The organism is Blastococcus mobilis, from assembly GCF_900188025.1.
GTDB lineage: Bacteria > Actinomycetota > Actinomycetes > Mycobacteriales > Geodermatophilaceae > Blastococcus_B > Blastococcus_B mobilis.
The window spans coordinates 54,230-109,628 of the sequence record NZ_FZNO01000003.1 but is presented as its reverse complement, the minus strand read 5'-3'; the positions used below and the strand labels follow the sequence as shown (position 1 = coordinate 109,628).

General features: G+C 72.3%; 62 protein-coding genes and 1 tRNA gene (2 of these 63 cut by a window edge). 26 read left to right on the top strand and 37 right to left on the bottom strand.

Annotated features, from left to right (window positions below):
* From CHB94_RS03885 to trpC, 9 genes are all read left to right on the top strand, one after another.
* On the top strand, positions 1–440 hold the 3' end of the coding sequence (locus tag CHB94_RS03885; RefSeq protein WP_089335279.1) for an ABC transporter ATP-binding protein. The gene continues 1,396 nt to the left of window position 1, outside the view; 440 of the gene's 1,836 nt are visible here — the last part of the coding sequence; its start codon lies beyond the left edge, outside the window; its stop codon occupies positions 438–440.
* A 17-nt stretch (positions 441–457) separates the two neighbouring features.
* Positions 458–865 carry a hypothetical protein gene (locus CHB94_RS03880; protein ID WP_089335278.1) on the top strand — a complete coding sequence of 136 codons (408 nt, stop codon included), beginning with the start codon at positions 458–460 and terminating at the stop codon, positions 863–865.
* Between the two features lie 45 nt (positions 866–910).
* Entirely contained in the window at positions 911–1,402 is a 492-nt protein-coding gene (locus CHB94_RS03875) for a hypothetical protein (protein WP_089335277.1), read from the top strand.
* A gap of 10 nt (positions 1,403–1,412) precedes the next feature.
* A complete protein-coding gene (locus tag CHB94_RS03870; RefSeq protein ID WP_303395976.1) occupies positions 1,413–3,086 on the top strand; it encodes an FAD-binding dehydrogenase in 1,674 nt (557 codons plus the stop codon).
* A 76-nt stretch (positions 3,087–3,162) separates the two neighbouring features.
* Complete coding sequence (locus CHB94_RS03865) at positions 3,163–3,828, top strand: hypothetical protein (RefSeq protein ID WP_089335275.1); 666 nt, start codon at positions 3,163–3,165, stop codon at positions 3,826–3,828.
* A gap of 25 nt (positions 3,829–3,853) precedes the next feature.
* Positions 3,854–4,228, top strand: a complete 375-nt coding sequence (gene hisI / locus CHB94_RS03860; protein ID WP_089335274.1) for a phosphoribosyl-AMP cyclohydrolase — start codon at positions 3,854–3,856, stop codon at positions 4,226–4,228.
* A complete protein-coding gene (locus CHB94_RS03855; protein ID WP_089335273.1) occupies positions 4,225–5,724 on the top strand; it encodes an anthranilate synthase component I in 1,500 nt (499 codons plus the stop codon). The genes hisI and CHB94_RS03855 overlap by 4 nt, the downstream gene beginning before the upstream one ends.
* The gene (locus CHB94_RS03850) at positions 5,721–6,332 is read left to right on the top strand and encodes a Trp biosynthesis-associated membrane protein (RefSeq protein ID WP_089335272.1); all 612 of its coding nucleotides are present in this window, start codon (positions 5,721–5,723) and stop codon (positions 6,330–6,332) included. Before CHB94_RS03855 ends, CHB94_RS03850 begins: the two co-directional genes overlap by 4 nt.
* 158 nt (positions 6,333–6,490) lie before the next feature.
* Positions 6,491–7,300, top strand: coding sequence for an indole-3-glycerol phosphate synthase TrpC (gene trpC, locus CHB94_RS03845; protein WP_089335271.1), 810 nt, complete (start codon positions 6,491–6,493; stop codon positions 7,298–7,300).
* Positions 7,301–7,310: 10 nt separating this feature from the next.
* Here the strand turns inward: trpC and CHB94_RS03840 are convergent, their stop codons facing one another.
* Positions 7,311–7,505, bottom strand: a complete 195-nt coding sequence (locus CHB94_RS03840; protein ID WP_089335270.1) for a hypothetical protein — start codon at positions 7,503–7,505, stop codon at positions 7,311–7,313.
* Positions 7,506–7,751: 246 nt separating this feature from the next.
* On the opposite strand from CHB94_RS03840, the gene trpB reads away from it, so the two are divergent.
* From trpB to CHB94_RS03805, 7 genes are all read left to right on the top strand, one after another.
* Positions 7,752–9,128: a tryptophan synthase subunit beta gene (gene trpB / locus CHB94_RS03835; protein WP_089335269.1), complete on the top strand. Its 1,377-nt coding sequence runs from the start codon at positions 7,752–7,754 to the stop codon at positions 9,126–9,128.
* A complete protein-coding gene (gene trpA / locus CHB94_RS03830) occupies positions 9,125–9,910 on the top strand; it encodes a tryptophan synthase subunit alpha (RefSeq protein ID WP_089335268.1) in 786 nt (261 codons plus the stop codon). Before trpB ends, trpA begins: the two co-directional genes overlap by 4 nt.
* On the top strand, positions 9,907–10,821 hold the full coding sequence (lgt, locus tag CHB94_RS03825; RefSeq protein ID WP_089335267.1) for a prolipoprotein diacylglyceryl transferase: 915 nt from the start codon (positions 9,907–9,909) through the stop codon (positions 10,819–10,821). Before trpA ends, lgt begins: the two co-directional genes overlap by 4 nt.
* A 332-nt stretch (positions 10,822–11,153) precedes the next feature.
* Positions 11,154–15,851 (top strand): glutamate synthase large subunit, encoded by a 4,698-nt coding sequence (gene gltB, locus CHB94_RS03820; RefSeq protein WP_254920377.1) that lies wholly within the window; start codon positions 11,154–11,156, stop codon positions 15,849–15,851.
* Positions 15,844–17,334 (top strand): glutamate synthase subunit beta, encoded by a 1,491-nt coding sequence (locus CHB94_RS03815; protein WP_089335266.1) that lies wholly within the window; start codon positions 15,844–15,846, stop codon positions 17,332–17,334. Before gltB ends, CHB94_RS03815 begins: the two co-directional genes overlap by 8 nt.
* A 182-nt stretch (positions 17,335–17,516) precedes the next feature.
* On the top strand, positions 17,517–18,932 hold the full coding sequence (gene pyk, locus CHB94_RS03810; protein WP_089335265.1) for a pyruvate kinase: 1,416 nt from the start codon (positions 17,517–17,519) through the stop codon (positions 18,930–18,932).
* Complete coding sequence (locus CHB94_RS03805; protein ID WP_089335264.1) at positions 18,929–19,807, top strand: acyl-CoA thioesterase; 879 nt, start codon at positions 18,929–18,931, stop codon at positions 19,805–19,807. The genes pyk and CHB94_RS03805 overlap by 4 nt, the downstream gene beginning before the upstream one ends.
* Here CHB94_RS03805 and CHB94_RS03800 read toward each other — a convergent pair.
* A complete protein-coding gene (locus tag CHB94_RS03800; protein WP_254920376.1) occupies positions 19,785–21,437 on the bottom strand; it encodes a pyridoxal-dependent decarboxylase in 1,653 nt (550 codons plus the stop codon). The two genes, CHB94_RS03805 and CHB94_RS03800, sit on opposite strands and share 23 nt — an antisense overlap.
* Before the next feature lie 334 nt (positions 21,438–21,771).
* Positions 21,772–21,848 (bottom strand) — tRNA-Leu (locus CHB94_RS03795).
* Between the two features lie 75 nt (positions 21,849–21,923).
* Here CHB94_RS03795 and CHB94_RS03790 point away from each other — a divergent pair.
* Positions 21,924–22,547, top strand: a complete 624-nt coding sequence (locus CHB94_RS03790; protein WP_089335263.1) for an ANTAR domain-containing response regulator — start codon at positions 21,924–21,926, stop codon at positions 22,545–22,547.
* A gap of 217 nt (positions 22,548–22,764) precedes the next feature.
* Positions 22,765–24,093, top strand: a complete 1,329-nt coding sequence (locus CHB94_RS03785) for an ABC transporter substrate-binding protein (protein ID WP_089335262.1) — start codon at positions 22,765–22,767, stop codon at positions 24,091–24,093.
* Positions 24,094–24,381: 288 nt separating this feature from the next.
* Here the strand turns inward: CHB94_RS03785 and CHB94_RS03780 are convergent, their stop codons facing one another.
* Genes CHB94_RS03780 through CHB94_RS03765 form a run of 4 tightly spaced genes read right to left on the bottom strand, consistent with a single transcriptional unit; the run spans position 24,382 to position 28,506 of the window.
* A complete protein-coding gene (locus CHB94_RS03780) occupies positions 24,382–25,230 on the bottom strand; it encodes an ABC transporter ATP-binding protein (RefSeq protein WP_217899153.1) in 849 nt (282 codons plus the stop codon).
* On the bottom strand, positions 25,227–26,279 hold the full coding sequence (locus CHB94_RS03775; RefSeq protein WP_089335261.1) for an ABC transporter ATP-binding protein: 1,053 nt from the start codon (positions 26,277–26,279) through the stop codon (positions 25,227–25,229). The genes CHB94_RS03780 and CHB94_RS03775 overlap by 4 nt, the downstream gene beginning before the upstream one ends.
* Entirely contained in the window at positions 26,269–27,267 is a 999-nt protein-coding gene (locus CHB94_RS03770; protein WP_089335260.1) for a branched-chain amino acid ABC transporter permease, read from the bottom strand. The genes CHB94_RS03775 and CHB94_RS03770 overlap by 11 nt, the downstream gene beginning before the upstream one ends.
* A gap of 3 nt (positions 27,268–27,270) precedes the next feature.
* Positions 27,271–28,506, bottom strand: a complete 1,236-nt coding sequence (locus tag CHB94_RS03765; protein ID WP_254920375.1) for a branched-chain amino acid ABC transporter permease — start codon at positions 28,504–28,506, stop codon at positions 27,271–27,273.
* A gap of 340 nt (positions 28,507–28,846) precedes the next feature.
* Between CHB94_RS03765 and CHB94_RS03760 the strand changes: the two genes are divergently transcribed.
* Positions 28,847–29,458 (top strand): GNAT family N-acetyltransferase, encoded by a 612-nt coding sequence (locus tag CHB94_RS03760; protein WP_089335258.1) that lies wholly within the window; start codon positions 28,847–28,849, stop codon positions 29,456–29,458.
* A gap of 3 nt (positions 29,459–29,461) precedes the next feature.
* On the opposite strand, the gene CHB94_RS03755 is transcribed toward CHB94_RS03760, so the two are convergent.
* Positions 29,462–29,866 (bottom strand): PaaI family thioesterase, encoded by a 405-nt coding sequence (locus tag CHB94_RS03755; protein ID WP_089335257.1) that lies wholly within the window; start codon positions 29,864–29,866, stop codon positions 29,462–29,464.
* 156 nt (positions 29,867–30,022) lie between these two features.
* On the opposite strand from CHB94_RS03755, the gene polA reads away from it, so the two are divergent.
* Positions 30,023–32,767: a DNA polymerase I gene (gene polA / locus CHB94_RS03750; RefSeq protein ID WP_089335256.1), complete on the top strand. Its 2,745-nt coding sequence runs from the start codon at positions 30,023–30,025 to the stop codon at positions 32,765–32,767.
* A gap of 190 nt (positions 32,768–32,957) precedes the next feature.
* Here the strand turns inward: polA and CHB94_RS03745 are convergent, their stop codons facing one another.
* Positions 32,958–33,809, bottom strand: a complete 852-nt coding sequence (locus tag CHB94_RS03745; protein ID WP_089335255.1) for a class I SAM-dependent methyltransferase — start codon at positions 33,807–33,809, stop codon at positions 32,958–32,960.
* 220 nt (positions 33,810–34,029) lie between these two features.
* Between CHB94_RS03745 and rpsA the strand changes: the two genes are divergently transcribed.
* Positions 34,030–35,496 (top strand): 30S ribosomal protein S1, encoded by a 1,467-nt coding sequence (gene rpsA / locus CHB94_RS03740; RefSeq protein WP_089335254.1) that lies wholly within the window; start codon positions 34,030–34,032, stop codon positions 35,494–35,496.
* Positions 35,497–35,700: 204 nt separating this feature from the next.
* Here the strand turns inward: rpsA and CHB94_RS03735 are convergent, their stop codons facing one another.
* Positions 35,701–35,973 carry a hypothetical protein gene (locus CHB94_RS03735; RefSeq protein ID WP_089335253.1) on the bottom strand — a complete coding sequence of 91 codons (273 nt, stop codon included), beginning with the start codon at positions 35,971–35,973 and terminating at the stop codon, positions 35,701–35,703.
* Between the two features lie 160 nt (positions 35,974–36,133).
* Between CHB94_RS03735 and coaE the strand changes: the two genes are divergently transcribed.
* The 4 genes from coaE (at position 36,134) to CHB94_RS03715 (ending at position 37,863) form a co-directional block, all read left to right on the top strand.
* Positions 36,134–36,730, top strand: coding sequence for a dephospho-CoA kinase (gene coaE, locus CHB94_RS03730; RefSeq protein WP_176445402.1), 597 nt, complete (start codon positions 36,134–36,136; stop codon positions 36,728–36,730).
* Entirely contained in the window at positions 36,727–36,960 is a 234-nt protein-coding gene (locus CHB94_RS03725) for a hypothetical protein (protein ID WP_089335251.1), read from the top strand. The genes coaE and CHB94_RS03725 overlap by 4 nt, the downstream gene beginning before the upstream one ends.
* A gap of 132 nt (positions 36,961–37,092) precedes the next feature.
* A complete protein-coding gene (locus CHB94_RS24975) occupies positions 37,093–37,254 on the top strand; it encodes a hypothetical protein (RefSeq protein WP_176445401.1) in 162 nt (53 codons plus the stop codon).
* A gap of 345 nt (positions 37,255–37,599) precedes the next feature.
* Complete coding sequence (locus CHB94_RS03715) at positions 37,600–37,863, top strand: hypothetical protein (protein WP_089335250.1); 264 nt, start codon at positions 37,600–37,602, stop codon at positions 37,861–37,863.
* Here CHB94_RS03715 and CHB94_RS03710 read toward each other — a convergent pair.
* The 5 genes from CHB94_RS03710 to CHB94_RS03690 form a co-directional block, all read right to left on the bottom strand.
* Complete coding sequence (locus CHB94_RS03710) at positions 37,857–38,360, bottom strand: DUF1353 domain-containing protein (RefSeq protein ID WP_089335412.1); 504 nt, start codon at positions 38,358–38,360, stop codon at positions 37,857–37,859. The genes CHB94_RS03715 and CHB94_RS03710 overlap by 7 nt on opposite strands.
* 13 nt (positions 38,361–38,373) lie before the next feature.
* On the bottom strand, positions 38,374–39,039 hold the full coding sequence (locus tag CHB94_RS26545; RefSeq protein ID WP_217899152.1) for a hypothetical protein: 666 nt from the start codon (positions 39,037–39,039) through the stop codon (positions 38,374–38,376).
* Positions 39,036–39,290, bottom strand: a complete 255-nt coding sequence (locus tag CHB94_RS03700) for a hypothetical protein (protein WP_089335249.1) — start codon at positions 39,288–39,290, stop codon at positions 39,036–39,038. Before CHB94_RS03700 ends, CHB94_RS26545 begins: the two co-directional genes overlap by 4 nt.
* Before the next feature lie 68 nt (positions 39,291–39,358).
* Positions 39,359–40,354, bottom strand: a complete 996-nt coding sequence (locus CHB94_RS03695; RefSeq protein WP_089335248.1) for a peptidoglycan recognition protein family protein — start codon at positions 40,352–40,354, stop codon at positions 39,359–39,361.
* Positions 40,351–41,442, bottom strand: coding sequence for a hypothetical protein (locus tag CHB94_RS03690; RefSeq protein ID WP_089335247.1), 1,092 nt, complete (start codon positions 41,440–41,442; stop codon positions 40,351–40,353). The genes CHB94_RS03695 and CHB94_RS03690 overlap by 4 nt, the downstream gene beginning before the upstream one ends.
* Before the next feature lie 106 nt (positions 41,443–41,548).
* Here CHB94_RS03690 and CHB94_RS03685 point away from each other — a divergent pair, with 106 nt between their 5' ends.
* Entirely contained in the window at positions 41,549–42,058 is a 510-nt protein-coding gene (locus tag CHB94_RS03685) for a superantigen-like protein SSL4 (protein WP_141137413.1), read from the top strand.
* Here the strand turns inward: CHB94_RS03685 and CHB94_RS03680 are convergent.
* From CHB94_RS03680 to CHB94_RS03580, 22 genes are all read right to left on the bottom strand, one after another.
* Positions 42,055–42,810, bottom strand: coding sequence for a hypothetical protein (locus CHB94_RS03680; RefSeq protein ID WP_089335245.1), 756 nt, complete (start codon positions 42,808–42,810; stop codon positions 42,055–42,057). The two genes, CHB94_RS03685 and CHB94_RS03680, sit on opposite strands and share 4 nt — an antisense overlap.
* The gene (locus CHB94_RS03675; RefSeq protein ID WP_089335244.1) at positions 42,810–43,979 is read right to left on the bottom strand and encodes a hypothetical protein; all 1,170 of its coding nucleotides are present in this window, start codon (positions 43,977–43,979) and stop codon (positions 42,810–42,812) included. Before CHB94_RS03675 ends, CHB94_RS03680 begins: the two co-directional genes overlap by 1 nt.
* Positions 43,976–44,842, bottom strand: coding sequence for a phage tail family protein (locus CHB94_RS03670; RefSeq protein WP_141137412.1), 867 nt, complete (start codon positions 44,840–44,842; stop codon positions 43,976–43,978). The genes CHB94_RS03675 and CHB94_RS03670 overlap by 4 nt, the downstream gene beginning before the upstream one ends.
* Positions 44,842–46,977 carry a phage tail protein gene (locus CHB94_RS03665; RefSeq protein WP_089335242.1) on the bottom strand — a complete coding sequence of 712 codons (2,136 nt, stop codon included), beginning with the start codon at positions 46,975–46,977 and terminating at the stop codon, positions 44,842–44,844. Before CHB94_RS03665 ends, CHB94_RS03670 begins: the two co-directional genes overlap by 1 nt.
* Entirely contained in the window at positions 46,977–47,132 is a 156-nt protein-coding gene (locus tag CHB94_RS24970; RefSeq protein ID WP_176445400.1) for a hypothetical protein, read from the bottom strand. The genes CHB94_RS03665 and CHB94_RS24970 overlap by 1 nt, the downstream gene beginning before the upstream one ends.
* Positions 47,133–47,227: 95 nt before the next feature.
* On the bottom strand, positions 47,228–47,641 hold the full coding sequence (locus tag CHB94_RS24965; RefSeq protein ID WP_089335241.1) for a hypothetical protein: 414 nt from the start codon (positions 47,639–47,641) through the stop codon (positions 47,228–47,230).
* Positions 47,638–48,090: a phage tail tube protein gene (locus CHB94_RS03655; RefSeq protein ID WP_089335240.1), complete on the bottom strand. Its 453-nt coding sequence runs from the start codon at positions 48,088–48,090 to the stop codon at positions 47,638–47,640. The genes CHB94_RS24965 and CHB94_RS03655 overlap by 4 nt, the downstream gene beginning before the upstream one ends.
* 62 nt (positions 48,091–48,152) lie before the next feature.
* Positions 48,153–48,590 (bottom strand): minor capsid protein, encoded by a 438-nt coding sequence (locus CHB94_RS03650; RefSeq protein WP_089335239.1) that lies wholly within the window; start codon positions 48,588–48,590, stop codon positions 48,153–48,155.
* Positions 48,590–48,913 carry a hypothetical protein gene (locus CHB94_RS03645; RefSeq protein ID WP_141137410.1) on the bottom strand — a complete coding sequence of 108 codons (324 nt, stop codon included), beginning with the start codon at positions 48,911–48,913 and terminating at the stop codon, positions 48,590–48,592. The genes CHB94_RS03650 and CHB94_RS03645 overlap by 1 nt, the downstream gene beginning before the upstream one ends.
* A gap of 8 nt (positions 48,914–48,921) precedes the next feature.
* Positions 48,922–49,230 (bottom strand): hypothetical protein, encoded by a 309-nt coding sequence (locus CHB94_RS03640; RefSeq protein WP_089335237.1) that lies wholly within the window; start codon positions 49,228–49,230, stop codon positions 48,922–48,924.
* Positions 49,230–49,604, bottom strand: a complete 375-nt coding sequence (locus CHB94_RS03635) for a hypothetical protein (RefSeq protein ID WP_089335236.1) — start codon at positions 49,602–49,604, stop codon at positions 49,230–49,232. Before CHB94_RS03635 ends, CHB94_RS03640 begins: the two co-directional genes overlap by 1 nt.
* Positions 49,605–49,606: 2 nt before the next feature.
* On the bottom strand, positions 49,607–49,912 hold the full coding sequence (locus CHB94_RS03630) for a hypothetical protein (RefSeq protein WP_089335235.1): 306 nt from the start codon (positions 49,910–49,912) through the stop codon (positions 49,607–49,609).
* A complete protein-coding gene (locus tag CHB94_RS03625) occupies positions 49,912–50,367 on the bottom strand; it encodes a hypothetical protein (RefSeq protein ID WP_089335234.1) in 456 nt (151 codons plus the stop codon). The genes CHB94_RS03630 and CHB94_RS03625 overlap by 1 nt, the downstream gene beginning before the upstream one ends.
* Positions 50,368–50,466: 99 nt before the next feature.
* Positions 50,467–51,330, bottom strand: a complete 864-nt coding sequence (locus tag CHB94_RS03620) for a phage major capsid protein (protein ID WP_089335233.1) — start codon at positions 51,328–51,330, stop codon at positions 50,467–50,469.
* 172 nt (positions 51,331–51,502) lie between these two features.
* Positions 51,503–51,739 carry a hypothetical protein gene (locus CHB94_RS03615; protein WP_089335232.1) on the bottom strand — a complete coding sequence of 79 codons (237 nt, stop codon included), beginning with the start codon at positions 51,737–51,739 and terminating at the stop codon, positions 51,503–51,505.
* Between the two features lie 85 nt (positions 51,740–51,824).
* Positions 51,825–52,256 (bottom strand): hypothetical protein, encoded by a 432-nt coding sequence (locus CHB94_RS03610; RefSeq protein WP_089335231.1) that lies wholly within the window; start codon positions 52,254–52,256, stop codon positions 51,825–51,827.
* Positions 52,256–52,528 carry a hypothetical protein gene (locus CHB94_RS03605; RefSeq protein ID WP_089335230.1) on the bottom strand — a complete coding sequence of 91 codons (273 nt, stop codon included), beginning with the start codon at positions 52,526–52,528 and terminating at the stop codon, positions 52,256–52,258. The genes CHB94_RS03610 and CHB94_RS03605 overlap by 1 nt, the downstream gene beginning before the upstream one ends.
* Positions 52,528–53,265: a capsid assembly scaffolding protein Gp46 family protein gene (locus tag CHB94_RS03600; RefSeq protein WP_089335229.1), complete on the bottom strand. Its 738-nt coding sequence runs from the start codon at positions 53,263–53,265 to the stop codon at positions 52,528–52,530. Before CHB94_RS03600 ends, CHB94_RS03605 begins: the two co-directional genes overlap by 1 nt.
* Before the next feature lie 55 nt (positions 53,266–53,320).
* Positions 53,321–53,677 carry a hypothetical protein gene (locus CHB94_RS03595; RefSeq protein ID WP_089335228.1) on the bottom strand — a complete coding sequence of 119 codons (357 nt, stop codon included), beginning with the start codon at positions 53,675–53,677 and terminating at the stop codon, positions 53,321–53,323.
* A gap of 29 nt (positions 53,678–53,706) precedes the next feature.
* Positions 53,707–54,792 carry a phage minor capsid protein gene (locus tag CHB94_RS03590; RefSeq protein WP_089335227.1) on the bottom strand — a complete coding sequence of 362 codons (1,086 nt, stop codon included), beginning with the start codon at positions 54,790–54,792 and terminating at the stop codon, positions 53,707–53,709.
* A gap of 19 nt (positions 54,793–54,811) precedes the next feature.
* Positions 54,812–55,102 carry a hypothetical protein gene (locus tag CHB94_RS03585; RefSeq protein WP_089335226.1) on the bottom strand — a complete coding sequence of 97 codons (291 nt, stop codon included), beginning with the start codon at positions 55,100–55,102 and terminating at the stop codon, positions 54,812–54,814.
* 29 nt (positions 55,103–55,131) lie between these two features.
* On the bottom strand, positions 55,132–55,399 hold the 3' end of the coding sequence (locus CHB94_RS03580; RefSeq protein WP_089335225.1) for a hypothetical protein. Its footprint extends 1,334 nt past the window's final position; 268 of the gene's 1,602 nt are visible here — the last part of the coding sequence; its start codon lies beyond the right edge, outside the window; the stop codon is at positions 55,132–55,134.

The window sequence follows — 55,399 nt, the reverse complement described above, 5'->3', positions numbered from 1 at the left end:
CCGACGCGGACGTCACCGCCGCCTTCGACGACCTCGGGCTGGAGGCCTGGGTCGCCGGCCTCGCCGACGGCGTACGGACGCCGGTCGGGCAGCGCGGGGAGTCGCTGTCCTCCGGGGAGCGGCAGCTGGTCGCGGTCGCCCGCGCCTACGTGGCCGATCCCGACCTGCTGGTGCTCGACGAGGCCACCAGCGCGGTCGACCCGGCCACCGAGCAGCGGCTGACCCGTGCCCTGGACCGGTTGACCGACGGCCGGACCACACTGACGATCGCGCACCGGTTGTCCACCGCCGAACGGGCCGACGAGGTGCTCGTCGTCGACGCCGGCCGGGTCGTGCAGCGCGGCACGCACGCGGAGCTGGTGGACGCCGACGGCCCGTACGCCCGGCTGCACGCCTCCTGGCGGCGTTCCTCGGCGGGAAGCCCGGCTCCGGCCGCCTGACGCTCTACGCTGCGCGCGTGCACCCTGCCGCCGGCCCGACCCGCCGGAGGCCGCCCGCCCCGGCGATCGCCGCCGCCGTCCTCGGCCTGCTGAGCGCGTCCGTGCCGGCGATCTTCCTCCTGGCGGCCATCGCCTTCTCGGGCGGGCGTGTCGAGGGCAACGCCTGGCTGCTGATCGCCGTGCCGGTCCTCCTGGTGCTCGGGCTGCTCGTCGGTGGGGTGCTGCTGCTGGCCGGCCGGTCGTGGTCGGTGCTCGCGGTCACCGCCGGCGTGCTCGCCGCGTTGCTCGTCTACGGGCAGGCAGTGGGTGGCTGGGGCGCCGGTGCGTTCGGCGTCCTCACCCTCCTGTTTCCGCTGATCACCACCGTGCTCGCGGTTCTGCCCCGGGTCCGCGCCTGGGTCACCGCGCGGCGGGTCGCTCGATAGGTGGCACTCCGGCTGACCCGCAGTTCCGCGTCCTAGGCTCGAACCATGCCGTCGTCCGCCTCGCGCAGCCGTGCACCGGCGCGGCGCTCACCGCGGCCCGCCCCCCGCGTCGTCGCGGCGCCGGCGGCGGAACGACCCCTCCTCGTCCCGTTCGCCGCCTTCTTCGGGCTGGTGGTCGCCGCCGAGGACGTCTACCTGGCCTGGCTGATGTGGACGCCGGAGATCGGCTGGGACTGGTTCATGGCCGGTCCGTTGCTGCTCGCCGTGCTCGCGGTGGCGGGATCGGCGCTGGTGTTCACCGGGCGTTCCCGGGGCTGGGTCGTGCTGGCGGTCGGGGCCGTGCTGCCGCTGGCCGCCCTGGTGGGGCTCGCGGCGTTCTTCGTCGCCCTCGGCGGGGGCGAGGCGCTGTGGTCGGTGGTGCTCCTGGCCGTGGGTCCGCTGGGCTGCCTGCTCCTGACCGTCCGGCGGCCCGTCCGTGAGTGGACGCGGGCGCGTCGCCCGCCGGAGGGACGGCGAAAGCCCGCACGTTCCCGCTAGCGTCGCTCCCGTGACCAGCAACGAGCCCGGCCGCATGGAGACAGACGTCGTCGTCGTGGGGGCGGGGCTCGCCGGCCTGGTGGCCACCGCGGAGCTCGCCGACGCCGGCAAGCGCGTCATCCTGCTGGAGCAGGAACCCGAGGCCTCCCTCGGCGGACAGGCCTGGTGGAGCTTCGGGGGGCTCTTCCTCGTCGACTCGCCGGAGCAGCGGCGGCTGCGGGTGCACGACTCCCTGGAGCTCGCCCGCCAGGACTGGTTCGGCACGGCTGATTTCGACCGCGACTCCGATCACTGGCCACGGCAGTGGGCCGAGGCCTACCTGCAGTTCGCCGCGGGGGAGAAGCGGGCCTGGCTCAAGGAGCAGGGCATCGGCTTCTTCCCGATCGTCGGCTGGGCCGAGCGCGGCGGGTACACCGCCACCGGACACGGCAACTCCGTGCCCCGCTTCCACATCGTGTGGGGCACGGGCCCGGCCATCGTCGAGCCGTTCGCCCGCCGCGTGCGCGCCGCCGTCGAGGCCGGCCGGGTGCAACTGCGCTTCCGGCACCGCGTCTCCGAGCTGGTCGTGACCGGGGATGCGGTGACCGGGGTGCGTGGCGCCGTGCTGGAGAGCAGCGGGGTGGCCCGCGGCGAGGCGAGCTCGCGCACCGAGGTCGGGGACTTCGAGATCACCGCGCAGGCCGTCGTCGTGACCGCCGGCGGGATCGGCGGCAACCACGAGCTGGTCCGCAAGAACTGGCCGGCCCGGCTCGGTCCGGCTCCGCAGCGGTTGCTCTCGGGCGTGCCCGCGCACGTCGACGGCCGCATGCTCCAGGCCACCGAGGCCGCCGGCGCCAGCGTGGTCAACAGCGACCGCATGTGGCACTACACGGAAGGCATCGCCAACCACTCACCGGTGTGGGACAAGCACGGCATCCGCATCCTGCCGGGCCCCTCGTCGATGTGGTTCGACGCCACCGGCAGGAGGCTGCCGGTGCCACTGTTCCCCGGCTTCGACACCCTGGGGACCCTCGCCCACATCGGGACGACCGGTTACGAGCACACCTGGTTCGTCGCGACCCACAAGATCGTGGAGAAGGAGTTCGGGCTGTCGGGCTCCGAGCAGAATCCCGACCTCACCGGCAGGGACGTCCGGCTGCTCGCGACACGGGTGCAGGCCGGCGTGGCCGCCCCTGTCCAGGCATTCCTGGACAAGGGCGAGGACTTCGTCGTCGCCGCCACACTGCCGGAACTCGTCGCCGGGATGAACCGGATCACCGGCGGGACGCCGGAGCTGGACCTCGCGCAGATCGAGCGGGAGATCGTGGCCCGCGACCGGGAGATCGCCCACCCCTTCACCAAGGACCTGCAGGTCACCGCCATCCGGGGCGCCCGCAACTACATCGGCGACAAGCTCATCCGGGTGGCCCCGCCGCACCGGATCCTGGACCCGGAGGCCGGCCCGCTGATCGCCGTCCGGCTGAACCTGATCACCCGCAAGACCCTCGGTGGACTCGAGACCGACCTGTCCGGCCGGGTCCTCCGGCCGGGCGGCCAGGTGTTCCCCGGTCTCTACGCGGCGGGGGAGATCGCCGGCTTCGGTGGCGGCGGCATGCACGGCTACCGGGCCCTGGAGGGCACCTTCCTCGGCGGGTGCCTGTTCTCCGGCCGGGTGGCCGGCCGTGCCGCGGCGGCCGCCCTGTGAGCGGACAGGGGCGTGAGCATCGCAGCGAGGAACGAGTGAGGAGCGGAGCGCCCCACGGGAGCGAACGGGAGACACGGTGACGGGCGCCAACTGGGGGCCGCCGGCCCCGAGCCCGTGGGCCGATCCGGCCACGCCCACCGAGCAGGGCGCGCCCTACGCCGGCCCGCCCGCGACGACCCAGCCGTATCCCGGGGCCTACGGCTACCCGGCCGCCTACCACCCGGCGCCGCAGTGGGGGCCGCCGGCTCCATGGGGGCCGGTCCCGCCGCGGCCCCCGCAGCGCCCCGGCCAGCTCATCACCGCCGCCGTGCTGGCTCTCGCCCAGGCCGTCGTGACCCTGATCGCCTCCCTGTACCTCTGGTTCATCGCCTCGATCGCGGACCTCGCCGCCGCCGGGGCCGACGGTGTGCCCTCCCCGGCCGCGGTGGACGCGCTGGCCACCGAGGGCACCGTGCTCGCGGTCGTCCAGGTGCTGGCGGCGGTCGTGCTCGCCGGCGGCGGCGTCTGGGCACTGAACACCCGCCGCCGGGGCGCGTGGCGGCTGCTGGTGGCGGCCCTCGCCGCCCAGGTCCTCCTCGCCGGGTACTGGGCCGTCCGGCTGCTGTCGGAGATCGGCGCGTTCGGCTCCGAGGGGGCGATCGCGTCCTTCTCGCTGTTCTTCGCCGCCGGCCCGCTGGTGGGTCTGGGCATGCTGCTCGTCGGCCCCGGCCGGCGCTGGTTCGGCAGCACTCGGCAGGCCTGACCGCCGGGCACGGCAGACTGGGAGCATGTCCGCCGTTCCCGCCGACCCTCAGCTGGCCCCCGAGGTCGCCGCCCTGCTCCGCCGCGACCCGGCGGGGCTGGTGGCCGCCATCGTCCAGCAGCACGACACCGGCGAGGTGCTCATGCTCGCGTGGATGGACGACGAGGCGCTCCGGCGCACCCTGACCACCGGACGGGGGACCTACTGGTCCCGCAGTCGCGGGGAGTACTGGGTGAAGGGCGAGACCTCCGGCAACCGTCAATGGGTGCGCGAGGTGCGGGTGGACTGCGACGGCGACGCGCTGCTCGTGCTCGTGGACCAGGAGGGCGCGGCCTGCCACACCGGCGAGCGCAGCTGCTTCTTCCGCTCGCTGCCCGCGGTGGAGGGGACCGCACCATGAGGTTCGGCGTCACCGTCCCCTCCCGTGAGGAGTTCGCGGCCCTGGAGCAGCCGGTCGTGCCGGTCGCCCGCAAGCTGCTGGCCGACGGCGAGACCGCCGTCGGCATCTATCGCAAGCTGGCCGGCAACCGGCCCGGCACGGTGCTGCTGGAGTCCGCCGAGCAGGGCAAGCGCTGGGCGCGGTACAGCTTCGTCGGCGTCCGCAGCGCCGGGGTGCTCACCGAGCGGGACGGCGTCACCCAGTGGTTGGGGGAGGAGGTGCCGAATCTCACCGACGACCTGCCGACCGATCCACTCGCCGCCGTCCGCACCCTCGCCCGTCGCTTCCGCTCGCCGCGGAACCCCGGCCTGCCGCCGCTGACCGGCGGACTGGTGGGCTACCTCGGGTACGACGTCGTCCGGCGGCTGGAGCGGTTGCCGCAGATCAGTGCCGACGACCTCGGGATGCCCGAGCTGGCGATGATGCTCGTGACCGACCTCGCGGTCCTCGACCACACGGACGGCTCGGTGCTGCTCATCGCCAACGCGTTGCGCGGAGCGACCAGGGGATACGAGGACGCCGTCGCCCGCCTCGACGCCATGGCCGCGGACCTGACCAAGGCCGTGCCGCACGGGGTCGCCGTGCTGGAGCGGGCCGACGCGCCACCGGTGCAGAGCAATCTGCGGCCGGGGGCGTACGAGGACGGCGTCGAGCGGATCCGCGAGCACATCCGCGCCGGGGACGCCTTCCAGGTGGTGCTGGCCCAGCGGTTCGAGCTCGCCACCGACGTCGAGGCGCTCGACCTCTACCGGGTGCTGCGGGCCACGAACCCCTCGCCCTACATGTACCTGCTGCGCTTCGCCGGACGGGAGAGCCCCTTCGACATCGTCGGGTCGTCACCCGAGGCGCTCGTGACGGTCACCGGGACGGCGGCGGTCGTGCACCCGCCGGCCGGAACCCGGCCGCGTGGCGCCACCCCCGAGGAGGACGTGCGCCTGGCCGAGGGCCTCCTGGCCGACCCGAAGGAGCGCGCCGAGCACGTGATGCTGGTCGATCTCGCGCGCAACGACCTGGGGCGGGTGTGCGTCCCGGGGACCGTCGAGGTCCCCGACTTCATGCGGGTCGAGCACTACAGCCACGTCATGCACCTGGTCTCCACGGTGACCGGGGAGGTGGCCCCCGACCACGACGCGCTCGACGTCTTCGATGCCACGTTCCCGGCGGGCACCGTCTCGGGGGCACCCAAGCCGCGGGCCATGGAGATCATCGAGTCGCTGGAGCCGACCCGCCGGGCGCTGTACGCCGGAACCGTCGGGTACGTCGACGCCAGCGGCGACATGGACATGGCGATCGCGATCCGCACGGCGGTCCTCCATCAGGGACGGGCGTACGTGCAGGCCGGCGCCGGCGTCGTCGCCGACAGCGACCCGGCCACCGAGGAGGCCGAGACCCGCCACAAGGCACGCGCCGTGCTGTCGGCGATCGCGACGGCGGAAGGCCTGCGGGAGCTGCCGTGAGCGATGGTCCCTCCGGCTCCACCGCCCGCCGTGAGCTCACCGCCGCGGTGGTCGGTGCCGCGGTCGCCGGTGGGCTGGGGCTGACCGCCGGGGGCCGGACGTGGGCCGGGTACATCGTCGAACGCCCGGCCCCGCTGCCGCCGATCGAGGGCGCGCTGTCCGGTACCGACGCCGCGCCGCTCGTGCCGGCGGCCGGGCTCGTCCTGCTGGCGGCCGCCGTCGCGCTGCTCGCCGTCCGCGGCGCCGCCCGGGTGGTGGTCGGCCTGCTCGTCGCCGCGGCCGGCGGGGTGCTCGCCTGGTCGGGGCTGCGCGCCCTCAGCTCGGGGATCGCACCCGACGACGTGGGCGGGTGGGTCGGCGAGGTGGCCGTCGGCGGCCCCACGGCCTGGCCGGCGCTGGCCGCGGTCGCCGGCGCCCTGGCCGTGGCCGCGGGGATCCTCGTGGTGCTCCGGGGCCGGAACTGGCCGGCCATGGGACGGCGGTACGAGCGGGGGCCGGGTGCGCCGACCGGCCCCGCCGGGCCCGCGCCGAACCGCCCGGAGACCGACGAGGACCGCGCCCAGGCGGCCTGGAAGGCCCTCGATCGGGGCGAGGACCCCACGGCGTAGCGGAACCGTCCGAGGCCGGTGAACCTGCCCCCTGCCGAGGCGGGGAGGTCGACCCTTCTACAGTGGGTCCACCCAACCGCACGCTGAGGGGACGTCCTGGTGCGACATCCGGAGGACCGCGTGAGTAGCCGCCCTGCGGTGTCGGCAGGTGCGCAGCCGTGAACGTGCTCGACGAGATCGTCGCCGGCGTCCGTGCCGACCTCGCCGCCCGCGAGGCGCTCACCCCGCTGGCCGAGGTGAAGGCCGCGGCGCTCGACGCCCGCCCGGCGATGGACGCCCTCGCCGCGCTCCGCGCCCCCGGGGTGGGCGTGATCGCGGAGGTGAAACGGCGCAGTCCCTCCAAGGGCGACCTCGCCGCGATCGCCGACCCCGCGCAGCTGGCCGTCCAGTACGCCGCCGGCGGCGCCCGGGTGATCAGCGTCCTCACGGAGCGGCGCCGGTTCGGCGGCTCGCAGGCCGACCTCGATGCGGTCCGCGCGGTGGTGGAGGTCCCCGTGCTCTGCAAGGACTTCATCGTCACCAGCTACCAGGTGCACGAGGCTCGCGCCCACGGTGCCGACGTCGTCCTCCTGATCGTCGCCGCGCTCGAGCAGAACGCGCTGGTCGGTCTCCTCGAGCGGGTCGAGTCCCTCGGGATGACGGCGCTGGTCGAGGTGCACACCGAGGCCGAGGCCGACCGCGCCATGGACGCCGGCGCCTCGGTCATCGGCGTCAACGCCCGCGACCTCACCACGCTCCAGGTCGACCGCTCGACCTTCGAGAAGATCGCCCCCGGCCTGCCCTCCGGGGTGGTGAAGGTGGCCGAGTCCGGCGTCCGTGGGCCGCACGACCTGATCAGTTACGCCGCGGCCGGGGCCGACGCCGTGCTCGTCGGGGAGGGTCTGGTCACCGCGGGCGACGCGCGCCAGGCCGTCGCGGACCTGGTGACGGCGGGGGCGCACCCCGCCACCCCGCGCACGACGCGCTGACCCCGCCCGGTCAGCTCGTCCTGCCGGCGTCGCCCAGGTCCTCGCGCGTCACCACCGCCGCGACCCGTCCCAAGCGGGCGCGGGTGCGCTCCTCCAGCTGGTCCACGATCACCGACGAGCCGAGGAACCGCGCCCCGCAGTCCAGAACCAGCGCCGCACCAGGGAGCAGCCAGCGCGGCGACGACCTCCTGAAGCGCAGCGGCATCCCGGAACACCCGCCAGATGTCGGCCTGCCCGTCCGACCAGCGGAAGGTGGCGAGCACTGCCTCGCGTCCCGTCTCGATCACGGACGGACCGTAGTGCGACCGCCGCGGCCGGCCAACGCGCTGCCCCTGGGCTCCCTGGAGGGGCCCGCCCCGGCCCCGCCCAGAGGCTCGTCCCGAGCTAGCGAGGGAAGAGGAGGACGGGGTCCTTCTTCGGTGGGGGGCAGGGAGGTCCTTACGCTGATCCCATGACCACCAGCTCAGTGCGACCGTCCGGGGAACGTCTCCTACCGGCGCGCCCGGGCTGGCCCGACGCCACCGGCCACTTCGGCATCTTCGGCGGGCGGTTCGTGCCGGAAGCGCTGATCGCCGCGCTCGACGATCTGACGGAGGCCTACGAGGCGATGCGGGTGGACCCGGCCTTCCTCACCGAGTTCGACCGGCTCCAGCGTGACTACACCGGCCGGCCCAGTCCCCTCACCGAGGTGCCGAAGTTCGCCGAGCACGCCGGGGGCGTCCGCATCCTGCTCAAGCGCGAGGACCTCAACCACACCGGCTCGCACAAGATCAACAACGTTCTCGGCCAGGCGCTCCTGACCAAGCGGATCGGCAAGTCGCGGGTCATCGCGGAGACCGGGGCCGGCCAGCACGGCGTCGCGACGGCCACCGCCGCGGCCCTGATGGGCCTGTCGTGCACCGTCTACATGGGCGAGGAGGACACCCGGCGGCAGGCGCTCAACGTCGCCCGCATGCGGCTGCTGGGCGCCGAGGTCATCCCGGTGACCACCGGCTCCCGGACCCTCAAGGACGCCATCAACGAGGCGTTCCGCGACTGGGTCACCAACGTCGAGACGACGAACTACGTCTTCGGCACCGTGGCCGGACCGCATCCGTTCCCGGCGATGGTCCGTGACTTCCAGCGGGTGATCGGTGACGAGGCCCGCGCGCAGGTGCTGGAGCGGGAGGGCCGACTGCCCGACGCCGTCCTGGCCTGCGTCGGCGGCGGGTCCAACGCGATCGGGATCTTCACCGCGTTCGTGCCCGACGACGGTGTGCGGCTGGTCGGACTCGAGGCCGGCGGCGACGGCGTCGACACGGGCCGACACGCGGCGACGATCACCGGCGGCTCGCCCGGTGTGCTGCACGGCGCCCGGTCCTACCTGCTGCAGGACGACAACGGCCAGACGATCGAGTCGCACTCGATCAGCGCCGGCCTGGACTACCCCGGTGTCGGACCCGAGCACTCCTACCTGCACGACATCGGCCGTGCCGAGTACCGGGCTGTCACCGACGCGGAGGCCATGGAGGCCTTCGCGCTGCTCTGCCGGACCGAGGGCATCATCCCGGCGATCGAGTCCGCCCACGCCCTCGCCGGGGCGATCTCCCTGGGCAAGGAGCTGGGGTCGCGCGGGGCTGGTGGGCGGGGAGACGAGCCTCCGCTGCTGCTGGTGAACCTCTCCGGCCGCGGCGACAAGGACGTCGAGACGGCGTCGCGCTGGTTCGGGCTCGGCGACCACCAGGAGGTCGACCCCGGACCCGGACTGGATACCGACCAGAACCCCACCGAGGGCGCGGTCAGCAACGACGAGGCCGTGGCCGGCCAGGACGCCGGGGAAACGGCATGAGCGCACTGGCGAACCGCATCGCCGCCGCAAGGGCCGAGGACCGGGCCGCGCTGATCGCCTACCTCCCGGTCGGCTACCCGAGCGTCGAGGACTCGATCGCAGCGATGGTGGCCGCCGTCGAGGGTGGCGCGGACGTGATCGAGATCGGGGTCCCCTACAGCGACCCCGGCATGGACGGCCCGGTGATCCAGCAGGCCGTGGACGCCGCCGTCCGGGCCGGCGTGGGCATGCGGGACGTGCTGAAGGCGGTGACCGCGGTCGCGGATGCCGGCGCCGTCCCCGTGGTCATGAGCTACTGGAACCCGATCGAGCGCTACGGCGTCGAGCGGTTCGCCGCCGATCTCGCCGCCGCCGGAGGAGCGGGGGCCATCACGCCCGACCTGATCCCCGACGAGGCGGCCGACTGGCTGGCGGCCTCGGAGGAGCACGGCCTCGACCGGGTCTTCCTCGTCGCGCCGTCGTCCACCGACGCCCGCCTGCGCTCGACCGCCGCGGCCTGCCGGGGCTTCGTGTACGCGGCCTCGACCATGGGTGTGACCGGCACCCGCGCCACCGTCGGTGATGCGGCCGAGAAGCTGGTCGCCCGGACCCGTGCGGCCGCCCCCGATCTCGCCGTCTGCGTCGGGCTGGGGGTCTCGAACGGCGACCAGGCCGCCGAGGTCGCCGTCTTCGCAGACGGGGTCATCGTCGGCTCGGCCTACGTGCGCGAGCTGCTGGAGGGCCGTGGCCCCGAGGGCGTCCGCACCCTGTCCAAGGATCTGGCGTCGGGGGTCCGCGCGTGAACGTCCTGGCGTCCATCCCGAGCCCGAGCGAGAGCGTGTGGGAGCTCGGCCCGTTCCCGCTGCGGGCGTACGCGCTGTGCATCATCGCCGGGATCGTCGCGGCCGTGCTGATGACCGAGAAGCGCTGGGTCGCCCGTGGGGGGGCACCCGGCGACGTCCTGGACATCGCCGTCTGGGCCGTGCCGTTCGGGATCATCGGCGGCCGGATCTACCACGTGATCTCCAGTCCTCGCGCGTACTTCGGCGAGGGAGGCGACCCGATGCGGGCCTTCGCCATCTGGGAGGGAGGCCTCGGCATCTGGGGAGCGATCACCCTCGGCGGGGTGGGCGCCTGGATCGCCTGCAGGCAGCGGGGTATCCCGTTGCCTGCGTTCGCCGACGCGCTGGCGCCCGGCCTGCTCGTCGCGCAGGCGATCGGCCGGCTGGGCAACTGGTTCAACCAGGAGCTGTTCGGTGGGCCGACGACCCTGCCCTGGGGACTCGAGATCGCCCCGGAGCACCGACCGGCCGAGTACCTGGACGTCGCGACGTTCCACCCGACGTTCCTCTACGAGATGCTGTGGAACCTCGCGGCCGCGGCGTTCGTCATCTGGGCCGATCGCCGGTTCCGTCTCGGTCACGGTCGGGCGTTCGCGCTCTACGTGGTCTCCTACTGCGCGGGACGCCTGTGGATCGAGCTGCTGCGCACCGACCCGGCCGAGACGTTCTTCGGCATCCGGCTCAACGTCTTCACCTCGGTCGTGGTCGGTCTGCTGGCCGTGGCCTACTTCGTCTGGCAGCGCGGGAAGCCTCGCGAGGTGATCCACCGGCAGAACCAGGACGACGCCCTGCCCGCCGACGCCGGCCCCGCCGGTAGCACGCGAGCGACGCCCGCAGGCGACGATGAGCACCGACCCGCAGAGCCCGGCTGACCGCTCACGCAGGTTGCGTCGGCCAGGTACCGCAGCGATCCTGTCGACGCGCCGCAACGCCGGTTCGTGCGAGACGGGCCGGTGTTACGGCTGTGTACCCTTCGCTCAGACCCGCTGGCGATCCTGGCCGGGTCGTCACCGTCGGAACCGGGCCAGCGTCGCCCCGCGGACGACAGTCCGTCGGTCACCCCGCCGACGGGCCCAGCCTCGGCGGCCGGGACCCATGTTGCTCCCGGCAGTCGGCTCTCCGCAGTGCTGCCTGTTTCGCCGCCCATGACCACCGGCCCCGGGCCCCCGTGCCCCCCACCCGTGCGCCTCGCTCGAGGACGTGGGTGGCCGCCGACGACGGGAGTGACATGCCCGACCTCACCGCCCCCGCCGCTGCCGGCGTTCGCGCCTCGCGCGGAACGGCCGTCCCCTTCTCCGCCGTACCGGCCAAGTCCGGCCTGTACGACCCGGCGCACGACAAGGACGCCTGCGGCGTCGCCTTCGTGGCCGACGCCCGTGGCCGTCGCTCGCGCGCGATCGTGGCCCAGGGCCTGACCGCGCTGCACAATCTGGACCACCGCGGCGCCGCCGGCTCCGAACCCAACTCCGGTGACGGCGCGGGCATCCTCACCCAGGTCCCCGACGCGCTCCTGCGGGCCAGCGTCGACTTCGACCTGCCGCCGCTGGGCGAGTACTCCGTCGGCATCGCGTTCCTGCCCACCGACGAGGACGAGCGCGCGGCCCGCGTCGCCGACGTCGCCCGGCTGGCCCAGGAGGAGGGCCTGACGGTCCTCGGCTGGCGCGACGTGCCGGTCGACCCGGACGGTGCCGACCTGGGGCCGACCGCCCGCGCGGTCATGCCGCACTTCGCCCAGCTGTTCGTCGCGGAGACGATGGGCGCCCGTGCCGACGAGCGGGCCTTCGGCGGCAACGTCGCCCCGAACGGGGTCACCCGGCTGGAGCGGCGTTCGTTCGTCCTGCGCAAGCGCGCCGAGCGGGCCGCCGTCGAGGCCGGCAGCTCGCTCTACGTCACTTCGCTGTCGTCGCGGACGATCACCTACAAGGGCATGCTGACCACCGACCAGCTGCCGCTGTTCTTCCCCGACCTGCGCGACGAGCGCTACGAGTCGGCGATCGCCCTGGTGCACAGCCGGTTCTCGACCAACACCTTCCCCAGCTGGCCGCTGGCCCACCCGTTCCGCTTCATCGCGCACAACGGCGAGATCAACACGATCAAGGGCAACCGCAACCGCATGCGGGCCCGCGAGGCGAAGCTGGAGACCGACCTCTTCGACGGTCCTGCCGGCCCCGCGTCGGAGCTGGGACTGGACCGGATCTTCCCGGTCACTGCCAGCGACTTCAGCGACTCGGCGACCTTCGACGAGGTGCTCGAGCTGCTGCACCTGTCGGGGCGGTCGCTGCCGCACGCGGTGCTCATGATGATCCCGGAGGCGTGGGAGAACCACGACGAGATGGACCCGGCCCGCCGGGCCTTCTACCGGTTCCACTCCTCGATCATGGAGCCCTGGGACGGGCCGGCGGCGGTCTGCTTCACCGACGGCACCCTGATCGGCGCCGTCCTCGACCGCAACGGCCTGCGCCCGGGCCGCTGGTGGCACACCAAGGACGACCTGGTGGTCCTCGCCAGCGAGGTCGGCGTGCTCGACATCCCGGCGGCCGACGTCGTCGCCAAGGGCCGGCTGCAGCCGGGGCGGATGTTCCTCGTCGACACCGCCTCCGGGAAGATCGTCTCCGACGAGGACGTCAAGGGCGCCCTGGCCGGCGAGCACCCCTACGAGGACTGGCTGCACGCGGGCCTGGTGCACCTGCCGTCCCTTCCCGAGCGGCGGCGCTCGCGACCCAGCCACGAGTCCGTCGTCCGTAGGCAGATGCTCTTCGGCTACACCGAGGAGGAGCTGCGGGTCCTGGTGACCCCGATGGCCTCGTCCGGTGCCGAGCCGATCGGGTCCATGGGCACCGACACCCCGGTGGCCGCGCTGTCGGACCGGTCCCGCCTGCTCTACGACTACTTCGGCCAGCTCTTCGCGCAGGTCACCAACCCGCCGCTGGACGCCATCCGCGAGGAGCTGGTGACCAGCCTGGGGCGCACCTTCGGCCCCGAGCAGAACCTGCTGCACGCCATGCCGGCCTCCTGCCGGCAGGTGTTCCTGCCGTACCCGGTCATCGACAACGACGAGCTGGCCAAGATCCTGCACATCGACGACGACGGTGACCTGCCCGGCTACGCCGCCGTCCGGATCACCGGCCACTTCGACGTCAACGGCGGCGGGGCGGCGCTGGCCGAGGCGGTCGAGCAGCTGCGGACCAAGGTGTCCAAGGCGATCGCCGCCGGGGCGCGGATCATCGTGCTGTCCGACCGGGACTGCGACGAGAAGCGGGCCCCGATTCCCTCGCTGCTGATGACGGCGGCCGTCCACCACCACCTGGTGCGCGAGAAGACCCGCATGGAGGTCGGTCTCGTCGTCGAGTCCGGCGACTGTCGCGAGGTGCACCACGTGGCGCTGCTGCTCGGCTACGGCGCCGCGGCGGTCAACCCGTACCTGGCCTTCGAGTCGATCGAGGACCTCATCCGCGACGGCGCGCTCACCGGGGTGGAGCCGGCGCAGGCCGTGCGGAACATGGTCAAGGCGCTGGGCAAGGGCGTCCTGAAGGTCATGAGCAAGATGGGCATCAGCACCGTCGGCTCGTACACGATGGCGCAGATCTTCGAGGCCGTCGGGCTGTCCCAGGATGTCGTCGACGAGTACTTCACCGGCACCTCGTGCCCGCTCGGTGGCGTCGGCATCGACGTCCTGGCCGAGGAGGTGGCCATGCGCCACCGCCGGGCCTATCCGGAGAACCCGACCGAGCGGGCGCACCGACGGCTGGAGACCGGTGGCGAGTACCAGTGGCGTCGCGAGGGCGAGGTGCACCTGTTCAACCCCGAGACGGTGTTCCTGCTCCAGCACAGCACCCGCGCGCGGCAGTACGACGTCTTCGAGAAGTACACGCAGACGGTCGACCAGCTGTCGGAGGAGGCCGCGACGCTGCGCGGGCTGTTCGCGCTCAGGACCGGCGTCCGGCCGCCCGTGCCGCTCGACGAGGTGGAGCCGGCCAGCGAGATCGTGAAGCGGTTCAACACCGGCGCGATGAGCTACGGCTCGATCTCGCAGGAGGCCCACCAGACCCTGGCCATCGCCATGAACCGCCTCGGCGGCCGGTCCAACACCGGTGAGGGCGGCGAGGACCCCGACCGCTTCACGCCCGACCCGAACGGCGACCTGCGCCGCTCGGCGATCAAGCAGGTCGCCAGCGGGCGCTTCGGCGTCACCAGCGAGTACCTGGTCAACGCCGACGACATCCAGATCAAGATGGCGCAGGGCGCCAAGCCCGGCGAGGGCGGCCAGCTGCCCGGCAGCAAGGTGTACCCCTGGGTGGCCCGGACGCGGCACTCGACGCCGGGTGTCGGGCTGATCAGCCCTCCGCCGCACCACGACATCTACTCGATCGAGGACCTCAAGCAGCTCATCCACGACCTCAAGAACGCCAACGACGAGGCGCGGGTGCACGTCAAGCTGGTGTCCGAGGTCGGGGTCGGCACGGTCGCGGCGGGGGTGAGCAAGGCCCACGCCGACGTCGTCCTGATCTCCGGGCACGACGGCGGCACCGGCGCCGCGCCGCTCACCTCGCTCAAGCACGCCGGCTCGCCGTGGGAGCTCGGCCTGGCCGAGACCCAGCAGACGCTGCTGGCCAACGGCCTGCGCGACCGCATCGTGGTGCAGGTCGACGGTCAGATGAAGACCGGTCGTGACGTGATCGTCGCGGCGCTGCTGGGGGCCGAGGAGTTCGGCTTCGCGACCGCGCCGCTGGTGGTGTCCGGCTGCATCATGATGCGCGTCTGCCACCTGGACACCTGCCCTGTCGGCGTCGCGACGCAGAACCCCGAGCTGCGCAAGCGGTTCACCGGTCAGCCGGAGTTCGTGGTCACCTTCTTCGAGTTCCTGGCCGAGCAGGTCCGGCAGTACCTGGCCGAGCTGGGCTTCCGCTCGATCGACGAGGCCGTCGGACACGCCGAGCTGCTCGACACCCGCAAGGCCGTGGGCCACTGGAAGGCCCAAGGGCTGGACCTCTCACCGATGCTGGTCGTGCCCGAGCTGCCCGAGGGTGCGCCGCTGCGGCAGGTGAAGCCGCAGGACCACGGGTTGGACATCGCGCTGGACCAGACCCTGATCCAGCTCTGCGAGGGTGCGCTGCTCGACGCGCGGCCGGTCAGCCTCGAGCTGCCGGTGCGCAACGTCAACCGCACCGTCGGCACGATGCTCGGCTCGATGGTCACCCGCCGCTTCGGTGGCGAGGGGCTGCCCGACGGCACCATCGACCTGACGTTCGGTGGGTCGGCCGGCCAGTCGTTCGGCGCATTCCTGCCGCGCGGGATCACCATGCGGCTGTTCGGGGACGCCAACGACTACGTCGGCAAGGGGCTCTCCGGGGGGCGGATCGTCGTGCGGCCCGCCCGCGAGGCGCCGTTCGCCGCCGAGGACAACGTCATCGCCGGCAACGTCATCGGCTACGGAGCCACGGGCGGCGAGATCTTCCTCCGCGGGCGGGTCGGGGAGCGGTTCTGCGTGCGCAACTCGGGCGCGCTGGCCGTCGTCGAAGGCGCCGGCGACCACGCGCTGGAGTACATGACCGGCGGCCGGGCGGTGATCCTCGGCTCGACCGGGCGGAACATCGCCGCGGGCATGTCCGGCGGCATCGGGTACGTCCTCGACCTCGCCCGGCACCGCGTGAACAGCGAGATGGTGGACATCGAGCCGCTGGACGTCGAGTCCGCGCAGTGGCTGCGCGACGTCCTGGTCCGCTACGCCACCGAGACCGAGTCGACGGTGGCGCACGCGCTGCTGGCCGACTGGGGGCGGTGGTCCGAGCAGTTCAGCGTGATCATGCCGCGCGACTACCGTCGCGCGCTCGACGCCCAGCGGATGGCCGAGGCCAACGGAACCGATGTGGATCTTGCAGTGATGGAGGCGGCACGTGGCTGACTCGACTGGTTTCCTCAAGTACGAGCGGGAGCTGCCGCCGCGCCGGCCGGTCGACGTCCGGATCATGGATTGGAAGGACGTCTACCTCTCCCGGCAGAACGGCGAGGACGCCGTCTTCCCCGTCGCCGAGGTCCGCAAGCAGGCCGCACGCTGCATGGACTGCGGCATCCCGTTCTGCCACCACGCCTGTCCGGTGGCGAACCTGATCCCGGAGTGGAACGACCTGGCCCGCCGGGACGACTGGCAGGAGGCGATCGAGCGGCTGCACGCGACCAACAACTTCCCGGAGTTCACCGGCAAGCTGTGCCCCGCCCCGTGCGAGGGCTCCTGCGTGCTGAACCTGCAGGAGTCGCCGGTCACGATCAAGCAGATCGAGTGGGAGATCATCGACCGCGCCTTCGAGGAGGGGTGGGTCCAGCCGCAGACGCCGGCGGAGCGCACGGGCAAGAAGGTCGCCGTCGTCGGCTCGGGCCCGGCCGGCCTGGCCGCCGCCCAGCAGCTCACCCGGGCCGGGCACGACGTGACCGTCTACGAGCGGGCCGACCGGATCGGCGGGCTGCTCCGCTACGGCATCCCCGAGTTCAAGATGGAGAAGGCCGTCCTGGACCGCCGGCTGGACCAGATGCGCGCCGAGGGCACGCGGTTCGTGACCGGCGTCGAGGTCGGCGGTAGCAGGGACGGGGACCTGTCCACCGAGCAGCTGCGCGGGGAGCACGACGCAGTCGTCCTCGCCGGCGGGGCGACCATCGGTCGCGATCTCCCCGCGCCGGGACGGGAGCTGGCCGGCATCCACCTGGCGATGGAGTACCTGCCCTACGGGAACCTGCAGGCGCTCGGCGAGCTCGACGACCCGCCGATCAACGCCCGCGGCAAGCACGTCGTGATCATCGGTGGTGGTGACACCGGCGCCGACTGCCTCGGCACCGCCCACCGGCAGGGGGCCGCGTCGGTGACCCAGCTGGAGATCATGCCGGCCCCGCCGGCGCGGCGCGCCCAGGAGACCAACCCGTGGCCGACCTATCCGATGATCATGCGCGTCTCCAGCGCGCACGAGGAAGGTGGCGAACGGCTGTACTCGGTCAACACGGAGCGGTTCCTGGATGACGGGAACGGCGCCGTGCGCGCGCTCCTCCTCCACGAGGTGGAGCGGGTGGACGGCCGGTTCCAGAAGGTCGAGGGCACCGAGCGGGAACTGCGCGCCGACCTGGTCTTCCTGGCCATGGGCTTCACCGGGGCGCAGCGCGAGGGGCTCGTCGACGCCCTCGGCGTCGAGGTGGACGGACGCGGCAACGTGGCCAGGGACGAGGAGTTCATGGCGACCGTGCCGGGGGTGTTCGTCGCCGGCGACATCGGCCGTGGGCAGTCGCTGATCGTCTGGGCCATCGCCGAGGGCCGTGCCGCGGCGGCGGCCGCGGACAGGTGGCTCACGGGGAACTCCATGCTCCCGGCGCCGGTGACCCCGACGACGGTGGCCCTCCGCTGAAACATCGCGCTCCTCCGGACCGCACGCGGCCAGCAGCCGTCCTCCGGTCCGGAGGAGCGAGTCCATCCCGCCTGCGCGGAACCCTCCGGGTCCCACTCGGCGCGACCCGGCCGCCGTCGACACGCGGGGCCCGATCCGGGTCGCAGGCGCCGGACGTTCGGCGGACCACTAGCGTTATCGGCATGTCCCGCCGCGCCAAGATCGTCTGCACCCTCGGACCGGCGACCAGCTCCCTGGAGCAGGTCACGGCCCTCGTCGAGTCCGGGATGGACGTGGCGCGGCTGAACTTCAGCCATGGAGCGCACGAGCACCACGCCGCCGCCTACGCACTCGTCCGCCAGGCCTCGGACGCCACCGGTCACGCCGTCGCTATCCTCGCCGACCTCCAGGGCCCGAAGATCCGGCTGGGCACCTTCTCCGACGGGCCGGTGAGCTGGCCGACCGGCAGCCAGGTCTGCATCACGGTCGACGACGTCGACGGCACCGCCGAGCGGGTCTCCACCACGTACAAGAACCTCGCCGACGACGTCCGCGTGGGCGACCGCCTGCTGGTGGACGACGGCAAGCTCGCCCTCACCGTGGTGCGGGTCGACGGCCCGGACGTGGTCTGCCTCGTCGTCGAGGGCGGCCAGGTGTCCAACAACAAGGGGCTGTCCCTGCCGGGCGTCGCCGTCAGCGTCCCGGCGCTGTCGGACAAGGACGAGGAGGACCTGCGATTCGCCCTGCACCTCGGGGTCGACTTCATCGCGCTGTCCTTCGTCCGGCACCCGCACGACGTCGAACTGGTCCGCGACATCATGCGGCAGGAGGACATCTCCGTGCCGGTGATCGCGAAGCTGGAGAAGCCGGAGGCGGTGGAGAACCTCGAGGCCATCGTCGAGGCGTTCGACGGGATCATGGTCGCCCGCGGCGACCTCGGTGTGGAGCTGGCGCTGGAGCAGGTGCCGCTGGTGCAGAAGCGTGCCGTTCAGGCGGCCCGGGAGCGCAACAAGCCGGTCATCGTGGCGACCCAGATGCTCGAGTCGATGATCACCAATTCCCGACCGACACGAGCGGAGGCCTCCGACGTGGCCAACGCCGTCCTGGACGGTGCCGATGCGGTCATGCTCTCGGGGGAGACCTCGGTGGGAGCGCACCCGATCGGGGCGGTCCGGACGATGGAGCGCATCATCGACGCGGTCGAGAGCGATCACCTCTGGGTGCCCGACGTGGAGCGGCGCTCCCGCTCGCGCTCCGGGGCGATCGTGCGGGCGGCCAAGGATGTCGGCGAGGCACTCGGCGTCAAGGCGCTCGCGACGTTCACGCAGACGGGGGAGACCGCCCGCCGGCTCGCCGCGCTGCACCCGCGTCAGCCGCTGCTCGCCTTCACGGTCGACGCGCGGGTGCGCAGCCAGCTCGCGCTCTCCTGGGGCGTCGAGACGTTCCTCGTGCCCGCGGTGGAGCACACCGACGACATGGTCGCCCAGGTGGACTTCTCGCTGCTGTCGATCGGACGGCTCAAGGTCGGCGACCGGGTCGTCGTCGTGGCCGGCAGTCCGCCCAACACGGTGGGGTCCACCAACCTGATCCGCGTGCACGAAGTCGGCACCGACTCGTGACCGGTGGCACGGAGGGCACGCAGGCGGCCGCGCTGAAGGCGGTGCTGGACCTGGAGGAGCGCGACACCGACGTGTTCGTCGGGCAGACGCCGAGCACCGAGCGGCAGCGCATCTTCGGCGGGCAGGTCGCGGGCCAGGCGCTCATGGCCGCGGGCCGCACGGTCGCCCCCGAGCGCGGCGTGCACTCGCTGCACTCGTACTTCCTGCGGCCGGGTGACCCGCTCGCGGAGATCCGCTACGCCGTCGACCGGATCCGGGACGGCCGGTCGTTCACGACCCGCCGGGTGGTGGCCTGGCAGCAGCGCAAGGGCGAGGACGTCGCGATCTTCGCGCTCACGGCGGACTTCCACGCCGGGGAGATGCCGGTCGCCGAGCACGCCACGCCCATGCCCGAGGTCCCCGCACCCCAGACGCTGCCCGGCACCGCCGAGATCGTCGCGCGGCACGGCGACAAGGCGGCCTGGATGGACGCGATGGGCCGCGTCGTCGACCAGCGTTTCCTGCAGGACCCGTTCGCGGCGCCGCCGAAGTCGCCCCCGACCACGCAGACCTATACCTGGCTGCGGGTCGCCGGCGAGCTGGGGGAGGACCCCGCGGTGCACGCGGCCGCGCTGACGTTCGTGAGCGACCTGACGCTGCTCTCGGCCGGTTTCGCCCGGCTCGGTGGCGGCTGGCCGGACTTCGTCGGCGCGAGCCTCGACCACGCCGTGTGGTTCCACCAGCCCGTCCGCGCCGACGACTGGTTCCTCTACGAGACCGACAGCCCCGCGGCCTCGTCGGGTCGAGCGCTGTGCTTCGGGAAGATCTGGTCGGCCGACGGCACGCACGTCGCCACGGTCGCGCAGGAAGGGCTCATCCGGGCACTGACGGACTGAGCGAGCCCTCGTCGGCCGCGGATCCCTCCGCCTCAGCGGTCGCCTCGTCAGCGGTTGCCTCGTCGGACGACGGGGTCGGCTCAGCGGCCTGCCGCGCCCGGGCCTCCTCGGCCTCCTGCTCCGCCCTGCGCTGGGTGGCGCGCTCGGCCGCCGCGGCGGCGAAGTCGGCGGCCAACCAGTCGAAGCTCTCACGGAGGAGCGTCCACACGCGCTCGACGTGTGCGGGGGTGGTCGTGGGGGAGCCGACCGCGATCCGCAGGACGGCCTGTCCCTCGACCGTCGTATGGGTGAGGAACACCTCGCCGCCGTCGTTGAGGCGCTCCAGCAGGGTCATGGTGGCGACGTCGGCGTCGACCTCGTCGGCCCATCGGGGGCGCAGGCAGACCAGGGAGAGCGGATGCGGCGCGACGACGTCGAACCGTTCGTCGGCCGCCGCCCACCCGGCCAGCTGCTGTGCCATGGCGACGTGTGCGCGGATGTGCGACCGCAGCCCCTCCGCGCCGTACCAGCGGAGGACGAACCACAGCTTGAGCGCCCGGAAGCGGCGGCCGAGGGGGATCTGCCAGTCGCGGAAGTCCACGACCGTCCCGGCGTCCGTGGCGGCGTTGCGGAGGTAGTCCGGGAGGATCGCCAGGGCGCCGGTGAGCGCGACCCGGTCGGCCACCCAGAACAGGGTGGCGTCGAAGCCGGTGAGCAGCCACTTGTGGGCGTCGGTGGTGTAGCTGTCGGCCCACTCCACGCCGGCCTGGAGCTCGCGCAGCTCGGGGACGAGCGCGCTCACCCCGGCGTAGGCGGCGTCCACGTGCAGCCAGACGCCGTACTTCTGGCAGATCGGCCCGAGCTCGGCGAGCGGGTCGATCGCCGTCGTCGACGTCGTCCCCACCGTGGCGCAGACCAGCACCGGGGTGTAGCCCCGGGCGATGTCGCGTTCGAGCCGGGCCGCGAGAGCCGCCGGCCGCATGGCGAGGTCGCCGTCGACCTCGACGATGCGGACGGCGTCGCTGCCCAGGCCGGCGATCCGGACCGCCTTCTCCATGGACGAGTGGGTCTGCGAGGAGACATAGACGGTGGCGCGGTCCGGCTCCACACCGTGGCGGACGGTGCCGCCCCTGCTCGCGCGGTGGAGGGCGGCCAGCAGCGCGACCAGGTTGGCGCCGGAGCTGGAGTCCTGGACGACCCCACCGCCCGTGCCGGTGGAGCGGAACGACGCGGGGAGGCCGAGGAGGTCGGCGACCCAGTCCATGAGGTGCTGCTCGAGCTCGGTCGCGGCCGGGCTGGTCACCCACGACATCCCCTGGACGCCGAGGCCCGCCGAGACGAGGTCACCCAGGACGGAGGGTCCGGACGTGTTGGCGGGGAAGTAGCCGAAGAAGCCGGGGTGCTGCCAGTGCGTCGTCCCGGGGAGGACGATCCGGTCGAGGTCGGCGAGGACGGCGGAGAACGGCTCGCCCTGCTCGGGCGCCTCGGCCGGCAGGGTCGCGCGCACCTCACCGGGGGAGACCTGGGAGCGCACCGGGAAGTCGCCGATCCGGGACCAGTAGTCGGCGATCCAGTCGACGACCTCGTGGCCGTGCTGCCGGAACTGCTCGGGCGTCATGTGGGGGACCGGGACGTTCGAGGCGTCGCTCACGGCACCACCGTATTGCCTGACCGGTGAGCGGTCGGCCGTGGTGTCTTTGTCGGGGCGGGTGGGCCCCGGAGGGGTCCGCGGGGGCGTGACGCAGCGGCTCAACGATTCCGGGGACGGCCATTGGCCGCGGTGTCTTTGTCGGGGCGGGTGGGCCCCGGAGGGGTCCGCGGGGGCGTGACGCAGCGGCCCAACGATTCCGGGGACGGCCATTGGCCGCGGTGTCTTTGTCGGGGCGGGTGGGCCCCGGAGGGGTCCGCGGAGGCGTGACGCAGCGGCTCAACGATTCCGAGGACGGCCATTGGCCGCGGTGTCGTCCGGAGGACGACAGACTGCATGGTGCCCCCGGTGCGACTCGAACGCACACTGCGCGGGTTTTGAATCCGCTCCCTCTGCCGATTGGGGTACGGGGGCCGACCGGGGAACCCGGCTGCACGAGCAGCGTAGCGGTGAGGTGCGGCGGCCCCGACGTCGCTAGGCTCCTCCACCGTGAGCACCGAGACGATCCGCGTCATCATCGCCGAGGACGAGGCGCTCATCCGTCTCGACCTCAAAGAGATGCTCGAGGAAGAGGGGTACTCCGTCGTCGCGGAGGTGGGTGACGGCCAGCAGGCTGTCGACCGGGCGACCGAGCTGCGTCCGGACCTGGTCATCCTCGACATCCAGATGCCCGTCCTGGACGGGCTTTCGGCCGCCGAGCAGATCGCCTCGGCCCGCATCGCGCCGGTCATCGTGCTCACCGCGTTCAGCCAGCGGGAACTCGTCGAGCGGGCGCGGGACGCCGGCGCCATGGCCTACCTGGTGAAGCCGTTCTCGAAGAACGATCTGGTCCCGGCCATCGAGGTGGCGCGCGCCCGGTTCTCGGAGATGACAGCTCTGGACGGCGAGGTGCGCACGCTCGAGGAGCGGCTGGAGACGCGCAAGGTCGTCGAGAAGGCCAAGGGCCTGCTCATGGCCCAGCAGGGGATCACCGAGGCGGAGGCGTTCCGCTGGATCCAGCGGACGGCGATGAACCAGCGCACCTCGATGAAGGGGCTCGCGCAGTCGATCGTTGACGCCGGGGCGGTCGCGGACGCCGTCGCGGACCCGGCGAGCGAGGGCACGACCGCCTGACCCGGCTCGGCCGGGGCCGTACTCCGTCGTGACGCACGGTTCGCCGACGTTCTCGGCGGAGTGGCTCAGATCACGACCTCATCACGGTCAGTGGAACGCCGGGTGCATCCTCTCCCGTGGCAGTTAGGTTCTCCGCACCGATCGGGCGTCCGAGCGGCGGATTCGTCCTGCGGACCCGTCCGGCGACGCACAGAACGATGACACTGGGAGTTGCTTGATGCGCACTGGCACCACTGCCCGCAGCATCGCCGTCACCGGTGCCGCCCTGCTCGCGCTCACCGCCTGTGGCGGCGGCGGCGAGGAGGGTGGCGACACCGGCGGTGAGGGTGGCGGCGAGAAGCAGGTCAACATCTACGGCACCGACGGCAACATGGGGAACGCTCTCGGCGAGGACTTCGACGAGGAGGGCGCGCTGGCCGGGATGAAGGGCACCACGCCGCTCACCGAGCTCGGCTCCGAATTCACCGACCGTCTGCTCGAGATCGACCCCGAACTGCAGGACTACAACTACGCCGGTGAGACCTACGACGCCGTCGTGATCACCGCGCTGGCCGCCCAGATGGCGGGCACCAACGACGCCAACGTCTTCAAGGCTTACGTCAACGGCGTGACCTCCGGTGGCGAGAAGTGCGAGGACTTCGCGTCCTGCCTGGAGATCATCAACTCCGGTGGCAACCCGGACTACGACGGCGTCTCGGGTCCGCTGGCCTTCACCGACGCGGGCGAGCCGGCCGAGGCGAGCTTCGGCATCCTCCAGTTCGCCGAGGACAACACGATCCACGCCGAGGACAACGAGTACGTCTTCGCCGGGGACGAGGCCAATGCCTCCACCGACGAGGGTCCGCCGCCGGCCCCGCCCGGCACGACCGGTGAGCCGCTGGTCATCGGCTACCTGCTGCCCGAGACGGGCAACCTGGCCTTCCTCGGCCCGCCGGAGATCGCCGCCTTCAACCTGGCGATCTCCGACATCAACGAGGCGGGCGGCGTCCTCGGCGCTCCCGTCCGTGCCGAGGGCGGCGACTCCGGTGACACCTCGACCGACACCGCCACGCAGACCGTCGACCGTCTCCTGCAGGCCGGCGTGAACGCGATCGTCGGCGCCGCGTCGTCCGGCGTGAGCCAGACCGTCATCGACACCATCACCGGTGCCGGCGTCATGCAGATCTCCCCGGCGAACACCTCGGACATCTTCACGACGTACAACGACAACGGTCTGTACTTCCGCACCGCGCCCCCGGACGTGCTGCAGGCCCGCGCGCTGTCCGACCTCATCCTCGAGGAGGGCAACAACACCGTCGGGATCCTGGCCCTCAACGACCCGTACGGCACCGGCCTGGCGGAGAACACCGCCAAGAACCTGGTCGAGGGCGGCCTCTCCGAGGGCGACATCAAGACGATCATCTACGACCCGCAGGCTGCGAACTTCGACTCCGAGGTCCAGCAGATGGTCGAGCTCAACCCCGACGCGATCGTGGTGATCGGGTTCGAGGAGTCGTCGAAGATCATCCAGGGTCTCAACGCCCAGGGCATCGGCCCGCAGCGCTGATCTCCCGTGCCGGGTCGCTGACCCGGTAGGTGTTCCCGCAGTGGCCCGGCACCGTTCTCGGTGCCGGGCCACTGTGCTGTGCAGGCCGCGCTGTCCGCTCGGTCCCGGTCCGTGGCCGCTCTCGGCAGCGTCGACCGAGCACCGACATTCCAGGCGGTGGAAGGTCCGTGCCCGGGACGACGCCCCACCACCGGACCTGCGGCGCTGTCCCGCATCCGTCCCGCACACGGGACAGCGCCGGCCCTCCCGCGGGAGGGCCGGCGCTGTGCCGCGCGGAGTCCGGGCCTGCTACGCCTTCGCCAGGGTCCCCAGGTAGAGCTCGATGACCTTCGGGTCGTGCATGAGCGACTCCCCGGTGTCGGTGTAGGCGTTGCGGCCCTGGTCGAGGACGTAGCCGCGGTCGCAGATCTGCAGGCATCGGCGCGCGTTCTGCTCGACCATGATGATCGAGACACCGGTCGCGTTGATCCGCCGACAGCGGATGAAGACCTCGTCCTGGTAGGCGGGGGACAGGCCCGCCGAGGGCTCGTCGAGCAGCAGCACCGACGGGTCCATCATCAGCGCCCGGCCCATGGCGACCATCTGCCGTTCGCCACCGGACAGCGACCCGGCCTTGCCCTTCCGTCGCTCGCCGAGCAGCGGGAACAGGTCGACGACGAAGTCGAAGCGGTCCTTGAACGTCTTCGGCCGCAGGTAGACGCCCATCTGCATGTTCTCCTCGATGGTCAGCGAGGGGAACACGTTGTTGTTCTGCGGCACATAGCCCACGCCCAGGGACACCAGCCGGTGCGCCGGCGCCGAGGTGATGTCCTCACCTCGCAGGGTCACCGACCCCGAACGCACGGGGATCAGCCCGAACAGCGCCTTGAGCAAGGTGGACTTCCCGGCCCCGTTCGGCCCGATGATGCCGACCAGTTCCCCGTCCTGGAGGTAGAAGTCGCACCCGCGCAGGATGTTCACCCCTGGCACGTAACCGGCGACCAGGTCGTCGGCCCGCACCAGCGCTCCCTCGGCCAGGCGCGTGTGCTCCTCGCGGGTGGCGGCCTTCTCGGCCGGGGAGAGCTGGGTGGACGTCGCCGTGTCGGCGCGGGTGAGGTCCTCGCCGGACTCGTCCACCTGGAACAGGGGCTCGCTCATCGGTCGGTCCTCTCGGGCCTGGTATCGGCGCTCAGCACGTCACCGTCGGTCTGTTCCTCGCGCGCGATCGCCTGTTCCGCCTGGGCGAGCACCTGGTCCTCCTCCTCGACGGTCAGCGGCGCATCGTGGTGGGCCCCCAGGTAGGCGTCGACCACGGCCTGGTTCTGGCTGATGGACTCCGGCGGGCCCTCCGCGATGATCCGGCCGGCCGCCATGACGACCACCCAGTCGCTGATGTCGCGCACGACGTCCATGTCGTGCTCGACGAAGATGACGGTCATGCCCTGCTCGCGCAGGTCCTTGACGTGCCCGAGCAGGCTCTGCGTCAGGGCCGGGTTCACCCCGGCCATCGGCTCGTCCAGCATGACGACGTGCGGGTCGCTCATCAGCGCCCGAGCCATCTCGAGCAGCTTGCGCTGACCGCCCGACAGCGTGCCGGCGAAGTCGTCCTTCTTGGTGTCCAGCTTGAACCGATGGAGCAGCTCCATCGCCTTCTCGGTGTTGGCCTTCTCCTGGCCTCGCCAGATGCCCGGGACGAGGGCCCGGAAGAAGCTCTCGCCGCGCTGGTCCTGCGCCCCGAGCAGCATGTTCTGCAGCACGGTGAGGCGTGACAGGGCCTTGGTCAGCTGGAAGGTCCGGACCACGCCGAGCCGGGCCACCTCGTGCGGCGCCATCTTGCCCAGCGACCGGCCGTTGAACGACCAGGTGCCGGTATCGGGCTGGTCGAACCCCGTGAGCAGGTTGAACAGCGTGGTCTTGCCGGCACCGTTGGGGCCGATCAGACCGGTGATCCCGCCGCGCTGGATCTCCAGGTGGTCCACCGAGACCGCGGTGAGGCCGCCGAACGTCCGGGTGACGCCGTCGACGACGACCGCCGGGTCCGGCTTGGCGACGCCCACCTCCCAGGGGAGGTCGCGCAGCGCGGCCTGGGCCAGCCGGCGAGGGGCATCCCCGCTGTGGAAGCCGCCCGGGGCATCGGACCGGTCGCCGGCGCCGGGCGCGCCGGCACCGGACGCCGTCGCGCCGTGGGGAGTCGGGTCAGCGGGCATCGAGCATCACCTCTCGTCGGTCACCGAAGATGCCCTGTGGCCGGAAGACCAGGAGCAGCATGAGGCCCAGGCCCACGAGGACGAAGCGGATCGCCGCCACGTCGGTCGCGGTGAACAGGCCCTCCGGGATGACGCCGTTGCTGATCAGCGTGCGCAGCAGGGTGTCGGCGAACTGGATGAGGAACAACAGCAGCATGGCCCCGATCACCGGGCCGAGCACCCGGGCGGCGCCGCCCAGGATGAGCGCCGCGTACGCCAGGAACGTATTGGCGTTCTGGTACTGGTCGGGGATGGCCGAGCCGGTGCCCACGGCGTAGATCATCCCGCCGAGTGCACCGAAGACGCCGCCGAGGACCAGCGCCTGCATCTTGTAGACGTAGACGTTCTTGCCCAGGGCGCGGACGGCGTCCTCGTCCTCGCGCACCGACTTGACCACCCGGCCCCAGGGGCTGCGCATGAGCAGCCAGACGAGCACGCACCCCAGGGCGACGACGACCCATCCGACCAACATGACCCAGAGCTCGGCGCCGGACCACGTGGTCCCCAGGAACGAGTAGCGCTTGCCGGTCTCCCACGGGGCGAGCGCGATGAAGTCGCGGTTGAACGCCGCCAGTCCACGGGTGCCGCCGGTGACCGGCGTGGCCGAGACCGAGCGGAACAGCAGCCGCAGCCCTTCGGCTGCCGCGATGGTGGCGATCGCCAGGTAGTCGGCCCGCAGCCGCAGGGTCGGCAGACCGAGCAGCAACGCGAGGACGACGGCAGCCAGGAGGCCGACGAGGACACCGACCCAGAAGGACAGGCCCCACTGGCTCACCGACACCGCGATGCCGAATCCTCCGAGCATCGCGAAGGCGATCTGGCCGAAGTTGAGCAGCCCGGTGTAACCGAACTGCACGTTGATGCCGATCGCCAGCAGTCCGAAGAAGATCGCCTGGAAGCCGAGACCGGCCTTCAGGGCGACAGACAGAGCGTCGAGCAGGTCTCCCATGGCTCAGCCGATCCGTGCGCGGCTGCCCAGGATCCCCTGGGGCCGGATGACGAGGATGACGATCAAGAGCAGCAGCCCGCCGACGTACTTCATGTCGTCGGGGATGACCAGCGTCGACATCTGGACGAAGACGCCGACGACGAGACTGCCGACGAGGGCGCCGTAGGCGGTGCCGAGCCCGCCCAGGGTCACCCCGGCGAACATCAGCAGCAGAAGCCGGAAGCCCATGTCCCACTGCACCTGGTCCGAGAGGCCCAGCAGAACTCCACCGAGGGCGGCCAGGCCTGCTCCCATCACCCAGACGACCATGATCACCCGGTTGACGTCGATGCCGGACGACGCGGCGAGGTCACGGTTGTCCGAGACCGCCCGCATCGCCTTGCCGATCTTCGTGCGCTGCAGCATGAGGGCGACGAGCACCAGCACGACCACCGAGATGACGATGGAGAACAGGGCCCGGTTGGTCAGGTTGAACAGCCCGTAGTCCACCGCTCGCTGCGACTGGTACTGGCCGTACGGGCTCGACCGGCCGCCGTAGAAGATCTGGATGCCGTAGCGCAGCACCAGCGACAGGCCGATCGAGACGACCAGCGCCGCAACCAGCCCCGTCCCGCGGCGGCGCAGCGGCCGCCAGATACCGAGCTCGTTGAGCGCACCGACGGCGCCGCCGACGACCATGGCCAGCAACGTGGCCGGGATCAGCGGGACGCCGCCCTGGATGTTGATGTACCAGGCGACGACGGCGCCGATGGTCACCAGCTCGCCGTGGGCGAAGTTCGTCAGCCCGGTCGTGCCGAAGATCAACGACAGGCCGACGGCGCACATGGCGATGAGCAGGCCGAACCGCAGGCCGTCGACGAGCAGCTGGACCGCCCGGACCCCTCCGCCGCCGGCGCCGCGGCTGCCGTCCTCCAGCCCGAGGTTGACCGGCTGGCGCCGCCCCTCGGCCACGGTGACGGTGCGGCTCTCCTCGCCGCTCAGCGTCACCCCCTCGGGCAGGTCGTCGGCGTCGATGCTGACGACGTACTGGCCGGGGCCCGGGAGGTCGACCGACCACCGGCCGTTCTCGTCGGACTCGACCTCGTCGATGCGCTCGCCGTCGACGCTCTCGACGAGGACCTCGACACCCTCGATCGGACCGCTGAGGCTCGTCTGGAGGGTGCCGGCCACTGCCTCCCCCTCGGCCTGCGCGATGCCGGGCGTGAAGGCCGTCAGCCCGAGCCCGAAGGCAAGGACCAACAGGGCCCGTACGACGGTCCCGTGCGGTCTCCGAGATCGACGGCGGCCCGGAGACCGATGCGGGGACCCGTCGGGGCCCGAACGTCGACCGTGCCGGCGGGCACGGTTTCCCGCGTGCGTCACTCGACCTCCCAGGGCGGATGATTGAGCACGGACCCTAACCCGGTTGTGTTCCTCGTCTCTCTTTCCGGGCTGACCTGTGACCTTTCCGCGACACGCCAGCCCGGTAACGGTCGGTACTGCTGCGGCGCGCCGCCGTCATCACGGCTGTTCAGCGGTGCAGTCTTGCCCCACCTTCTCGGGGGAGGCTCGTGTGTCAGGAACCGGTTCGCGGTCCCGCGTGGTCACGCGCACGGCGCGTCCCGCCGACCTGCCCGCCGTCCTCGGGCTCGTCCGGCAGCACCGTGCCGACGCCCACGCGGAGGACGTCCTGAGCGGCCACACCCGGCTCAACGCCGCCGCCTCCGGGTTCCGCCGGCTGCTCGACGACGCGGGTCATCGCGTGGTCCTCGCCGTCCTCCCGGGTCCCAACGCCGCGGCCGGTGGCGCCGACGGTGAGGTGGCGGTCGGCCTCGCCGTCCTGGGCCTCGACCCGCTGTCCCAGGTGCTCGGCAATCCGCAGGTCACGGTGGACACCTTCGTCGTCCACCGCGAGTACCGGCGCCGTGGTGCCGGCGCCGTCCTGCTGGCCGCGGCGGCCGCATACGCGCAGGAGAACGGCGCCGACCACGTCGTCGCCGCGGTCGGTGGGCACGAGGCGGAGCGGCAGCGGTTCTTCGCCCGCATGGGCTTCGCGCCGCTGACCACGCGCCGCATCGTCGGGCTCGACTCGCTCACCCGATCACTGGCCGCCTGGCAGCGGAGCGGCCTGCTCGTCCCCGCGCCACGCCGGGCGCCCCTACGACGGCGGCCGGTCGTCCGCGCGCTGCCGACGGCGGCCGTCGAGGGCTGACGGTCAGGCGGGCAGGATCATGCAGGTCAGCCGGGCAGTGGCCGTGGGCCGGCCCTCGTCGTCGCATACCTCGATGAGGAAGGTCGCCAGCGTCCGCCCCCGGCGCACCGGCGTGCAGACCGCCGTGACGACGCCGGACGTCACCGAGCGGATGTAGCTGGCGTTGAGCTCGATACCCACCGCCTTGCGGTCCGGGCCCACTCCCAGGATGGCGGCCCAGCTGCCGATCGTCTCCACCAGTGCACAGGTCGCGCCGCCGTGCAGCAGGCCGAGGGGCTGCTCGTTGCCCTCCACCGGCATCGTCGCGACGAGCCGGTCGGGGTCGAAGTCCACGATCTGGATGCCGAGCTTGTCGTCGAGCGGGCTGCTGACGCGGGCGGGGGCCCACGACGGGGGAGAGGTCGTCACCCGGGCACGGTAGCCACCCCTGGCCCCGCCGCAGAGCCGGCCCCGCCGCAGGGCCGGCCCCGTCCAGGGGGCCGCCCTGAGCTCGCGAAGGGTGGGGAGGACGGGGTCCTTGCTCGAGCGGTGGGGGGCAACGGGGTCCTCTTAGGATCGACGGCGATGTCCGCTCAGGTCTCCGCTCCCAGCGCCCCTGCCGCCGTTCCCACCGGGACGGGGGTCCGCCCCCGGCTGCTGCTGCTGGACGGGCACTCGCTCGCCTACCGCGCCTTCTTCGCCCTGCCGGTCGAGAACTTCTCCACGACGACGGGTCAGCCGACCAACGCCGTCTACGGCTTCACGTCGATGCTGATCAACGTGCTGCGCGACGAGCAGCCCACGCACCTGGCGGTCGCCTTCGACGTCAGCCGGAAGACCTTCCGCAGCGAGATCTACGCCGACTACAAGGCCAACCGCTCGGAGAGCCCGACGGACTTCCGCGGGCAGGTCAGCCTCGTCCAGGAGGTGCTGGCCGCGCTGCGCGTCCCGGTCATCACCGCGGAGAACTACGAGGCCGACGACGTCATCGCCACCCTCACCGTCCAGGCGGTGGAGCAGGGCATGGACGTGCTGATCTGCACCGGGGACCGCGACGCGCTGCAGTTGGTCAACGAGCACGTCACCGTGCTGTACCCCCGGAAGGGCGTCTCGGACCTCACCCGGTTCACGCCGGAGGAGGTCGAGACCAAGTACGGGCTGACGCCCGCCCAGTACCCCGACTTCGCCGCGCTCCGGGGCGACCCGAGCGACAACCTGCCGAGCATTCCGAGCGTGGGGGAGAAGACGGCGGCCAAGTGGGTCCGCGAGTACGGCTCGCTGGACGCGCTGGTCGACCAGGTCGACACGGTGAAGGGGAAGGTCGGTGAGAAGCTGCGCGAGCACCTCTCCTCGGTGCTGCAGAACCGCCGGCTGACCGAGCTCGACCGCGCGGTCCCGCTCGAGGTGGGCCCCGCCGACCTCGCCGTCCAGCCCTGGGACCGCAACGAGGTGCACACCCTCTTCGACAACCTGCAGTTCCGGGTGCTGCGTGACCGGCTGTTCGCGACGCTCACCAGCGCCGAACCGGAGGTCGAGGGCGGTTTCGACGTCGCCGAGGACGAGGTGACCCCCGGCGGGCTCGCCGACTGGCTGCAGGCCAACGCCCGCACGGGCCGGACCGGCGTCATCTTCCGTGGCACGTGGGGCCGCGGCACCGGCGAGCTGACCGGGCTGGCGCTCGCGGCCGCGAACGACCACGCCACGTTCGTCGACGTCGGCCCCTCCCTGGACGCCGCCGACGAACAGGCCCTCGCCGCCTGGCTGGCCGATCCGTCCGCCGCCAAGGTCGTCCACGAGGTCAAGGGCCCGCTGCTGGCGATCTGGGCACGGGGCTGGGAGCTGAACGGGGTCATCAGCGACACCGCGCTGGCCGCCTACCTCGCGCTGCCGGGGCAGCGGTCGTTCGACCTCGGGGATCTCGCCGTCCGCTACCTGCGGCGTGAGCTGAAGAACGCCGCCGAGCCCGAGGGCCAGCTCACCCTCGACGGCCTGGGTCCCAGCGAGGACGACGTCGCGAAGGAGGCCGCACACGCCGACGTCCTCAAGGCCGTCGCCGTCAACGACCTCTCCGATGCCCTCGAGACCGTGCTCGGCCAGCGCGGAGGCGATTCCCTCCTCGGTGAGATCGAGCTTCCGCTGACCCGCGTGCTGGCCGCCATGGAGTACCGGGGCATCGCCGTGGACCTGGACTTCCTGCACGACCTGCAGAAGGAGTTCGCCGAAGGCGTCGCCGCCGCGGCGGCCGAGTGCTACGCCGTCATCGGGCGGGAGGTGAATCTCGGCTCGCCCAAGCAGCTGCAGACGGTGCTCTTCGACGAGCTGGGTCTGCCCAAGACGAAGAAGAACAAGACCGGCTACACGACCGACGCCGAGGCGCTGACCTCGCTGCTGGCCTCGACCGGGCACCCCTTCCTCGAGCACCTCCTCCGCCACCGGGACGTCACCCGGCTGCGGACGGTCATCGACGGCCTGATCCCGATGGTCGACGACGTCGGCCGCATCCACACCACGTTCCAGCAGACGATCGCTGCGACCGGGCGGCTGTCGTCGACCGACCCCAATCTGCAGAACATCCCGATCCGCACGGCCGAGGGGCGCCGGATCCGGCAGGCGTTCGTCGTGGGGCAGGGCTACGAGTCGCTGATGACGGCGGACTACAGCCAGATCGAGATGCGGATCATGGCCCACCTCTCCGGGGACGAGGGCCTGATCGAGGCGTTCACCTCGGGGGAGGACCTGCACTCCTTCGTCGCCTCCCGGGCGTTCGACATCCCGATCGAGAGCGTCGACCCGGAGATGCGTCGCCGGATCAAGGCGATGAGCTACGGACTGGCCTACGGGCTCTCCGCCTACGGACTGGCCCAGCAGCTGCGCATCACCCCCGAGGAGGCGCGCGGGCAGATGCAGGCCTACTTCGAGCGCTTCGGCGGCATCCGCGAGTACCTCGACACCGTCGTGGACGAGGCGCGGACGACCGGTTACACCGAGACCACTCTGGGCCGGCGCCGCTACCTGCCCGACCTCACCAGCGACAACCGCCAGCGCCGGGAGATGGCCGAGCGGATGGCGCTCAACGCCCCCATCCAGGGCTCTGCCGCCGATGTCATCAAGGTCGCCATGCTCAAGGTGGAGAAGGCGATCGCCGCCGAGGGGCTGGCGTCGCGGATGCTGCTCCAGGTCCACGACGAGCTCGTGCTCGAGGTGGCGCCGGGGGAGCGGGAGAGGCTCGAGGAGCTCGTGCGGCGGGAGATGGCCGCCGCCGCCCAGCTCTCGGTGCCGCTCGAGGTCTCGGTCGGCTTCGGCAGGACCTGGAACGACGCGGCGCACTGAGGTCCCGCCCTCCGAGCAGCGCCAGAACACGCTGAGCGCCCTCTCGCACGTCGTGAGAGGGCGCTCAGCGCGGGTCGATCATGGTTGCGTGCGTCGCACGCACGACGAGTTCGAGGAAGACGGGGTCCGACATGCCGTCCAGGGGGCCCACTTCCCAGAGGCCGGGCCCGGGGTCGGGGTGGTCGTGGGCTCAGCACCGGCGGCAGACCAGGATCAGGGTGCCCGGCACCAGGGCGCCGCGTTCGGGGGACCACTGGCCCCAGTTCTCCGTCCGGCCGGCGGTCCACTCGGGCTCGACCAGGTCGTCGAGGACCAGGCCCGCGCCGACGACCGCCCGCACCCAGTCACCGACCGTGCGGTGGTGCTCCACGTACACCGTGTTGCCGGCGTCGTCGGTCTCCACGTAGGGGGTCCGGTCGAAGTAGGAGGAGACGATCCGCAGGTCCTCGGGGTCGGCGGAGTCCGGGAACGGCCAGCGCATGGGGTGGTTCACCGAGGCGACGAACCGGCCACCCGGCCGCAGGACGCGGGCCACCTCGCGCAGGGCCCCCTCGACGTCTGCGACGAACGGGAGACCACCGAAGGCCGAGCACGCCAGGTCCAGGGAGCCGTCGGTGAACGGGAGCGCCCCGGCGTCGGCCTGCACCAGCGGCACCGCGACGCCGGTGGCGCGGTTCAGCTCGGCGGCGTGCTGCAGCATCCCGGCGGAGAGGTCCAGGGCGACCACGTCGGCGCCGGCCGTCCGCAGCCAGCGGGCGCACGGCGCCGAGCCGCAGCCGAGCTCCAGCACCCGGCGCCCGGCGACGTCGCCCAGCAGATGCGCCTCGGCTTCCCGCAACCCCTCCGGGCACCACAGGAAGTCGGCGTCCCCCAGGTCCGCACCGTGCTCGGCGAGATACGCCGGCGCGGCGGCGTCCCACCACCGGCGGTTGGCCCGCACCGACTCCTCCACACCGGCGCGGCGGCGCGCGACACCGCCGGCCGCGGGATAGCCGTCATCGGCGAGCGGGAGGCCGGAGGGAGCAGTCGACGAGTCGGTCATGGCGCGCCGATGGTGACACGCCGGGGCAGCGGTCCCCGGGCGCGCACCCAGGTGGACCCGGGCCTCCGCGCGTCCGTACCATGGGAGTGCGCCAGAGGTCTGTCGTGCTCTTCCCCACACGGGAAGGCCCGCGCCGGTTCTCCCCGCTGATCATCCCCGCGGTCCCACGGCCGCGGGTCGTCCTGTCCCTACGCATCCCCCGTCCGGAGCTACCAACCACATGACCTCCACCCAGGTCCGTCCTTCCAGCACCCCCCAGATCGCGATCAACGACATCGGCTCGGCCGAGGACTTCCTCGCGGCGATCGACCAGACGATCAAGTACTTCAACGATGGGGACATCGTCGAGGGCGTCATCGTCAAGGTCGACCGGGACGAGGTGCTGCTGGACATCGGCTACAAGACCGAGGGCGTCATCCCCTCGCGCGAACTCTCCATCAAGCACGACGTCGACCCGAACGAGGTCGTCAGCGTCGGCGACGAGGTGGAAGCCCTGGTCCTCCAGAAGGAGGACAAGGAAGGGCGGCTGATCCTCTCCAAGAAGCGCGCACAGTACGAGCGTGCCTGGGGGACGATCGAGGCCAAGAAGGAAGCCGACGAGGTCGTCACCGGCACCGTCATCGAGGTCGTCAAGGGTGGCCTCATCCTCGACATCGGCCTGCGCGGCTTCCTCCCCGCTTCGCTGGTCGAGATGCGTCGCGTCCGGGACCTGCAGCCCTACGTGGGCCGCGAGCTCGAGGCGAAGATCATCGAGCTGGACAAGAACCGCAACAACGTGGTCCTCTCCCGGCGTCAGTGGCTGGAGCAGACGCAGTCCGAGGTCCGCAGCGAGTTCCTCAACAAGCTCGCCAAGGGGCAGGTCCGCTCGGGTGTCGTCTCCTCGATCGTCAACTTCGGTGCGTTCGTGGACCTCGGCGGCGTCGACGGCCTGGTGCACGTCTCGGAGCTGTCGTGGAAGCACATCGACCACCCGTCCGAGGTCGTCGAGGTGGGCCAGGAGGTCACCGTCGAGGTCCTCGACGTCGACCTGGACCGTGAGCGGGTCTCGCTGTCGCTGAAGGCGACGCAGGAGGACCCGTGGCGTCAGTTCGCCCGGACCCACCAGATCGGGCAGGTCGTCCCCGGCAAGGTCACCAAGCTGGTTCCCTTCGGTGCGTTCGTCCGCGTCGACGAGGGCATCGAGGGCCTGGTGCACATCTCCGAGCTGGCCGAGCGCCACGTGGAGATCCCCGAGCAGGTCGTGCAGGTCGGCGACGAGATCCTGGTCAAGGTCATCGACATCGATCTGGACCGCCGCCGCATCTCGCTCTCGCTCAAGCAGGCCAACGAGGGCGTCGTCGGCGACGAGGAGCAGTTCGACCCGGCCGCCTACGGCATGGCCGCCTCCTACGACGCCGAGGGCAACTACCTCTACCCCGAGGGCTTCGACGCCGACACCGGCGAGTGGCGCGAGGGCTTCGACGCGCAGCGCGAGGAGTGGGAGCGGCAGTACGCCGAGGCCCAGGCCCGCTACGAGGCGCACCGCAAGCAGATCGCCGCAGCGAAGGAGGCCGACGCCGAGGCGGCCGCCGGCGGCAGCTACTCCAGCGACGACGCGGCCGGCCCGGACGCCCCGGCGACCGGCGGCACCCTGGCCAGCGACGAGGCACTGGCCGCGCTGCGGGCCAAGCTCGCCGGCGGTGAGTGAGCACTAGCGGTACCGGTCCGGAGGCCCGGCATCCCTCAGGGGGTGCCGGGCCTCCGGCGTGCTGAGGCAGGAGATCCTGCGGGCACGAGAAAGGCCCCGCGGACGGCGTTCGCGGGGCCTTTCTGCAGCGCCGTCCCGGGCCCCGGCCTGAGCGTGCACAGGCCGGGGAGGACGGGATCCTTCCTCAGAGGCTGAGGATGTTCCTCAGAGGCTGAGGATGATGGCGAATGCGGTGCGCGGGCGGCCGCCCGAGCCGGCGAGGAAGCTCCACGTGTGGCGGCCGGCGGACGGGGCCTGGAACAGCCACTGCAGGAAGACGTTGCGCCGCGGGGCCGCGGGGCGCTGGAACTGCATCCGCTCACGCACGGCAGGGATGTCGGCGCAGCGCACACCCGTGGTGGCACCGAGCCGGTGGCGTCCGGCGCCTCGGTGGGCGGCATGCGACGACGAGGGACCGGCGGGGGTGGGACGGCTCATGTTCTCGTTCTGCCTCTCTCGGCGGGGAAGATCGCCGTGACGGACGTTAGTGCCGTGACGCGTGTGACTGGTGCGACGCGCCGGGGGGAACGGTCACGCGTTACCGGGCCGTGACATGGCCCGCCGCGAGGACGGCACCGCTGGTGGTTACTGTCCGGACGTGGTGCGCATCGGACTGACCGGAGGCATCGGGTCCGGCAAGAGCACCGTCTCGGCGCTGCTGGCCGCCCGGGGGGCCGTGATCGTGGACGCCGACCGGATCGCCCGCGAGGTGGTCGAGCCGGGGACTCCGGGCCTGGCGCGGATCGTCGAGGCGTTCGGGGAAAGGGTCCTCGCATCCGACGGTGCCCTGGACCGTGCCGCCCTCGCCGCCGTCGTGTTCGCCGATCCGGAGGCCCGTCGCCGGCTGGACGGGATCGTCCACCCGCTGGTCCGCGCCCGAGCCTCCGAGCTGGCCGCGGCCGCCCCGCCCGGCGCCGTCGTCGTGCACGACGTCCCCCTGCTGGTGGAGACCGGGCAGGCGGCCTCCTACGACCTCGTGCTGGTGGTGGAGGCCGATCCCGCGACGCGGGTGTCCCGGCTCGTCCAGCGCGGCCTCACGGCCGAGGACGCACGCGCGCGGATGGCGGCGCAGGCCTCAGACGGGCAGCGCCGGGCGGTCGCCGACGTCGTCCTGGACAACAGCGGAACACCGGAGCAGCTGGCCGAGCAGGTCGACCGGTTCTGGGTGGAACGCATCCAGCCGGTGACCGGATGAGCGAGCCGGGCTGCGCGCAGCCCACCGGGACGGCGGCCCCCGAGGTCCGGCGGGCGCAGTCGACGACGTGGGTGTCCCTCGTCGTCATCACGGTGGGCACGGCCATCGCCGTCCTGCTCGACGAGGAGGCGAATCCGATAGGGCAGGGCCTCTTCGCCGTGGTGGCGGCCCTGGAGATGATGATCGCGCTGCTGTGGTGGCGATCGGCCCGGCGCCGCGGCACCCGCTGATCGGCGTGGCTCCCGGGCTGCCCGAGAGGTGATCCTCGTGGGCGGCCCGGTCCGGCGGTGCGGGTCGGCGGCCCTTCCTCTTGCGGAACCAGTTCGTCCAAGGGATGGTGTGCGCCGCACGAGGAGGCGCGCATGCCGTGGTGGGTGTGGCTGCTGAGCATCTGGGGCGTCGTGGGCCTCGCCGTCTCGTTCTGGATCGGTGCCGCCGCGGCGATCGCTCGTCGGCGGGAGCGTGCCGTCCGGGCGCACCAGCGGAGCGAGGCCCTCGAGCGGGACCGGCGCGAAGCGGGCTGAGTCGGCCCGGGGGATGCCCGGTCGGGAGGCTCCACCGCCGACGCTGCACGCGTGCCCTGAGCCGGAAAGACACGAGCCCCGCTGGCGGACGAATCCGCCGGCGGGGCTCGGTGGGCGATACTGGGATCGAACCAGTGACCTCTTCCGTGTCAGGGAAGGTGCGCCACCCCGCTCACCTGCGGGTATGCGCCTGACCTGCGGTGTTGCGTGTCGAGGGCGACAGCAGACGTCGACGGAGTGAAGCGTCGTGGCGCACGTGCGGCGCACGCCCAGCCGTCTGGGAGACACCGGCGGCCTGGTGTGGTCTGCTACCGGCCGACAACCCGACGTCACCGGAGGATGACCATGCGCAAGGCCCTGACCGTGCTCACCGCCCTGGCAGCCCTGACGGCCTGCGGCGGCAGCGAGGACGCGACGGAGGACCGGCCAGGCAGCGTCGAGGTGTACGAGCGCATCGAGGCCGCCACCGATTGCGCGGCGCTACAGACCGAGTTCGACACCGCCAGCGCCAACCACGACCGGGCCGAGGCCGGCAGTGAGCAGGCCGAGGCAGCGACGGCCTACATGAAGGCCGCGGACGAGCGGATGCGCGAGCTCGACTGCTACTGAGCGACCAGCCGCAGAAGCTGGTCGACGGCCAGGTGTGCTCCCCACATGCCGGCCACGACGATGGCCAGGCCGATGGCGGTGAGCAGTAGGACGAGGGGCGCGTCCCGCCACCATCCGGCCCGTCGGGCCGGGTTCGCGAGCGCGCCCCAGCGGACTCCGACCCACATCAACCAGCGGGTGACGAAACCCACCTGACCCTCCCGCATGACCCGGCGGAAGAGGCCGTCGGTGTCCCGAGCGGTGACCGGCGCGCGGCCGCCGGTGCTGCGTGCCCGTGCGAGCTGGACGCACAGCCAGTCGTGCAGCACCGCAGCCTTCTCGTACGCCCCCGTCGGCGGGATCAACGTCCAGAACAGCCGCGGCACCGACGCCAGGTCGGTGGGAAAGTCCGACGGGATGTGCAGGACGTCGTCCTCACCGACGTACTCGGTCGGGCCGACGGTGGCGTACTGGCCGGCCCCCCGGTAGCAGAGCACCGGGCCGCGAGCGAATGGCACGGGGAAGTTCTCCTCAGCTCGCGGTGCAGGTGTAGGTCGGCTCGCTGTCGGGGGAGCCGGGGTCGCGGGTGCACGTGTAGGTGACGCCGGTGAGCGGGTCGCGCCACGTCCAGTCGGCGGGCGGGGAACCGTCGGCGCCCGGCTCGCCGGGAGCTCCCGGCGGTCCGGCGGGCCCGGCAGGACCAGGTGGACCGGCTGGGCCAGGTGGCCCGCCCGGCCCCTGCTCCCCGGCAGGCCCCGGAGGCCCGACGGGGCCGGACTGTCCAGCCGCGCCCATGCCGCCGGTCTCGCCGTCTGCCCCGGGAGGGCCGGACGGACCCGCCGGGCCGGTCGCACCAGGGGGACCGGACGGCCCCGACGGGCCCTGCGGCCCGGCCGGGCCGCGCTCCCCGGGCTCACCACGCGGGCCCGGATCACCCTGCGGGCCCTTCTCCGCCACCATCTCGGCGCGGTCACACTGCAATCCCGATGCCGCCGCTGCGGGCGGGTCCTGGGTGCACACGTCCGCGACCTGCACGGCCAGGTCCTGCGCCGTCGCCGCGGCGTCGTCACGGGCTGTCTCCGCGTTGTCGGCCCGGTTGCCCATGTACAGCCACCCGGCCATCACTGCGATACCGACGAGGACGAGGACGGGCAGCGCCAACCGCCCCACTGGGCGGCGCGCCGCGTGCTCGGTCACCTTTTGACCTCCGTCTCGTCCGGCTCAGCGGGCATCGGCGGGGCCTCGATCCCGTGCTCGGCCAGCAGGCGCCGCAACACGTGGATGTACCGCAACAGCGACTCCACCCGCTGCCGCAGCCCGTTGCGTTCCTTCTCCAGCGCGTCGGCGTCCAAGGCTGCCCGCCTCTGCCGTTGGAGGTAGATGGCGCCCAGTGCGGTGACCAGTGCGGTGAGGCCGGTCAGCATGGTGCCGATGTCGCCGGCGGTCACGTTCGGCCTCCGTCCGTGGCGAGTGGCCCGGCGCCACGGCTGTGCACCCTCTGGTCACGCTGCGGCGGTCAGGAGGTGGTGACGGCGGCCGGGTCGGCGGTGGAGCCGTCCAGCCCGCCGAGCAGCAGCCTGCGCATGGCCCGCTCGGTCGCGGCCTCGATGTCGGCCTCGGACGCGCCGTCCACGTCGCTGAGCTCAGAGCGAACCGCCGCAGCCAGCGGGCCCGCGAGCTCGCGGGCGAGCACGGCCGTGTCCACCTGCCCGACGGAGGCGATGAGCGCCCGGGTGATGTCGAGGTGGGCGTCGTTCCAGCCGACCAGCCCGGCGAGGGTCGCCGTGGCGTCGGGGTTGGGGGTGCCGTCGGGGTGGGTTCGCTGCGCGGCGGGTACCGGGTGGTGCAGGACCGCCTGCGCGATCAGCGCGGCCGAGGTCTGCCGGATCTCCTCCTGCACGACCCAGCGCTTGAGCCACTCACCGAAGGCGTTTTTCTCTTCCAGGGACCACTGACTGAACACGGGGAAGTCCTCCAGGGGTGGGGCGCCGCCGAGGATGGCGGCGGCTCGAGCGTTGATCGCGGGGATGGCTTCCATGCCGTACCGGCCAGGGCAGGCGGTGGACGCGCCCGAGGCCTGCTGGTGGCCGCCGTTGAGCGTGTAGCGGGTCGAGCGACCGGCGCGGTACTCCTGCACGAGCAGCTGCGCGGCGGCCTCGACCTGCGCCGCCGTGGGGCGGGCGGCGTCGTAGTTGCCGACGAAGCAGATCGCGCGGGCGATGCTGTTGCGTCCGCCTGTGTGCGCGCCGAGGCGGTTCATGCTGTGCCCGACGTAGACGCGTCCGATCGGCGTAATCGCGAAGGTGTAGGAGATGCCGCGGCCGAACCGCTGCTCACCAATGGCCTCCAGCGTGCGGACCGCGGCGTCGTCGTCGTCGAACGGCGGCAGCAGGTCGGGGGCGATGGTGACCGAGTGGTGCAGCCACCATTCCTTCGCCGGCAGCGGGGCGGAGCCGCCGCCGTCCTCGTGACGCGCACCCCACTGGGCGCGGCCGATGATCGTGATGCTCATGCCGGTACCACCTGAACGCGGTAGGACTGGAGGTTCGCCTCGGTCTGCACCTGGTAGCCGTCACCCGTGACGCCGGCGACCCTCTCGGCGCAGATAAGGACGGAGTGCCCGCCGGACAGCACCCCGGAGATCCCCCCGTGGATGCGGACGTCGGCGTAGCTGGTTGAGGTGGCGCTGCCGACCGGGCGGATCAGGGTGCCGCCGGTGGTGTCCACTCGGGCGGTCAGATTCCAGCTGCTGCCGGGCGAGACCAGCGCCCGGTGGTAGGCGTCCACCAGCACCCGGTGCGGGAAGCCCGGATCGGGGTAGGCGATGGTCCGCAGGACGTTCGTGACCCCGGTGACCGAGGCGCCGGTGTAGGCGTCGGCGGAGTACGCCCTTCCCGTGCGCGGTGGGTTCGTCGGGTCGAACGTCGTCACCCACACGGCCGGCGGGCCCGCCGAGGTGCAGAGCTGCACCCGGCCGTCGTCGAGCCGGTACACCTCGAGGCCGGGGAACGCGGTGAGCGCGTCCTGCTCGGCCTGGTTGCGGACGGGGATGCGGGTGTTCCGGGGAACGGTCTGCCGGGCGGTGTTGGTGATCAGCACGCCGGCGCCGTTGGTGGCCGTCGCACCCGGGGAGACGGCGACGGTGGCCACCTCGATGGCGCCGACCGGGATCGCCGGCTTCGCCCCACCCGGCTGTCCGGCCGCCACGGCATAGACAGGCTCGGTGGTGCCGTCGGGGCTGATGGTCGAGTAGGCGTCGTTCTGCTTCTCGTAGACGACGTCGATGCGAGTGCCGGCCCCGGAGGCGGGGGCTGCGCCGATGCTCACCTTGCGGGCGGCCTCGAGCGCGCCGCGGTACACGCCGTCGGCGTCCTGCCGCGACGTCACCCAGTGGTGCGGGGCGATCTGAACCGTCATCGGCGCGGTGTCCGAGGTGCCGGTCACCAGGGTCGTGGAGCCGGGCCCGTACAGCACCCCGGTGCGCGGGGCGATCAGGCCGGGGCCCTGGACGGCGATCAGGCCGGCGTCGTCCAGCCGGGCCTCGGCGGGGGAGACGGCGCCGGCGCCGGGCTGTCCGGGGGTGTGCAGGGCGTTGCCCACGCGGCGGCCTCCATCGGTCGGGATTCACCCAACGGTGCGTGGGGGGGTGTCAGTCCCGGCTCGGATGCTCTAGCGTGAGCAGCCAACTACACGGGGGAGTGACGAAATGCGCAGGATGCTCGCGATGGCCCGCACCCGGGTCGGCCTGTCGGTGATGGGGGGCGCGCTGCTGCTCGCCGTCGGCGGCACCGCGACCGCGGCCGTGGTTACCTCCACACCGGCCACCGACGAGGTGGCAGAGGTGACCACCGTCGAGGCGACGCCGACCGCCAGCCCGACCACGGAGGTCACCGCCCCGGCCCCGGAGCCTGTCCCGGAGCAGCTGGTCGCCGACACGGCGACGCCTACCGTCGAGCCCGTGACCACTCCCGAGCCCGCCCCGGAGTTCGCCCCCGCCCCGGCCCCGGGCCCCGCCACGGCACCGAAGCCCGTGCCCGCACCCCAATCTGTCCCCGCGGGGGCGAAGGTCGGCAATCAGTCCGGGGACAGCTACGACCCGAACGCTCCGTACACCGACCCCGCCGGCACCACGTACGTGCCCGCGCCGCCCGTGCCGGTCGAGCCGCTGTCCGAGGAGCGCCCCGACGCGCCGCCGCCAGGCGACTACAACGGCTAGGACTGCCGCCCTTCACCCTGCGACGGGGACACCCGGATGCCGCCAGTCCCGGCGGTCACCCGTGCCTGAATCTCCACCGACAGGTCCGACATGTGGCTACCGGCGACTGCGTCCGGGCCGAAGATGAACTCGCCGACGGTCGCCCCGACGACAGCCTGTGTGCTTCCGTGCTGCGTCCCGTTGATCATCACGCGGAGTTCGCCGGAGGTGCTGCCGTCCGTGGCTCCGGCGAACGCTCGGACCAGCAGCCGCGGCTGCTGCTTCGGCGCCTTCGCCCGGTACACCGTCTGCCAGTCCCCGCCGGTGACGGTGGGCCAGTCGCTGTTCCGCGACCGATAGAACACGATCGGCACGTAGGGGCGCGCCAAGCCCTGCCCGGAGTCTGTGTCGTCGGCCAGTACGGTGTTGCCGGTCCGGTCGAGCCAGCTCAGTGCCTGGTGGACCCCGTCCGGTCCGTTCTCGGGGAAGGCGTCACGCAGCAGCAGCACGTTGGTGCCGTCGGCGCGGCGCACGATCCAGCCGGGCTGCGGGGTGCCGTCCGGCTGCGCCGGGGTGACGGCCCCGATGTAGAAGGCGTTGGAGGTGTCGGCGGCGTTGCGCATCCGGAAGAACCCGCCGCGCAGCGTCAGCCCGCCCTCGCCGATCGACGCCGAGCGGAGAAGGCCCGAGCGCAGCAGCTTCGCGACCTCGTCGCGGACCATCTGCCGAATCCGCTCGAACAGCCCCGGCGGGGTTCCCGCATCGACGCCCATCAGACGGTCCCGGCCACGGGGTACATGTCCAGCGTCACCGTGTCTCCCAGATCCCCACTCTTAGTCTTGATCCGCATGAACGCCTCACCGGCCGGCAGCCACGCGTGGTCGGCGGGGACGATGACGCGGGCGTAGTCGCCGGCCAGCACCTCCACCGCGGCCTCGGCGCGCACCGTCACTTTCCAGATCTCGATCGGGCGGGCGGAGCGGTCCCGGAGGTTCTCGGCGTGCCCGTCCAACGTGGCCTGCTCGATTACGTTGGAGCGCATCTCCTCCACCTCGAGCAGCGGGTAGCCGTCGTTGACTTGGGTGGGGTCGTAGGCGGTGCCGATGCGCACGTCCTGTTCCTGGCCGGAGCCGGTCACCCAGGCGCGTTGGCCCATGACGGTGGCGTCCTCGTCGGTGGAGATGTTCAGCACCGGGGATTTGGGGACGGTGGTGTCGAAGTACCAGTCGTCGCCGATCTGGGTGAGCAGCGGGGTGTCCTCGGTGCCGGTCTCCATCACGGCCTCGATGCCGAGCCGGTCGGCGGTGTAGCGGGGCCGGAACCGGATGTCGGGGGCGGCGGTCTCGCGCTTGGTGAGCTGCCGGATCTGGTCGCCGACGTCGAGGAGCTCCCAGCCGTAGAACGTCTCGGTCCGGTCTCCGGCGCGCAGCTCAGGGAGGATGACCGGCAGGTTGCCGCCGACGTGTGCCATGGCTTGGGCGACCAGGTACTGGCCGATGCCCCCCAGATCAGTGCCGGACACCGTCGTGACGGCGTCCTGCACCCGCTGCCCGGCCGCGAGGACAGGGAGCACCTTGCGGTGGTCGAACAGGCTCCAGAGGCCGGCCGCGCCGAGGGTGAGCTGCTGGCGTTCGTCGTCCCAGGTGCGTGACCAGATGGGCCCGAACTGCTGGATGCGGCCGTCGATGTCGACGGCCAGGAACGTGCGCGCCGCCCGCGCGGTACGACGCAGGTCCTTGCGGCGCACCTCCCGTTCGGGCACGACCACCTGGTCGACGGCGCCGGCGTCGTTGTTGACCTGCGTCCAGTTGCAGGTGGTGGCGTCCAGCGTGTCGGTGATGCGGCCGGTCCGCAGGTCGCCGAACAGCAGCGTGGTTCGCACTGTCGGGCGGGCGGGGCGGCCGGGGAGCCACGACAGCAGCCCCATGCTGGGGGCGGTCACCAGTACACGTCCGACGAGGTGGCCGACAGTTCCGCCGCGGGGTCGCGGGAGCCGCCGAGGGAGGTGAACTGGACGGTGAGCTCACCCGGTGTGCCGTCGGGCGCCGCCCGGGGCACGTACAGCCAGTCGGAGATTACGAGGCTGCTGCGGCGGGACGCAGTGCCCTCCACCATCACCGTCCCGACCGCGGTGTCGACCTCGATCACCTGCCCGGACGGCACCGGCGCCACGTACCGCAGCCGGTCACCGGCGGCGGAGATCTCCCAGCCCTGCTCGAGGCCGCCCCGCACCCCGAACAGGATCGGGGCCGGCGCGGTGCCCGCGTTGGTCAACGTGACCCGGCCGAGCGTGCCCGGCTGCCCGTAGTCGAGGAACCCGGTCTTGTACAGGTTGTACTGCAGGCCCCCGCCGGGGGCGGGCAGCGGGGTGGCGACGGTGCGCGGCGGCCCGTACCGGAGCGGGTCGGGGCAGCGCCACTGCAGCAGCCACCCGAACCGGCCGATGCCCCACTGGCCCTTGAGCAGCATGGGGCGGGCCTGCAGCAGCTGCGCAGACGCGCTTAAGGTCCGCCCGGCGGCGGTGACGGTCAGCGGCTGCTCGTCGTCCTGGAACGGGGTGGCGGCCTGCAGCTGCGCGAGCAGCGCATCCCGCTCCGTGGCGGACCAGCAGAACCCCTCGACGATCACCAGCCGCTCGTCGGAGAACACCCGGGACGGGTGGGCGCCGTGGGCGTTGGTGCGCGACTGCTTGTCGTAGCGGGCCGGGGGGAGCTCCTCCCAGCCCTCCAGCGACGTCAGCCGGTAGGGGCCGTCCTGGCCGGTGGCGAGGGTGAGGCCGCCCCACAGGATGCTGGTCGGTCCCATCACACGCCCCTGGTGCGCCACTCGATGGCGAGCGCCTGCGCGTTCTGCTGCGGCGACGAGCCGGGGGCCTCGTGGTAGTTGTCGATGTGGATCAGCTCACCGATCCCGCCACCCGCGGCCCCAGCGCCGCCCACGCCGCCCGCCGCCCCAGCTGCGGCCGGGACGGCGGGCCTGGCGGCGACGGCGGGCGGCCGGACGGTGAGCCCGGCCAGGGCCTGCGTGTCGGCGAGACGCAGCATCTCGGGGGCCGTCGCAGCCTGCAACTGCCCGGTGAAATCGCCCAGGGTGCGGCGGACGTCTCCGAACTTCGACACCAGCCCAGCTTCGAAACCGCCCATGACCAGTCGGCCGGCGTTGCGCAGGATCGTTGCGTCGCGGGCAGCTGGGCCCTTCCAGTCCGGCAGCATCGACGTCAGGTTCGACAGGGTGTCCCTCACCCGCCCGAACGCGCTCTTGATGCCGTTGATGAATCCGCGGATCAGGTCGCCGCCGGCGCCGACCAGGAGCGAGCCGAGGTTCCCCAGGGCAGCCGCCGCCCTGCCGGGCAGCTCGCGCACGAAGCCGACCGCGGCCGAGACGCCGTTGGAGAACGCGGACTTGATGGTGTCCCAGTGCTTGATGATCAGGCCGGGCAGCGTGAAGTTCAGGAAGGCGTTGACCATGAACTGCACCGCGGACTTCACGGCGCCGACGACCCATTCCCACGCCTGCCGCGTCCAGCGGACGACGGTGTCCCAGTTGGCGACGATCAGGGCGACCAGGCCGATGACGGCGGCGATCACCCAGCCGACCGGGCCGAGGGCGATGAACCAGGCGGCGGCCATGCGAGCGGCCTGGATGAGCGCCTGAGCGCCCATCAGCACCCAGCCGGCGACGACAGAGGCGACCGTCACGGCCGTGGACGCGACCATGACCGCGCCCTGGGCGACGAACCCGGCGGCCATGACGACCAGCGACGCCACAGTGCGCACCTGAGCTCCCAGCCACGCGGCGGCGACGATCGCGGCCTGAGCGACGGCGGCGACACCCATGCCGATCCAGGCGCCCACCGTGAGGCCGGCGTTCAGCACCGCGGCCGCGGAGAGGGCGACGAACCGGACGATCATCCAGGCGATCTGCGCGGAGTGGACGATGGCGGCACCGATCGCGGCGGCCTGCTTGGCGATCCACGCGCCGACGACGATGGCCTTCGTCCGCAGCGACTGCACGCCGAGGGCGATCAGGTGCGGCAGGAACACCGCCGCGATCACACCGGCGACGACCATGATCGGGCCCTTGTTGGCGTCGATCCACTGCGCCATGTCCCGGATGGCGGGGATCGCGTCATCCTTGATGAACGAGGCCAGCGCCCCCACGCCGGGGATCACCGTGGAGCGGACGAACCCGATCATGGCCGTCAGTGCCGGCAGCAGGTCCTGGCCGATCGCGGCCTTCTGGTCCTCCCACTCGGCGGTGGCGATCTTCGCCGAGTTCGCGGCCCCGTCGGAGGTCTTCGCGAAGTCGCCCATGGCGCGGGCGCCGTCCTTCTGCACGATCGCGAGGACGGCCGCGGCCTTCTCCTGCGCGGTCAGCGCCTCGGCGTTCTCCTTGCCGGTCATCGCCAGCGCCTCGGACTCCACCCGGGCGGCGTTGATGTTGGGGATGAGCGCCTGGAGGGAGTCGAACTCGCCGCGGAACGCGGCGCTCATCCGGTCGGCGACGTCCGCGGTGTCCAGATTGTTGAAGCTGCCCAGGTCGGCCGACATCTGCACGACCTGCCGGGACATGTCGGCGGCCTTGTCGCCGGCGAACCCGATCTGGGAGAACATGTCGCCGAACCCGGCAGCGGCGTTGAGGGCCTGCTGCCGGGACAGGCCGAGGTTGGTCGCCGCCCCCTTCGACCAGTCGTCCATCGCCGCCGCGTTGGCACCGAAGATCACCGACGACTTGTTGATCGTCTCGTTCAGGTCCGACGCCGCCCCGGTGAAGGACAGGAACCCGTCCTTGATCTCGCCGAACGCGAACAGGCCCGCGGCGGCGGCGACAGCGCCCCCGACGGCGCCCTTCACCTTCCCGCCCAGCCCGCCCAGGGAGCGGTCCAGCGGGCCCTCGTCGACGGTGTAGACCGCCTTGAGTTCGGCGGCGGTGAGGGACATCAGCCGGCCTGCCGGGCGAAGAACGCGTCCACGGCGTCCGGGTCGTCGAGCACCGTCACCGGCTCGGCCCGGGTGCGCTCACCCGTCGTGGGGTCGACCGGGAACAGGACGTTGGTCAGCAGCGAGTCGGTGGACAGGAGGCCGGAAAGCTTCACCGTGAACCACCTCCACGTCCGTCTCGTCAACTCGTGCTGCAGGTCAGCGACCCCGTACCTGTCGTGGAAGTCGCACTCGAGCGCCTTCCAGTGGGTCAGGACTTCGGCGATCCGGACCGCTTCGGCTTCTTGGCCGCCGCCCGCCGCTCCTGGCGGTTGGCGGCCGGCGCTTCCCCCGCCGGGTCCTGCCCCCGGTAGACGGCGTTGAGGTACTGCGACACCGCGGCCAGCCGCTTGTAGGGAAGGCCGCGGGCCAGCCAGGCGTCGACGTTGTCGTCGCCGGCGAGCTGCCGCAGGATCGACTCGGAGGACAGGGAGTCGTCGACGACGAAGTCGTCGGGGACGTCGGCGCCGGCGGCGGCGAGCATGAGCCGGTCCAGCTTGAGCAGCAGCGCGGCCGGCACCTCCGAGGGGCGCTTGCACGCCCACTCCTCGCCCAGGAGCTTGACGACGACCGGCTCGTCCTCTTCGTCGGCCCAGGCGGCGTCGAAGTCGTGGAACTGGGTCACGGGCTCGGCACGTAGGTCGGCTTGCCGGACACGGTGAGCTCCGCGTTGAACCCGGAGTTGTCGTTCAGCCCGCCACCGGCCGGGGCGTCCACCCGCGCCGACACCCGGTAGGTGGTGACGTTCCCGCCGGGAGTGGTGACCCGCAGGCTCTTGAGGGAGTCGTAGCCGACAGCGTCCGCGAGGGCGATGAGCGCCTCCTGGCCGGCGTCCCGGTCACCGGTGACCGGGTCCTCCTTGTAGAAGCCCTCCATGCTGATCGAGGAGGCGCGCTGCGCCACCTTGTGCTCGGCCCAGCCGTCGGAGTCGAAGTCGGTGTCGTCGGTGTCGGTCTTCTCCGTGGAGAAGGTGAGGCTGTTCAGACCGCCGATGGGGGTCCACACCGGGATCGCGTCCGTGCCCGTGTTGAGCGCCGGCTTGAGGTGCCGGGCGAGGATCTTGACCTTGGCCACGTCGGCCGCCTTCCGCGCTGGGGTGGGAGTTCCCGGTCAGCGTCGGACAGCGGGTGTCAGCGTCAGGGCCGCAGGGCTGTCGGGCGGTACACCTCGGCGCGCACCGGCACCGACCAGCGCGGCCTGCCGTCCGGGTCCCCACCCAGGTCGGTGGGCTCGGACTGGGTGGCCAGGCACTGCACCACATACGTCTCGTCGTCCGTCCCCGGAGCGATCGTGACCCCGGCGAGGCCGTGCAGGGCGTCCCGGATCGCGACCGCCCGCGCGTACCCGGCCCGCCGTCCGGCTGGGGTCTTGTGGTCGCCGCGGACGATGAACTGCGCCGCGGGCTCGTCGTAGCCGTGCCCGCCGTCGGTCTCCGCCCCACCGGGCCGCCCGTAGGCGGCGACCGCCTCGACGGGCTTGTCGGGCAGGGCGTTGAGGAACGCGTCGGCGCCCGCCACCCCGTAGGTGACGATCCCCAGGCTGTGGAGATAGCGGAGGACAGCGGCGGCGAACATCAGGCCCCAGCCACCTTCCGCTGCAGGTACTCGACGTAGCGCTTCCGGTTGGCCTCCACCGTGTCCTCGAGGTAGTGGTCCTTGCGGCCCGGGTCGTGCTTGAGGGTGGGGTCCTCGTGCTGCACGACGGCGTACGGGGTGTCGTAAGCGACCTGCCCCACGAGCTGCTTGCGGTCGACCTCGGTGAACCCGGACCGGATCAGTGTCGTCTCCTCGATCGGGGCGACCTCGTTGGACTCCTTGAGGGTGTCCTCCAGGACGTCGTCCAGGGCGTTCGCCGCGGCCTCGTGCATGGCCCTGGTGGCGGCAGGGTTGATCTTCACGCGGAGCTTCACTGGATCAGGAACTTTCGGCCGGCCAGCTTCGCGCCGGGACCGTAGATGGGGACGACGTCGGCGACCGTGCGGGCGTCCCCGTCGATCGTCATCTCGGCGCCGGCGGCCAGCTGGGTGTCGGGGCGGATGATGCCGGTCCCGACGACGGTGATGTCCTCACCAGTGGAGGTGCGCACCAGCTGCGTCTTCCAGTCCACCCGGCAGCGGATCCGCCGGGACGGCCCGTAGCCGGGGCCGTCGCCGATGTCCTCGGTGCGGTCCCGCACCTGCACGTGCTGCCGCAGCAGCTGGGAGGGCACGCGCATCAGTACGCCCGCCCGCCGGTCAGGCCGGCTGAACGCAGGATGCGGCGGGCGCGGGGCGCGAGGATCGCGGGCAGCGACGACACCGACAGGCCGTTGGGCCCCATCGAGGTGGCGCGGGAGTAGCCGGCGATGTCGTTCTCCTCCCCGACCTCCAGCCACTGCTCGACCTGGGCGAGGGTGGCGTCCCGCAGCGTCGCCCGGTCCTCGGCCAGGGCGGGCAGGTTCTGGGCGTCGACCGGCCAGCCGGAGGTGGCGGCCTCCGCGACGAGCTCGGAGGCGCGCGCCAGGATCCGGTCGGTGTCGTCGCCGAGGCTCTCGGCCTGGCCCGGGGGAAGCCAGGCCGAGAGGTCTGCGGCGGTGGCGAACGCCCCCACGGTCAGGCCCGGCGGCGACGCGGGCGGCTGGTGGACTCGTTGGCCACCGCAGCGTTCACGGCGTCGGCGTCGAACGTGCCCTTCGTGTCCCCGCGGTCCACGGTGAGCTGCACGCCCTCCGCGATCGCCGTCTTCGCGTCGTCCTCGCTGATCTCGTCCCAGCCGCGGTCGGCGAACGCCCGCTTCTGGTCGGGGCCGTCGGCGTGGGCGATCGTCCCGGACGGGGAGCGGTACCAGCCGGTGCGCGCGGTCTCCCCGGACACCGGCGGCAGGTCGCCGCCGGTGTCGGGGGTGGTGTCGTCGGCCATCAGGCGTTGGCCTTCTCGATGTCGGCCTGGCTGGGCTTCGAGTCGAGGACCTCGAAGTCGGCGTCGGTGAGCACCACCCCGTGCTCGGGGGTGCCCTCGTTGACGGAGTCGATGCGGCCGTCGGCCTTCCGCTTGAACCACACGACGCGGTCGCGGTTCTCCACCCGCGGCAGCTTCACCGCGGACGTGGAGGCGGCCGGGTCGGCGGTGTGCGGGTTCGCGGCGAGGGCGGCGGCGGCCCGCTCGTTGTCGGCCTGATGGTCGGCGACCACCTCGGCCTCGGTGCGGATGCCGGGTGCCTCCGCGGACCGCTCGTCGGCCGGGGAGGGCGCCGACTCGGGCACGATGTGCTGCTCCTGCCGATCCTGCTCCGGGTCGGTCAGGGCCGCCTGGAGCTCCGGGTTCGGCTCGGTCTGGACCTTGTCCTGCTTCGGCTTGCTGGTGCTGGTGGCCACGGTGTCCGCCTTCCGCTGATCTGCTGGTCAGGATGTCAGTGCTGGTGCGTTCCCGGGGCCGGGGAGCCCTCCACACGGCCCCGGGAACGGTCAGGGGGCTTACGCCGGGCGCTTGACGTGCGCCACGGCGAGCGCCTCGGGGCGGACGACCTTCCCGCCGTACACGTGCAGGCCCTTGAGGGCGTCGGCGAACCGCTTCTCGGGGCGGTAGGCCTCCGTCTCGGAGATCTGCTCGGCGTAGGAGCGGGCCTGCGGGGTGGACGCCTGGATCTTGAACGAGGTGCCGGCGGTGGCGTCGGTGGTGGTGGGGACGTTGTTCGACTTCACGATGGTGAAGCCGGCCGCCTCCCCGACCACGCCGTTGCGCAGGACGGCGTCCGACGCGGCGGTGCCGGCCTTGACGAACCGGTCGTCGAGGGTGATCTGCCCGGCGAACCACGGCGGGACGACGACCTGCCGGTTCTGGGAGGCGATGTTGGCCTCGTCGAGGGAGACGGCGAGCTCGACGAGCAGCTCGTACGCCTCGCCCGGTGTGTCGAGGACCTCGGGGGCGGCGGTGGAGCCGATGTTCGTGCCGGCGGACACGTACAGGCCGGCGACGTAGCGGTCGGCCAGGTCGGCGAGGGCGTACGCGGCCTCGCGGGTGGCTTCCTGCATGACGGTGCCGGACACCTGCGCCTTGTCGATGTCGTCGACGAGGAAGTTGAAGCCCTTGGCCTGGTCGATGACCAGCTCACGCTGGGCGTCGGTGAGGACCTCGGGTGCGGGCATGTCGACGTTCTTCGTGTAGTCGAAGACCGTCACCCGGCCGATGCTGTTGATCTTCACGCGGTCGCCGGAGCCGCGGATCTGGCCCTCGTAGTCGCGGTTGACCATGCCCGGCTGGGCGTAGACGAGCGCCTTGTTCAGGTTGGAGAGGAGGTTGGCCGCCCAGACGGCGGGAATGAAGTTGTTGAGGCTCACGGTGGCCCTCTCGGGGGTCGCAGCGGACGGGTGATGGTGCTGGTCCGTGGTGTCGCCCGTCGGCGCCCGCCTGGGTGTGCGGGTGGTGCCCCTGACCCCGTGGGGTCCGCGCCCGGCCTTCCGGCTTCCCCCCGGTCAGCCGGGCGCTACCAGCAGAGTGGGATGCCGCGTGTCAGTCCTCGTCGTCGGTCAGCAGCTGGTCGGTGCGACAGGCCAGGTAGCGCACGAGCCCCGTGCGGTGATGGATCGGGCCGTCGCTGGACTCGGTGATGTACGTGGTGCTGTGCGGGTCCTCGGGCATCGCGCCAGCGGCGATCAGCACCCAGTCGGTGAGGTAGGCACCTTCGCCCTCGTCGGCGACGTGTGCCCGGACGGCCGCCTCCAGGGCGTCGGTGGTCTCCTGGCTCACCGCTGGCTCCCGTCTGTCTTCAGCCAGCGTTCCTCGAACCGCTGCAGCAGGTGGTCCAGCCACCGCCACAGGCCCTCGGCCAGGCTCACTGCCCGGCCCGCCACTCGTCGGCCATCGCGAGCAGTGCCTGAGCGCAGCCCTCCGCGAAGTCCGCCGCGTCCATGCCCTCGGGCACCCCGCCCAGGAAGGCGCGGAAGCCGGGGGCGTCCCCGGACATGTCCACCTCCATGCGCACGTTCGGCACCGGGGCCCCGGCCGGGGGCAGGACGTCGACGGAGAACGGCGCCAGCTGCTGCCCGTAGAACGACACCCACACGGTGCCGCCGGCGGCCAACGCGTCGAGGTCGCCGTGCTCGAGGACGCAGCGGGCGGAGATGCGGGGGCCGATGGCGGCCTGGTCGACGAGGACCTCGACGGAGGCGATGGTGGGGTCGGTGAGGTCGCCGTTGGGTGCGCCGATGACGATCCGGCGGGCGCCGTCCCACACCTCGCCGTCGGGGATCGAGGCCGGCCGCATCAGCCGACGCGGTCGTACGTCGCGGCGAAGATGTCCGGCTTGCAGGGGTAGAACTCACCCTGGACGCCCCGGATGACGTGGTCGCCGATGCTGACGTGCATGTCGCCTTCGAGGGTGGCGATGTGCAGCTCGCCCTGGTCGTCGGTGTAGGCGGGCACGAAGCCGTCCGGACGCGAACCTTCGATCCAGTTGACGATCTGGTTCGCGTTGGTTCCGTCGTACTGCAGTGCGACGATCTCGACTGGCTTCTTCCGCCAGCGGGTTGGCACCATCAGCCGGTCACCCGCCCGTCGGCGATGGCCTCGTTGATCTCGTCGATCCGCTTCGCCATCTCGTCCGGCGGCATCTCCTCGAGCTGCTTCCGGGTGAACGTCGGCTTGCTGTCCTTCCCGCCGTTCAGGTCCCCACCGGACGACGACGGCACCGACTGCTGCGTGCCGGCCTTCCACTCGGGGTACTCGGTGAGCACCTTCTCCACCGCGGCCTTGACGGCGGCCTCGTCGACGTCGCCGTCCTTCACCGCGGCGGCCAGGTCGGCGTTGCGGACGATCGCGGCGACCCGCTCCGGGTTCGCACCCGCCGCCAACGCGGCGACCTTGGCTTCGGTCTTCGCCACGCGCTCGGCGGCCTTCTGCGTGGCCTCGGCGGCCCGCTGCTGCGCCTGGTCCCGCTCGATGGTCAGCTTCTCGGTCTCGTTCTTCCCCGCCAGCGCCTGCGCGTCGTCGAGCTTCTTCTGCCACTTCGCCTGCTCGTCGGCGAGGCGCTGCTTGAGCACGCGGTCCAGGTCGGCCTGCGTGAACTCCGGCTTGGGCTCGTCCTTCGGGGGCTGGTCGGCCGGGGGAGTGTCGGCGGGCGGGGTGTCCGCGGGAGGCTGGTCGGCCGGGGGGGCGTCCAGGCGCATCACCAGGTCGCCGTGGCGGGCGCGGCGTGCGGCGAGGAAGTCGGCGGCCAGCTGCTGCGCCAGCTCGGGCGTCATGCTGGCGGGGGACGTGCGGGGGCGTTCGGCCATGCGGGGCTCCCTGGGCTCCTGAGGGTGGGACCCGCCCACCGTGCGCCCAGTGGTGTCAGTCGAGGAGTGACAGCTGGCCAGCGACGGCAGCCGCGGCGGCCAGCGTGCTGGCGCGCGTCTCGGCGTGGTGCTCGCGGTCGTAGTGCAGGTGGCATCCCTGGCACATCGCCCGCAGGTTGTCGTCGTCGCAGTGCTCGGGGGTGTGGTCGAGGTGTGCCGTGGTCAGGACGACCTTGGAGCCGGTGCCGTAGGCCGGCTGGCCGTGCACGTTGGGGCAGCGGCCGTCATGGGTTCCGCGCCCGCACTCGCCGAGGCACTCGCAGCGCCACCCGGCGCGCTCGGCCTTAATGCGGTGGCTGATCTTCTGCCAGTCGGCCGGGTAGCGGCCTCGGTTCTCCGGGCGGATCGGCATACCCTCAGCGTCCGGCCCGGCGTGACAGGTCAGCGGGAGACGAGGTTCACGCGGCGCCGGGACACGTCGGCCTTCCGGTCGTGCTCGGCGACGAACTCGCGGAGGGCGGCCTGCCGCTTCCGTAGCAGCGCCCGGTCCCGGGCCAGCTGCGCGGTGTCCCCGAACGGCTCCGCGGCGGCGACCCGCCGCTTGGACTCCCGCACGGCCCGCTCCAGGGCGCGCTGCCGCTGCCGCAACGCGTCCCCCTCCGGCTCCGCGGTCGGCCGACCGGCGGGCCGGGTCAGGCCAGGGATGAACCCGGCCATGCTGTGCCGGCACTGCGGGTGGAACAGGCCAGCGGCCCGGGCTTGCGCCAGCGTGCCGCCGTACCGGTGCCCCTCCACCTCACCCGGGGTCGGTTCCCGCCCGGTCAGTGACAGCACCGTCCGTTCCCAGGGCCTGCACAGGCTGCACTCCTCGGGGGCGTCGGAGATGACGACGAGGTACCTGCCCTGCTGCTGGTAGCGGTCGATGCCGCCCTGCAGGTGCGCCTGCCCCGCCGTGGTCCGGGTGGCCATCTCGGCGTAGGTGTCGATGGACCAGTTGCGGCCCTTGGCGTCCACGTACCCGGTGACGCCCTGCTGTGCGAAGCGGGACACCGCCCGGGCTGCTGCTTCCCGCCGCGTCTGCACCCCGGTCACGACCTGCCCGGCCACATCAGCGATGACCCGCCGGTACACGTCCTCGGCGGTGCGCAGGATGCGGGTGTGCGTCGTCTGCACGGTGCCCGCGAGCTCGGCGGCGTAGGCCTGCACCGCCCCCCGGTTCGTGGCCACGATGCCGGCCTGCGCCTCGGTGACCCCGGGCCCACCAGCGGCCAGCACCCCGGCGCTGTACGCCTCCGCGAGCAGCTCGTACAGGGAGGCATCCACCTGGTCGGCCAGGCGAGTGACGAACCGCTGAGCGTCCCGGCGTAGGCGCAGCACGTCGGACAGCTTCCGCTCCGCCCACCCCGGATCCGTGATCCCGGCGGCGAGGCGGTCGGCGACGAGGGCGATGAGGTGCTGGGCGGCGTCGCCGTACAGGTCGGCAAGGACCTTGGCGAACCGCGCCCCGCCGTCAGGGGAGACCGGCACCGCTAGTCGCCGTCAGCGGTCATCGGGCGATCGCCTTGCCGTGCACGACCCACGTGGCGTCGGTGACTTCGGCGCGGTCGGTGTAGTTGTCCTCGTCGCCCTCGGGCGCCTGCGTGATGCCGACGAAGCCGGGGCCGGTGGTGATCGGGACGATGCGCCACACGCCGGAGCGGGTGTAGCTGATGCGCAGGACGGTGCCGTCGGAGAAGGCGAGCAGGTCGCCGTCCTCGTCGTTGCCGTAGAACTCTTCGGTGATGTCGCCGTCGATCTCGATGAGGTCGTCGGACGCTCCGGTGATCACGATGCTCATGGCCTGATGCTCGGCTTCGCTGTGACAGGTCAGGGGATCTCCAGGCCGGGGACGGGGTCGGGGAGGCCCATGCCGTCCTCTTCCTTGATCCGCGCGACTTCCTGCGCGACCTGGTCGTCGTCGAGGCCGGGCTGCGCCAGGCGCACCCGCGTCTCGATGCTCGCGGCCCGGGCGGCGGCCAACGTGTTGACCCACTGGGCGGTGCCCTGCGGGTCGTCGGCCAGCTCCTGCCAGCCGATCACCGGACGGGCCACCGGGGTGGGGCGGCCGAACACCACCCGGTCCAGCGCCAGCAGC

Bases quoted from the DNA above. Each gene is read 5' to 3' on its own strand.
- CHB94_RS03875 (WP_089335277.1), top strand. From the start codon at position 911: ATGCCGTCGTCCGCCTCGCGCAGCCGTGCACCGGCGCGGCGCTCACCG.
- hisI (WP_089335274.1), top strand. From the start codon at position 3,854: ATGTCCGCCGTTCCCGCCGACCCTCAGCTGGCCCCCGAGGTCGCCGCC.
- CHB94_RS03855 (WP_089335273.1), top strand. From the start codon at position 4,225: ATGAGGTTCGGCGTCACCGTCCCCTCCCGTGAGGAGTTCGCGGCCCTG.
- CHB94_RS03840 (WP_089335270.1), bottom strand. From the start codon at position 7,505: ATGCCGCTGCGCTTCAGGAGGTCGTCGCCGCGCTGGCTGCTCCCTGGT.
- trpB (WP_089335269.1), top strand. From the start codon at position 7,752: ATGACCACCAGCTCAGTGCGACCGTCCGGGGAACGTCTCCTACCGGCG.
- trpA (WP_089335268.1), top strand. From the start codon at position 9,125: ATGAGCGCACTGGCGAACCGCATCGCCGCCGCAAGGGCCGAGGACCGG.
- pyk (WP_089335265.1), top strand. From the start codon at position 17,517: ATGTCCCGCCGCGCCAAGATCGTCTGCACCCTCGGACCGGCGACCAGC.
- CHB94_RS03785 (WP_089335262.1), top strand. From the start codon at position 22,765: ATGCGCACTGGCACCACTGCCCGCAGCATCGCCGTCACCGGTGCCGCC.
- CHB94_RS03780 (WP_217899153.1), bottom strand. From the start codon at position 25,230: ATGAGCGAGCCCCTGTTCCAGGTGGACGAGTCCGGCGAGGACCTCACC.
- CHB94_RS03775 (WP_089335261.1), bottom strand. From the start codon at position 26,279: ATGCCCGCTGACCCGACTCCCCACGGCGCGACGGCGTCCGGTGCCGGC.
- CHB94_RS03770 (WP_089335260.1), bottom strand. From the start codon at position 27,267: ATGGGAGACCTGCTCGACGCTCTGTCTGTCGCCCTGAAGGCCGGTCTC.
- polA (WP_089335256.1), top strand. From the start codon at position 30,023: ATGTCCGCTCAGGTCTCCGCTCCCAGCGCCCCTGCCGCCGTTCCCACC.
- CHB94_RS03745 (WP_089335255.1), bottom strand. From the start codon at position 33,809: ATGACCGACTCGTCGACTGCTCCCTCCGGCCTCCCGCTCGCCGATGAC.
- rpsA (WP_089335254.1), top strand. From the start codon at position 34,030: ATGACCTCCACCCAGGTCCGTCCTTCCAGCACCCCCCAGATCGCGATC.
- CHB94_RS03735 (WP_089335253.1), bottom strand. From the start codon at position 35,973: ATGAGCCGTCCCACCCCCGCCGGTCCCTCGTCGTCGCATGCCGCCCAC.
- CHB94_RS03725 (WP_089335251.1), top strand. From the start codon at position 36,727: ATGAGCGAGCCGGGCTGCGCGCAGCCCACCGGGACGGCGGCCCCCGAG.
- CHB94_RS24975 (WP_176445401.1), top strand. From the start codon at position 37,093: ATGCCGTGGTGGGTGTGGCTGCTGAGCATCTGGGGCGTCGTGGGCCTC.
- CHB94_RS03715 (WP_089335250.1), top strand. From the start codon at position 37,600: ATGCGCAAGGCCCTGACCGTGCTCACCGCCCTGGCAGCCCTGACGGCC.
- CHB94_RS03695 (WP_089335248.1), bottom strand. From the start codon at position 40,354: ATGAGCATCACGATCATCGGCCGCGCCCAGTGGGGTGCGCGTCACGAG.
- CHB94_RS03685 (WP_141137413.1), top strand. From the start codon at position 41,549: ATGCGCAGGATGCTCGCGATGGCCCGCACCCGGGTCGGCCTGTCGGTG.
- CHB94_RS03680 (WP_089335245.1), bottom strand. From the start codon at position 42,810: ATGGGCGTCGATGCGGGAACCCCGCCGGGGCTGTTCGAGCGGATTCGG.
- CHB94_RS03670 (WP_141137412.1), bottom strand. From the start codon at position 44,842: ATGGGACCGACCAGCATCCTGTGGGGCGGCCTCACCCTCGCCACCGGC.
- CHB94_RS03665 (WP_089335242.1), bottom strand. From the start codon at position 46,977: ATGTCCCTCACCGCCGCCGAACTCAAGGCGGTCTACACCGTCGACGAG.
- CHB94_RS03650 (WP_089335239.1), bottom strand. From the start codon at position 48,590: ATGTTCGCCGCCGCTGTCCTCCGCTATCTCCACAGCCTGGGGATCGTC.
- CHB94_RS03640 (WP_089335237.1), bottom strand. From the start codon at position 49,230: ATGCGCGTGCCCTCCCAGCTGCTGCGGCAGCACGTGCAGGTGCGGGAC.
- CHB94_RS03630 (WP_089335235.1), bottom strand. From the start codon at position 49,912: ATGGCCGACGACACCACCCCCGACACCGGCGGCGACCTGCCGCCGGTG.
- CHB94_RS03610 (WP_089335231.1), bottom strand. From the start codon at position 52,256: ATGCGGCCGGCCTCGATCCCCGACGGCGAGGTGTGGGACGGCGCCCGC.
- CHB94_RS03605 (WP_089335230.1), bottom strand. From the start codon at position 52,528: ATGGTGCCAACCCGCTGGCGGAAGAAGCCAGTCGAGATCGTCGCACTG.
- CHB94_RS03600 (WP_089335229.1), bottom strand. From the start codon at position 53,265: ATGGCCGAACGCCCCCGCACGTCCCCCGCCAGCATGACGCCCGAGCTG.
- CHB94_RS03595 (WP_089335228.1), bottom strand. From the start codon at position 53,677: ATGCCGATCCGCCCGGAGAACCGAGGCCGCTACCCGGCCGACTGGCAG.
- CHB94_RS03585 (WP_089335226.1), bottom strand. From the start codon at position 55,102: ATGAGCATCGTGATCACCGGAGCGTCCGACGACCTCATCGAGATCGAC.